Below are 57,671 nucleotides of genomic sequence, written 5' to 3' on the forward strand. Positions count from 1 at the left end.
TTTTGGGCCACACCCAACCTCACAGGGCCCCCCGAGACCCCGGACCACCAAAAAGCCCCGCACCCCCCACCACTGGTGGTGGTTGTTGGGTGTTTTCCCCCCCCCCCAAACCCCCCACGGCCCCGCACCGAGACGGGGCTGGCATGTCAGAGAAACACCGCGTCCGGTTCGAGCCGGTCGGGATCGAGATCGACGTCGCCGAGGACCAGACGATCCTGCGCGCCGCCGCCGAGCAGGGCGTCATGCTCATGCACGGCTGCAAGGAAGGGCAGTGCGCGGCCTGCAAGTCGTTCATCCTCGACGGCGACGACGTCGAACACGACCGCTACTCCACCTTCGCGCTCCCGGACTACGAAAAGGAGGAGGGTTTCACCCTGCTGTGCCGGGCCCACGCCTACGAGGACCTCACGATCGAGCTGCTCAACTACGACGAGGAGATGATCCAGTCCGGGCTCCCGATCCAGGAGGTCACGGTCGAGGTCGTCTCGAACGACAACGTCACGCACGACCTGCGTCACCTGGTCGTCAAGCTGGCGGACGCGGACCGGTCGCTGAAGTTCTTCCCCGGGCAGTACATGGACTTCGCGATCCCGGACACCGAGGAGTCCCGGTCGTTCTCCATGGCCAACACCTCGGCCCGCGAAGGCCTGCTCGAGTTCGTCGTCAAGATCTACCCCGACGGGCTGTTCTCCCGATTCCTGGACGCCGATGTCGCGGTCGGCGACCAGCTCCGGATCACCGGCCCGTTCGGGGTGTTCACCTTGCGGGACAACCCGAGCGCGGACCTGGTCTTCGTCGGCGGCGGGGCCGGGATGGCGCCGATCCTGTCGCTGCTGCGGTCCATGGCGGAACGCGGCATCGAGCGGAAGGCGACCTACTACTACGGCGCCCGCCGCGAGGCGGACCTCTGCTTCCACGCGGAACTGCGGGAGCTCGAGCAGAAACTGCCGGACTTCCGTTACGTGCCAGCGCTTTCCGAGCCGGGTGACGACGGCTGGGACGGCGAGACCGGCCTGATCACCGACGTCCTGCGCCGGGCTGGCCTCGACCTGAAGGGCGCCGACGCCTACGTCTGCGGGCCGCCACCGATGGTGGAAGCCGCGCTGGAACTGCTGCCCGCGCTCGGCGTCGCCGAAAAGCGCGTCTTCTACGACAAGTTCACCACCACGGGCGAATCCGACGCCTGAGACAGAGGACGGATCCCATGACAGCCACTTCCGAACGCAGTGTGCCGAAGCCGACGTTCACCGACGCCGAAGCGGGCGCCAAGGTCTTCCCGGACTCGGACGCCCGCCGGTACAACTACTTCACCCCGGCCAAGCGCAAGCAGAGCCACTACGAGGACGTCACGGTCGAGGTCCAGCCCGACCCGCGGCACTACCTGTCCCAGGGCTGGCTCTACGCCTTCGCCGACGGCAAGGGCGGCTACCCGCTGGAGTGGACCGCGCTGAAGGCGTGGGGCTCGGACCGGCCGGTGCCCGAGCGCAGCCCCGGCTCCGGCGGCAAGGGCTACGACTGGCCCGCCCACGGCTGGCACGAGTTCCGCGACCCCAACGAGGAGTGGGAGCTCACTCTCTACCGGTACAACGCGAACGTGGTGCGCCAGCTCAACCAGAACATCGACGCGGCGCGGCAGGCCAAGGCGTTCGAGCAGTGGAACCCGAACTGGGTCGACTTCGTCGCCAAGCACGTCGGCGCCTGGATGCACGTCGACCACGGCCTCGGCCTCTACCTGTACGCCAACGCCAACCGGCGCGCGCCGACGAACATGCACAACAACGCGATCTCGGTGAACAGCATGCACCGGATCCGCGCGGCGCAGGACCTGGCCCTGTACAACCTGACGCTGACCGAAGAGGTCGACGGCTTCGACGGCAGCGCCCACCTGACGACCTGGGCCGAGGACCCGGCCTGGCAGGGCGTGCGGGAGACCGCCGAGCAGCTGACCGGGATCTGGGACTGGTGCGAGGCGATCTTCGCCGCGAACATCGTCTTCGAGCCCCTCGTCGGCGAGCTGTTCCGCAGCAACCTGGTGCAGCAGGCCGCGCCGGCGAACGGCGACTTCGTCACCCCGACGCTGATCGGCGCCGAGGAGTTCGACTTCTCCGAACGCGACCTCCGCTACACGAAGGCGATGTTCCACCTCCTGATCAACGACAAGGAGTTCGCCGGGCACAACCAGGCGCTGCTGCAGAAGTGGCTGGAGGAGTGGGTGCCGAAGAGCATCGCCGCCGCCCGGGCCCTGCAGCCGCTGTGGTCGCAGCCCGACGCCAAGCCGATCCGGTTCGAGGACGGTCTCGACCGGGCGAAGAGCCGGTTCGCCGGAATCCTGTCCGAATTGGGCCTCAAAGCACCGGAGGAGCTGAGCCAGTGACTGTCTTCAAGACCGCGGAAAGCCCGTACAAGACGAACAACACCGCGTCCAACATGTGCGGCTTCACGCTGATGAACAACCAGGTCGGCGCGATCATCGCGGAAGTCATGGCGAGCAAGGACAACGTGACCGTGACGCCGTTGCCTTCGATGATCCGCGTCGATGCGCAGGGCCGGACCGACCTCGTCTACGCCGAGGTCGACGAGGCCGCCGGCGAGGAAGAGGGCTGGTTCAACGCGGCCGAGTTCGAGGAGAGCATGTCCACCCACTACGGGCGGATGATCCACGAAGACGACCGCACGATCATGTTCGCCAACCCCGAGGACGCGGCCGAATACCTCGACTTCGACCTCAAGGTCATCACCAAGTAGTTCAGAGCAGCAAGCAAGGAAGCACTCGATCCGCTCAGGAGGGTCACCGTGTACGAAAAAGACGGCGAAAAGTATTTCGTAGTTGACGCCCACACCCATTTCTGGGACGCCAGCCCGGACAACTGGGTGAAGGGGCAGGAGGAATACGCCAAGGGCTGGATCGAGTGCTTCCACGCCTACCAGGGCCTCGGCCCGAAGGAGACGCACTGGCCGATCGACCGGTTCCAGAAGTACTCCGAAGAGCTGATGATGCACGACCTGTTCGAGGTCGGGCACGTCGACACGGCCATCTTCCAGCCGACCAACCTGCGGCAGTGGTACACGAACGGGTTCAACACGACCGAGGCCGACGGGGCGCTGGCCGCGAAGCACCCCGGCAAGTTCCTGGTGAACACCACCTTCGACCCGCGTGAAGGCGACGAGGGCATGAAGGCGTTCGAGGAACGCGTCAAGAAGTACGGCTGCAAGGGTGTCAAGCTCTACACGGCCGAGTGGCGCGGGGACTCCCGCGGCTGGAGCCTCAAGGACCCGGAAGCGGCCAAGTACCTCGAGAAGTGTGAGGAGCTGGGCGTCAAGAACGTCCACATCCACAAGGGCCCGACGATCTGGCCGCTGGACAAGGACGCCTTCGACGTGTCCGATGTGGACCACGTGGCGACCAACTTCCAGGGCCTGAACTTCATCGTCGAGCACGTCGGCCTGCCGCGCATCGAGGACTTCTGCTTCATGGCCACCCAGGAGCGGAACGTCTACGCGGGGCTGGCCGTGGTGGTCGGCGGCCTGATGCACGCCCGGCCGAAGTTCTTCGCGAAGGTCATGGGCGAGCTGATGTTCTGGCTGGGCGAGGACAAGCTGATCTTCGGCGCGGACTACGCCATCTGGGAGCCCAAGTGGCAGGTCGAGGGCTTCGTCGACTGGAACATGCCCGGTGACGACGACCTGTCGGACTTCCCGCCGCTGACGGTCGACCAGAAGAAGAAGATCCTCGGCCTGAACGCGGCCCGGCTCTACGACATCGACGTGCCGAAGGAGCTGCAGCTGGCGGCGCCGGAGAACGTCGAGCCCGTCGGCGTGCCGAACTCATGACGGCTCTCGACGAACGGGGTGTCCGGGCCGGCCACGCCGATTACGCGACAGTGTGGTCGGCTCTCGGAACCGTCCGGGATCCCGAACTGGACGAACCCCTCACCGACCTGGGTTTCGTGGCCCGCTGCGAGGTGAGCGCGGCGGGCCACGCCGTCATCCGGCTGCGGCTGCCGACCTACTTCTGCGCGCCCAACTTCGCGTTCCTGATGGTCGCGGACGCCTACGACGCCGTCGCCGGGGTGCCGGGCCTGACCGGGCTCGACATCCGGCTCGACGACCACTTCGCCTCCGACGTCATCAACCGCGGGGTGGCGGCGCGGCAGGGGTTCGTCGCGTCGTTCGAGGGTGAGGCGGTCGACGAGCTCGACACGCTGCGCCACGACTTCGTGCGCAAGGCCGTGCTCGCCGGCACCGACCGTGTTTGCCGGACCCTCGGCGGGCGCGACCCGCGGTCGCTGACGCTCGGCGACGTCCCGCCCGGGCCGGACCTCGAGCGGCTGCGCGCCCGGCGCCGTGAGCTGGGCCTGCCCGCCGAGGACGGCGATCCGCTGCTGCTCGACCCCGCGACCGGGGCGGCGGTGGCCCCGGCCGACGCGAAGCGCCACCTGGCCTTCGCCCGGCTGACCCGCACGAGCATGGAGGCCAACTCCGGCGTGTGCCGCGGCATGCTGCGCGCGCGGTACTCGCTGACTTCGGATGAGGAGGGCACGGGATGAAGGCCGTGCGGCTGCAGAAGTACCACCAGCAACCGGTGATCGAAGAGGTGCCGGAGCCGCGCGCCACCGGGCCCTTCGACGTCGTCGTGAAGATCGGCGGCGCCGGCGTGTGCCGCACCGACCTGCACATCATCGAAGAGCAGTGGGCCGAGAAGTCCGGCGTCGCGCTGCCCTACACGATCGGGCACGAGAACGCGGGCTGGGTGCACGAGGTCGGGCCGGCGGTGACCAACGTCGCTGTCGGCGACACCGTCATCCTGCACCCGACCCCGACGTGCGGGCTGTGCCACGCCTGCCGCGCGGGTGACGACATGCACTGCCCGAACGGGAGCTTCCCGGGCATCGACAGCGACGGCGGCATGGCCGAGTACCTGCTGACGTCGGCGCGGGCGTGCATCAAGCTCGACCCGGCGACGCAGCCGGAGGACGTCGCCGCCCTGGCCGACGCGGGCATCACCGCTTACCACGCGGTCCGCAAGGCCGTGCCGCTGCTGTACCCGGGCACCACCTGCGTCGTCAACGGCGCCGGCGGCCTCGGGCACATCGGCATCCAGTCGCTCAAGGCGCTCACCGCGACCCGCGTGATCGTGGTCGACCGAAACGCCGACGCGCTGAAGCTGGCGGCCGAGCTGGGCGCCGACGAAACGGTGCTGGGCGACGGCAAGCAGGTCGACGCCGTGCTCGACCTGACCGGCGGCGACGGCGCCGAGGTCGTGCTCGACTTCGTCGCCGAGCAGGGCGCCCAGCAGGACGCCTTCGCGATGACCCGGCGGGCCGGCTCGCACTTCGTCATCGGCTACGGCAGCAACATCGACATCCCGACGATCGACATCATCTCGACCGAGCGGAACGTCATCGGCAACCTGGTCGGCACCTACAACGACCTCGTGGAGCTGATGGTGCTCGCCCAGGCCGGGAAGGTCACGCTCCACACGAAGAAGTACCCGCTGGACGCGGCTCTCGACGCACTCGCCGACCTCGATGCCGGACGCGTGCGCGGTCGGGCCATCCTCACACCCTAGGAGCAGGAACATGGCGAAGGAACTGCGGTTCGGCTCGGACGCCCGCGACCTGCTGCTGGCGGGCGTCGACAAGCTGGCCGAAGCGGTCAAGTCCACCCTCGGCCCCAAGGGCCGCAACGTGATCATCGAGAAGATCACCGGTTCGCCGGTGGTCACCAACGACGGCGTCACCATCGCCCGCGAGATCCACCTGAAGAACCAGTTCGAGAACATGGGCGCGCAGCTGGTCAAGGAAGCGGCGATCAAGACCAACGACGTCGTCGGCGACGGCACCACCACGGCCACCGTGCTCGCCCAGGCCATCGTCCACGAAGGCATGCGGGCGATCTCGGGCGGCGGCAACCCGGTGCTCGTCAAGCGCGGCATCGACCACGCCGTCGGGCTGCTGGTGGCGCACCTGGAGAAGCAGGCGCACCCGGTGGTGTCCGAACAGGACTACGCGCGAGTCGCCGCGATCTCGGCCAACGACGACGACGTCGTCGGCGCGGTGATCGCGAAGGCCCTGCACACCGTCGGTGACGGCGGGGTGGTGACGGTCGAGGAGTCGCCCACGATCGGCATGAGCGTCGACTTCGTCGAGGGTTTCGAGTTCGACAACGGCTACCTCTCGCCGTACCTGGTCACCGACCCGGGCCGGCTGGAGGCGGTGCTCGACGACCCGTACATCCTCATGTGCGCGGAGAAGATCACCAGGGTGCAGCAGCTGATGCCGTTGCTGGACAAGGTGATGCGCGACCCGCGGCCGCTCGTCGTGATCGGCGAGACGGTCGAGGGCACGGCCCTGCAGATGCTGATCCACAACCACGTGAACGGCACCTTCCAGTCGGTGGCCGTGCGCGCGCCCGGGTTCGGCGACCGGCGGCTGCACAAGCTGGAGGACCTCGCGGCCATCGTCGGCGGCGCGGTGCTCTCGCGGCACTCCGGCTTCAGCATGGAGACGATGACCCTGGAGCACCTCGGCCGGGCCAAGCAGGTCCGCGTCACCGAGAACAACACGACCATCGTCGGCGGCGCGGGTTCGGCCGGCGCGGTGGAGTTCCGGGTCGGGCAGCTGCGGGCGGAGCTCGAGCGCGCGCAGTTCGGCGTCGACGAGGACGTGCTGACCGAGCGGATCGGCGCGCTGACCGGCAAGGTCGCGGTGGTGCGCGTCGGGGCGGCGACCCCGGCGGAGCTGAAGGAGCTGCAGCACCGCGTCGAGGACGCCCTGTCGGCGACGCGGGCGGCGATGGCGGAAGGCATCGTGGCGGGCGGGGGAGCGGCCCTGCTCCACGCCGAGAAGGCGCTCGAAGGTCTCGGGCTGGAAGGCGACCAGGCGATCGGGGTCGAGATCGTCCGGCGCGCGCTGGCCGAACCGGCCTACCTCATCGCCCACAACGCGGGCCACCCGGCGCACGAGATCGTCGCGCGCACCCGCGAGCTGGGCAACGACGAGGGCTTCGACGCCTTGCACGACCGCTACGGCGACATGATCGCGCTCGGCGTCGTCGACCCGCTGCGGGTGTGCCGTTCGGCGGTGCAGAACGGGGCTTCGGTGGCCGGGCTGCTGCTGACGACGAACTCCCTGATCGCCGAGGAAGCCACCCCGTGGGGCGGCAGCGCGGCGCTGATGACGGAGTTCGGCCCGCTGGACGAAGGCCTGCACCAGCCCTCGCCCGACGCGAGCACGCCGCAGTCCCTCGGGATGGGCCCCTCCGTCGGCTGAGGACCGCCTGCGGAGTGTGGGGGTCTCCCCGCCGGTGTCCTGAGCGCCGGCGGGGGACCTTCACGTCGTGCGGGCCACGCCGTCCGGTGCGACGCTGGTGATCATGACGCACTACACGATGGTCCAGGCCCTGGCGACGGTGACCGACCTCGAAGCCAAGGGCTTCCTCGGCACGGTCGGCAAGATCGCCGCGGCGACGGTGATCTTCTTCGTCGCGATCGGCCTGGTGGTGGGCTTGCTTCTGGGTTACTTCATCGGCCGCTCGGTGGGCCGGAAGCAGGGCCCGCGCTGAGACGTCGGCTCGTTAGGAGCGGGGACACCTTGTGCGCGGCGCGGACGACGTTCGGATCGAGGTGCCAGTCGGTGCCGACCCGGACGGCGGCCGACCGGTCACGCAGCATCTTCAGGGTCGCGCCCACGTCGAACGGCGCGAGGTCGTTCAAGTCGACCACGCTCGCGGCCGAGAAGGTCGTCGTGCTCAGCCGGTCGGCGAGCAGGACGATGAGCCGCTCGTCCGGTGTCATCCGGTCGAGAACACCTCTGGCGGGCGCCAGGATCGCCCCGGCGAGCGATCCGGTGATCGCCAGGTCGGCCGCGAACGTGCGGTAGGAAGCGAGGCCGTGCCGATCACAGAGGTGCTTGCCGACGGTGACCAGCGAAGCGGCGTGATGACCCAGGTGGGCCGCGAGCTCGTCGCGCGCGACGCTGTCTTCGTCGTCATCCGGCACCCGATAGGCGTCCAACAGCGCGGCCGCGTCGTGCGGGGGGAGCGGGCCGACCCGCACCACCGGGAGGTCGTCGCGGAATTCGTCGTCTTCGCCGATCAAAATGACCCGCGTGCGGCCGAATTCGGGCAGCGGGAGAGCCTCGAGCAATTCGGGACCGACTCCCGCCGGGACGTCGTCCACCACCCACAGGCAGCGCGGCGACGCCCGAGCGGACCGGCGGGTCCGTCCGGCGGCCGTTCGCCCGAGCAGGCGCGGCCGGGGCGGGTCGAGGTCGATCAGCGCGGTCTCGAGCCGCCGTCGCAGTTCGCCGGGCTCCGCGGTGGCGCCCTTGAGGCTCAACCACCGCACACCGCCCGGGTACGCCGCCGCGAATCGCCAGGCGTAGGTCGTCACCAAGGCCGTCTTGCCCGCGCCCGGCAAGCCGGACACCGCGGCGAAGGCGCCGCAGGCGGTCTCGTCGATCAACGGGAACTCCGCCATGTGCAGCGCCGTGTGCAGGTCCCAGAGCTCCTGGTAGCGCCCCAGGAACCGGCGGACGGGACCCACCCGCTGCGCGTGCCACGACGGGGGTGAGTCCGGCAGGGCGGAGCCGATCGGGGTGTCGACCGCCGCGGCTCGCTTGGCGATCGCGCGCACCAGCTCGCCGTCGTCCGTGATCGCGAACTTGGCGTCGGCCAGCTGGATCGGACGCAGGTGCTCGGTGTGCGCTTCCGGGTTGAGCACCATGATCCGCCCGCAGGGATCCCCTTCCTGCTCGCCGGCCAAGATCGCGAGCATGAGCTCGTGCTGGCAAGCGGCTCGGTCGGCATAGGCCGTTGAGTAGTAGGCGAGCAGCGTCTTCGACGTGCTCAACGCCTCCCGGATGCTCTCCGTGATACCCGAAAACAATTCGATCTTCTCATCGAAAAAAACGCGCACTCCGTAGGCGCTGAGGTCGTTCGCGAGCCGGCGGCCGATCGACCGGTCCGAGCCGGCGAAGGACAAAAAGACGTCGTATCTGGGTTCAGGCAAGTCGTTCGGTCCTTTCGGGCTGACGACTTGCTCACTCGTCGTCATGGGCGTTGGTCCTCAGGCTTCGCCCATTTGTACCAGCGATCACGCTGTGTGGCGGCGTTACATCGTTCCCTTCGCAGTTTGTAACGCCGATGGGCCACCGCCGCGATCCTTGGCCCGATGGCCATGGCCGATGATGGGAACCACGTGGTGCGGGACCGAGCGGCCGGAGGAGGCGAAGTGGGCGAAGACGGGGCGACTTTCGGTGGCCGGGTCCGGGAACTCCGGTTGCGGGCCGGTCTGTCCACCAAGGCCCTCGGCGACCTCATCCACTACAGCAAGGCCCAGGTCAGCCGAGTCGAGCAGGGCCAGTCACCGCCGACGACCACGTTCGCGGCCGCGTGCGACCGCGTGTTCGGAACCGGCGACGAGCTGGCCCGAGTGGCGGCCCGGCGGGCGGTCGGCGACCGCCGGATGTCGGCCGAGCCGAAGTTCGACCTGCCCGCCGGTCCGAACCGGCTGATCGGGCGTGACGCCGAGGTCGAGGCGCTCACGAAACACCTCAAGGAGGTGGGCGGGCGGCAGGCGGCCCAGGTGTGCGTGCTGCACGGGCTGCCCGGGGTCGGCAAGACGGCGATCGCCTTGTGGGTCGCGGACGTCCTGCGCGACGACTACCCCGACGGCCGGCTCTACCTCGACATGCAGGGCTACAACCCGGACAGCAAGCCCATCGCCGAGGACGAGGCGCTCGACCGCGTCCTGCGCCGGTTGGGTGTGCCCGGCGAGCTGGTGCCGAGGAACACCGACGACCGGGCGGCCCTGCTGCGGCAGAAGCTGGTGAACCGGCGGGTCCTGCTGATCCTCGACAGCGTCAAAAGCGCTCAGGAGCTCGTGCGCCTGCTGCCGCCGAACGGCCGCTCCGCGGTGATCGTCACCAGCAGGCAGCCGCTGACCGCCCTGGGCACCTCGTTCCACCGCCAGGTGCGGACGCTGGCTCCCGCCGCCGCCGCCGAGCTCTTCCGCTCGGTGGCGCAGCTGCGCCAGGGCTCGGACGAGCGCGGCGATCGGGCGGTCATCACCGAGATCACCCGGTTGTGTTATCAGCTGCCGCTCGCGGTGTGCATCGTCGCGTCGCGGTTCCGCGACAACCCCGCCCGGCGGCTCGAGGACGTGGCCGCCAGGCTGGCCGACGAAGCCGCCCGGCCCCGCGAATTCGACGACGGGGTGCGCAGCATCGCCGCGGTGTTCGCGGCGTCCTGCGCGACGCTGTCCGACGCGCAACAGGCCATGCTCGCCATGACCGCCCTGCACCCCGGCCCGCGGATCGACGCGCACGCGGCCGGCGCCCTGGCCGGGATCACGCCGGCCGCCGCCGAAGAGCTGCTCGACGGGCTGATCCGGTCCGGCATGCTCGAATGGCACTCGCACAACGCCTATCGCCTTCACGACATGCTGCGGGATCACCTGCGCCGCCCGGAGACCGGGATCCTGTCCGAAGGCGAGGCCGTCGCAGGCCGCCGTCGGTTGTTCGAGTACTTCCTGCACACCGCGGCCGCGGCCAACCTGCGGACCAACGAGCACCGCTACCGGATCCCGCTGGACCCGCCGTCGACCCCGGTCACCAGTCCGGTCTTCCTCGATCCCGAGGCCGGGAAGAAGTGGATGGACCTGGAAGCCGACAACTTCCTGCCGCTGCTGCAGGAGATGGCCGACCACGGTCACGACACCGAGTGCTGGAAGCTCGCCTACAACCTCCGCGAGTACTTCTACGCCACGAAGCAGTGGGAACAGATGATCGCCTGCTTCGAGCAGGCGCACGAATCGGCGGTCCGCACGAAGGACCACAAGGCGATGGGTGTCACGCTGAACGGGCTCGGCCTGGCGCGCGGGCAGCTCGGTGAGCGCGACGAGGCGATGGACCGCTACGAGCGCGCGCGGGCCGAGTTCGTCGCCGCCGAAGACCAGCACGGCGAGATGAACGTCGTGGCCAACCACGCGTGGTTGGCCTTCGAAGGCGGCGACTGTCAGGTCGCGGTCGAACTGGCCGACACGGCGTGGCGGTTCTACCGCGCCGAAGGGCAGCGGTTCAACGCCGCGATCGCGCTGGATCTGATCGCCCGCTGCCGGCTGCGGCTGGGGCAGCTGGAGCAGGCGGAGGAGCATTTCCTGAGCGCCCTCGCCGAGTTCGGCGAGCTCGAGTTCCGTGACGGTGACGTCGCCCAGCTGCTGTCCTACCTCGGTGAGACGGAACTGAAGCTGGGCAAGGTGACCGTTTCCGGTGACCGCTACCGCAAAGCCGTGGAGCGAGCCCGGTACGGCGGGGCCGCCCGGGAGGAGGCGGTGGCGTTCGAAGGCTTGAGCAGGGTGGCCGCCGCGATCGGCGACCTGGTGGACGCGGCCGCCCACCGCGCGGCGGCCATCGCGCTCTACGAAGAGGTCGGGGCGAACGCGGACGTCGAGCGGTTGCGGGCGGAAGGTCCAGTGCAGGGTCCGCCGGAAAAGTCGGCGGACCAGTCCGGCGACGCGCGCGAACCCGTCAGGACCTCCGCTCGCCGCCGGCTGCGCGTACTCGCCGTGAACACCGAATGGGAGTCGCGCAACGGCGGCTTGAGCACGTTCAACCGGCAGCTGTGCCGGGCCTTGGCCGCGGAGGACGTCGAGGTGTACTGCTCGATTCCCTTCGCTTCAGCGGAAGAGCGCCAGGACGCGGCGGCGACGGGCGTGACGCTGGTCCACCCGCCGGCCGCGCTCGACCGCCCCGAGACCGCCTTGTCCCGGCCGCCGCTGGGCCTGGACGGCGCGGTGCCGGATGTCGTGATCGGGCACGGACGCAAGACCGGCGAGCCGGCCTCGTGGCTGGTCGAGGACCACTTTCGCGAGGCGAAGCTGCTGCACTTCTTCCACGTGATCTCCGACCGGGTCGAGTTCGAGAAGGAGCACGAGCTCGACGAAGATCCCACCGCCGAAGCCGAACGACGGTTCTTGGCCGAGTTCAAGCTGGCGAGCAAAGCCGATCTGGCCGTCGGGGTCGGCCCGGTCCTGCACCACTACCTGCGGGACCGCTTGCACGGCTCCACGGACACGGCGGCACTGCGCCTGGACCCGGGGTTCGACGTCGCGGACCGGGTCGTCGAGCTGCCGCCGCCGAGCGACACCGTCCGGGTGCTCCTGGTCGGCAGGCTCACGCGGCGCGAAGCGAAGCTGAAGGGAGTGGACCTGCTTGCCCGGGCGCTGGGGAACGCTTGCCAGCAGCGGGGTACGCACGACCCGGAGGTCGAGCTCGTCTTGCGCGGCGTGGAAGCCAAGGAAGGCAAAGCACTGGCGGACGCGGTCCGGGCCTGGGCCGGATCGCCCTCGCTGCGCGTCGTTCCCCGCCCCTATTCCCCGTTGGTGTCCACTTTGGCTCAAGACCTGCACCAGGCGAGCGTTGTCGTGATGCCGTCGCGTGCCGAAGGGTTCGGCCTGGTCGGGCTGGAGGCGATCACCGCCGGCGTCCCGACCATCGTGAGCAAGCGCAGCGGGCTCGGGGCGCTGCTCGAGGAGGAGCGAGGGGATCTCTCGGTGGAGCTGAGCACCCGGGTGCTTCCGGTGGTCGACGACGAACAGGTAAACGCACTGCGGTGGGGCGACGCACTCGCCGCCGTCCTGAACAACCCGAAGCCCGCCTTCGCGACCGCCAGAGCCCTCCGGGACGAGATGGCGGAGAAGCGCACCTGGGCGATGGCGGCCAAGGGGCTGATCAAGTCGATGCACTCGCTGACGCGGTTCACCCCGTGATGGCCTGACCGAGCTCAGGTCACCAGGCCGTGGCTGGCCAGCTCGCGGCCGGCCAGTTTCTCGATGACGTCGCGGTCCCGCTCCCGCCAGCCGGTCGCGACTTCGCCGTCCGAAGCCAGCTTGCGCAGTGGCTGGGTCACCAACGCGCGCAGCGCCAGCAGATCCAGGCCCTCGTCCCCGAGCGCCCGCAACCGGGCCGCCGCCGTTGCGCGGCGGGTGAAGTGCCAGCGCAGCGGCAGCCACGTCGCCAGCAGCGTCAGCACCGGCAGCGCGATGATGACCGCCGCCATCCACCAGGCCAGGTTCTCCACCGCCTCGATCTGCCAGCGGCCCGAGTCGACGAGCTTGGTGCCGACGTCGGAGCCGCCGTGGAGCGCTTTGGCGAGGGCGTCGCCGACGAGCGGGAGGCCGCCGGCCGAGTTCGCCGCCGAGTCGAACGTGCCGCGCAGCCCCGTTCCGGCGTCGACGAGCCCGTCACCCGGGGCGCGCAGCTTCATGACCTCGTCGTACACCGTGGTCCCGAGCCACACCGCGACCACCACGACCAGCAGGGCGAGCAGGTCGGCCAGGAGCTGGGCGGTGCGGCGGATCGGCCGTTCGGCGTAAAGCTGCATCGGGACGCCTTTCGCGGTGGGGGAGCGCGGGCGTCGGCAACGTACCCGCGCTCCCCGCCGGCGAACCGTGGGCCGGCCGTGGCTAGCTCCGGACCACCTCCGCGAGCCCGGCCAGCGCCGGGGGCAACGCGCCTTCGTGCAGCACGCCGAGCCGCTGGGTCGCCCGGGTGAGCGCCACGTACAGGTCGGCCGCGCTGGCGGCGAGGATCGTCGCCGGCTCCACCACCAGGACCGCGTCGAACTCCAGGCCCTTCGTCTCCGACGCGGGCACCGTGCCCGGCACCCCCGGCGGCCCGATCACGACGCTCGTGCCTTCCTTCCCGGCCTCCTCGCGGACGAACTCCTCGATCGCCGCCGCCCGCTCGTCCGCGGTCACCCGCCGGGACCACGGCGGGACGCCGCACGCCCGGACCGACTCCGGCGGCTTGACCTCCGGCGCGAAGTCCGCGAGCACCGAGGCGGCGACCGCCATGATCTCGGCCGGCGTGCGGTAGTTGACCGTCAGCGAGCGGTAGGCCCAGCGGCCCGGCACGTACGGCGCCAGCATGGCGTCCCACGACCGCGCCCCGGCCGCCGAGCGGCGCTGGGCGAGGTCGCCCACCACCGTGAACGACCGGCCCGGGCAGCGCCGCATCAGCACCCGCCAGTCCATTTCGGACAGTTCCTGGGCCTCGTCGACGACGACGTGCCGGTAGGTCCAGTCCCGGTCCGCTGACGCGCGCTCGACGAGACTGCGCGTGTCGTGCTCGACGAACCGGTCGGCCAGGTCCTCGGCGTAGAGGAGGTTCTCGGCCGAGAGCAGCACGTCCTCGTCCATCTCCTCCCGGTCGAGCTTCATCGTCTGGAAGACGCCTTCGGCGTACTCGGCCTCGGCTTTCCGTTCCCGCGCGGCGGCGGCTTCGGCGGCCTTCTCGGCCGTCTTGTCGTGGCCCAGCAGGTCGGTCAGCTCGTCGAGCAGGGGCACGTCCGACACCGTCCAGGCGTCACCGCGGGCCCGGTGCAACGCCGAATCCGCCGGGGCGGAGGAGTAGAACGAGGACAGCAGGCCCTCCGGTGTCAGGACCGGCCAGAGCTCGTCGAGCGCCGCGGCGAACTTCCGGTCTTCGGCGAGCTCGTCGAGCAGGCCCGCGCGGAACTGCTCCCACTCCTCCTTGTCGTCCCGGCTGAGCCAGCCGCGGCCGATCCGGCCGATCGCCCGTTCGGTGAGCACGTAGGTGATGATCTCGGTGAACGTCGCGCGGGCTTCGTTGTGCGCCAGCCCGCTGTCACGCGCCTCCTGCCGGGCCCACTCGGCGGTCTCGGCGTCGATCCGCACCGTGACGTCCTTCAGCTGGATCGGGATCGGCTCCGCCGGCAACCGCTGCCGGTCGGCGACCGCCGCCTTCAGCACGTCGAGGATCTTCAGCGAACCCTTGAGCTGCGCGGCTTCCGGAGTGTCCTCGGCGGTGACGTGCAGGCCCGGGAGGAGGCCGCCCGCGGTCGTGAACACCACGTCCGTCTCGCCCAGCGAGGGCAGGACGCGGCCGATGTGGTCCAGGAACGCCGGGTTGGGCCCGACGACCAGCGCGCCGTGGCGTTCCATCCGCTCCCGCTGCGTGTAGAGCAGGTACGCGACGCGGTGCAGGGCGACGACCGTCTTGCCGGTGCCCGGCCCGCCTTCGATCACGAGCACACCCGGGTGGTCGAGCCGGATGATCTCGTCCTGCTCGGCCTGGATCGTCGCGACGATGTCGCGCATGCCCTCGCCACGCGGCGCGTTGACGGCGGCCAGCAGGGCCGCGTCCCCCTGCGCCTGCGCGTCCGGGCGGCCGAGGTCCTCGTCGGTGAACCCGAGCAGCCGCCGGCCTCGCGTGTGGAACTGCCGGCGCCGCCGCATGTCCTCCGGGTTCGCGCCGGTGGCCGTGTAGAACGGGCGCGCCGCGGGCGCCCGCCAGTCGAGCAGCACCGGCCGGTACTCGTCCTCCTCGTCGAAGAGGCCGATCCGCCCGATGTGGGAGACCTCGCCCGAGACGGCGTCCAGCCGTCCGAAGCACAGCCCGTTGTCCACGACGTCCAGCCGTTTCACCTGACGGCCGAGCGCGCGCACGCCGACGTCGCGTTCCATGGCGCCCGCGCCGTCGCCCCGCAACGCCGCCTCGTACTCGCCCTTCACTCGCGCGCGCTCGGCGTCGAGCCGCGCGTAGAGCCCCGCCACGTAGCCGCGTTCGGCCCGCAGCTCTTCTTCGTACCCCTGAGACAAGATTCCCTCTTCGTGTTCGGACAACAGCGTTTCAGGCGGTGGGCGCGCCGAACCACTTGTGCAGCGCACCGGACAGGTCCACGCCGTCTTCCCCGGCCCAGACGACGTGCCCGTCCGGGCGCAGCAGCACCGCGGGCACGTCCAGCTCCTCGCTGACGTCGGTGACGTCGATGACGTGGTCGACCCGGTCTTCCCAGCCGGCCGGCGAAAGCGAGCCGGTCCGGTCGAGCAGCAGGCCGCGGCCCGCGTGCAGCAGCCCGTAGAGGTGCCCCTGCTTGAGCTCGACGTCCCGCAGCCGGCGGCCCAGCAGCGGGTGGCCCTCACCGAAGTCGTAGCGGATGCCGATCGCGATGATCTTCTCGGTGAGGTGCCGGTTGACCTCGTCGAAGTCCATCAGCTCCGCGAGCAGCCGGCGCGCCGCCTGCGGGCCCGGCTCGAGCTGCATCAGCTCCATCTGGGCGCGGGTGTTGTTGAGGACGTCCTCGCCGACCGGGTGCCGCTCCGCCTCGTAGCTGTCCAGCAGCCCGGCCGGCGCCCAGCCGTTCACCTCGGCCGCGAGCTTCCAGCCGAGGTTGAAGGCGTCCTGGACCCCGAGGTTGAGTCCCTGGCCGCCGGTCGGCGGGTGGACGTGGGCGGCGTCGCCGGCCAGCAGCACCCGGCCCACCCGGTAGTGCTCGGCCTGCCGGGTGGCGTCGCCGAAGCGGGACAGCCAGCGCGGCGAGTGCACGCCGTAGTCTGTGCCGGCGGTCTTCCGTAGCTGCTCCTTGAGCTCTTCCAGCGTCGGCGGGGTCCGGCGGTCTTCGGCGACCCCTTCGGCGGGGACGCCCACGCGGTAGGTGCCGCCCTCCACGGGCATGAAACCGAAGCGCTTCTGGGTCTTGCGGACCTCGATGTTCGCGGTGTCGATCTCCTCCCGCGACACCGTCACCTCGACCTCGGCCAGCAGCGTCTCGATCCGGCTGGGCTCACCGGGGAAGCCGACGCCGAGCAGCTTGCGCACGGTGCTGCGCCCGCCGTCGCAGCCGACGAGCCAGCGCGTCCGCAGCCGTTCGCCGTCGGCCAGCTCGACCGTGACGCCCTCGTCGTCCTGCTCCAGCCCGGTCACCTCGCGGCCGCGCCGGACCTCGGCGCCGGCCTCGACCGCGTGCTCGGCCAGGAGCCGGTCGATGACGGGCTGGTGGATGCCGAGCGTGTAGCCGTGCGCGGTGTCCAGCCGCTCCGGCGAGGGCTTCGGAATTCCCGCGAAGAAACCCCCGACCGGGTATTTCGTGCCCAGTTCCAGGAACCGCTCCAGCAGCCCCCGCTGGTCCATCACTTCGATGCTCCGCGCGTGCAGGCCGAGCGAGCGGACGACCTTGGTCGGCTCCGCGTCGCGCTCCAGCACGAGCACGTCGACGCCGTGCAGCCGCAGTTCGGCCGCCAGCATCATGCCGGTCGGCCCGCCCCCGGCGATGATCACGTCAGACAAGAGACCCCCTTGGAAATCCCCGCGTTTGTGCAGGTCGTGGCTTCGGTCGAGAATTGTGGGGGACAACCGGGGTCTTGCCGCAAGCCCGGGGGTGCGCTATAAGTTAGATACGGAAGGGAGTGGTTTTTCCTCTCTCCGCTTCGGGAGCGTCTTCCCAGGTCCAGCCTTCAGGCACTGTCGCAGACTTTTCGCGCGCCGTCGATCTATGACGGCGGTCATAGTGTGTTCCGGGCCGCATCGTGCTGTGATGGGACTATGACAGCCGTCATGGAGATCCGGGAGCTGGGCGACCGCCCGGCGGACCGGGAGTGCGTGGCCGCGCTGGTCGCGGCCTGCTCGCCGGACAGCCTCCGGCGGCGCTTCATCATGGGCGGCCCGGCCGAGCCGGGTGACGTCTTCCGGCGCTACCAGCGGTTCCTGCTCGCCGGCTCGCCGGCGTTGCTGGCCACCCGCGGCGGGGTTCCGGTGGGCCTGCTGAACTTCGTCGCGGAAACCCCGGGCGAGGCAGAGATCGGGCTGCTGGTCGCCGACGCGTGGCAGCGGCAGGGGATCGGCAGCGCGCTGAGCCGCTGGTTGTGGGCGTCCGGGCGGTTCCCGGGCTGGGTCGTGCGGGGCACCGTGCAGGCCGGGAACACCGGGGCCGAGGCGCTGCTGCTGCGCCAGGGCTTCCGCCCGGTCCCCACTTTCGAACGCGGAGAGCGTGACTTCGCCCTGGTCGTCCCCGGCTGGGCTACCATGACGAACGTCATGAAGGAGGCAGCCGATGACGAGGACACCGCGCGAGCGGATGGTGCTCAGCGCCGCGCAGCTGGTGCGGATCCACGGTGTCGGGGCGACCGGCATGCGGGACGTCGTGGCGCACGCCGAAGCCCCGCGGGGGTCGCTGCAGCACTACTTCCCGGGCGGTAAGGACCAGCTGATCGCCGAGGCGGTCACCTGGGCCGGCGACTACGCGGCCCGGCGCGTCGCGCGCGTCACCGCGAAGCTCGAGGACCCGACCCCCGGCAAGCTCTTCGCGGCGATGGCCGCCCAGTGGCGTGAGGAGTTCACGGCGCAGGGCTTCGACGCCGGCTGCCCGCTCGTCGCGACGGTCGCCGACACCGTGGCGACCAGCGACCTCCTGCGGGAGGCGGTCGGCAAGGCCTTCGACGGCTGGCAGCGTCCGCTGGCGGGCGCGCTCGAGGACATGGGCGTCCCGCCGGCCCGCAGCACCTCGCTGGCGGTGCTGATGCTCAGCACCCTGGAGGGCGCGATCGTCCTGGCGCGGGCGCACCAGGACGTCGCCCCGCTCGACACGGTGGTGGCGGAGCTGCGCCCGTTGCTCGACGGCGCCGTGTCCACTGTGGACTAGACGCGCCTACGTCGGCACAGGGAGGCTCGAGGTGCCGTCCGCGTGGGACGGCGTCGCGCCTCGCGGGTCGGGTGACGCCAGCTGGCTCGTGGCGAGCACGCAGATCGACACCACGAAGGCCGCGCCCGCCAACGCGGCGCGCCGCACGCGCGGGACCACCGCCGGCCGGGTTTCCAGCTGGTCCAGCCCCTGGCGGAGCAGCGCCTCGACCCGGCCCGGCGAACGGCCGAGGGTCTCCGCGATCTCGGCCGTGCCGAGGTCCAGCCCGTAGCGCAGCACGAGGACCTCGCGCTGCGGCCGGGGTAGCGCGTCCAGCTCCGTGAACGTCGCGCGAGCCCGCTGTCTCCGCGACCGGCGCACCACGGTCACGCGAAGGCGGCAGGTCGCGCGGTCGCCCAGCGGGGCGCGGAGCCGGAGGAAGGCCTCCTGCGCCACGTCTTCGGGGGCGTCGGCGCCGGGCAGGTGGGCGAGCCGGGTCAGCTCGCCGAAGTGCACCTCGAACAGTTCCCGGAAGCGCACGTCGTGGTCTGGAACGGGAGCGGTCACGGGCTCTCCACGCGCGAGCGGGCCCGCCGGTTTAGTCCTCAGGTGTGCGTGCCGCCGTCGATCCGGATCTCCGTGCCCGTGATGAACTTGCCGTCGTCCGAGGCCAGCATCGCCACGACCCCCGCCACCGTCTCCGGGCCCGCCACCGGGTTGCCCACCTCGGTCGTGTGGTCGGCCGGGATGATCGGCAGCAGCCGGCTGAACAGGGAGAAGTCGGCGTCCTGGGGCAGCCAGCTCGCCGCCGAGTCCGTGATGCCGCTCTTCACGCTGCCGGGCGCGATGCTGACCGCGCGCAGGCCCTGCTTGCTGTACTCCAGGGCCAGCGAGTGCGTGAACGCCTGGATGCCGCCCTTGCTCGCGCAGTACGCCGCCATGTACGGGTGGGCGAACGACGCCGACGTCGAGCTGAAGTTGACCACGACGCCGTGCGCCGAGGTGAGCAGGGCCGGCAGGGCCGCGCGCGTCACCAGGAACGTGCCGGTCAGGTTCACCGCCAGCACCCGGTTCCACAGCTCCAGCGACGTCTCGTGCGTGTGGGACGCCAGCAGGATGCCCGCGGCGTTGACCAGCACGTCGAGCCCGCCCAGGGCCTCGGTCGCCGAGGCGACTCCCGAGGCCACCGACGCCTCGTCGGCCACGTCCATGGCGAAGGTCGTCAGGCCCGGCCGGTCGGCGGCCTGCTGGGTGCCCAGCAGGCCCTCCTCCGAGACGTCGGTGCCGATGACGCGGGCGCCCTCCGCCAGCAGGCGCAGGGTGGTGGCCCGGCCGATGCCGGAGCCGGCTCCGGTGACCAGGATGCGGCGATCGTGCAGGCGTTCCATGGCGATCACCGTAGCCAGTCAGGCCAGGGCGGGCACCTGTTCCGCGGCGGGAGGCGGGCCCGGCGGGGTGCCGTCGCCGAACGGGCGGCCGCCGAGCTGGTCGCGGTCGTGCGGGGTCAGCCAGCCGGACACGTCCGGCCCGAGCGGGACGATCCCGCTCGGGTTCACGTTCTTGTGCACCACGTAGTAGTGCTCCTTGGTCTGCGCGAAGTCGATCGTGTCGCCGAAGCCGGGTGTCTGGAACAGGTCGCGCGTGTAGGCCCACAGCACCGGCAGCTCGGTGAGCTTCTGGCGGTTGCACTTGAAGTGGCCGTGGTAGACCGCGTCGAACCGGACGAGCGTGGTGAACAGCCGGACGTCGGCCTCGGTGATCGTGTCGCCGACCAGGTAGCGCTGGTCCGCGAGCCGCTCCGAAAGCCAGTCCAGGCGCGAGAACAGCTTGCGGTACGAGTGCTCGTAGGCCTCCTGGGACCGGGCGAACCCGCACTGGTAAACGGCGTTGTTGACGTCGGTGAACACCTTCTGCGCGACGTCGTCGATCTCGTCGCGCAGCTTCTCCGGGTACAGCTCCGGCGCGCCGTCGCGGTGGTACGCGGTCCACTCGGTGGACATGTCCAGCGTCATCTGCGCGAAGTCGTTGGTGACGACCTGGCCGCTCGGGACGTCGACGAACGCCGGCACGGTGATGCCGCGCGGGTACCCGGGGTCGCGCTTGAAGAACGCCTCCTGCAGCCGCTCGATACCGAGCACCGGGTCCCTGCCGCCGGGGTCGAGGTCGAAGCTCCAGCTCCGCTCGTCGTGCACCGGCCCGGCGATGCCCATCGACAGCGCCGGCTCGAGGCCCAGCAGCCGCCGGACGATCACCGCGCGGTTCGCCCACGGGCACGCCCGCGCGACGACCAGCCGGTAGCGGCCGGCCTCGACCGGCCAGCCGTCGCGGCCGTCGGCGGTGATGCGGTCCGGGATGTAGTTCAGGTCGCGCTTGTACTCGCCCTGGTCGGTCATCGGCGTCCTCAGCAGTCGTCGGTCGGGGGAGTGGCCTCCATGGCCGCGGCCAGCCGGGCCAGCACCGGCCCGGCGGTGCGGATGTCCCCGGCGCTCAGGTGGTCGAACACCGAAGCCCGCACACGGGCGAGGTGGCCCGGGTAGGCCGCCTCCAGTTTGGCGAGTCCGGCGGCGGTCAGCACGGCGTTGGACGCGCGGCCGTCTTCGGCGCACCGGCGCTTCTCGACGAGCCCGCGCCGCGTGAGGTCGTCGACCACCCGGCTGATCCGGCTGAGCGACAACGCGGTCGTCGCCGCCAGCGCGGAGATGCGAAGCAGGTGGCCGGGCGCCTCGGACAGCGCGACGAGCACGCCGTAGTCGCTGATCGTCAGCCCGGTCTCGGGGAGGAACTGGTCGTCGAGGGCGCGCGGCAGCACCGTCGTGATGCGGATCAGCGACCGCCAGAAGGCGGCTTCCTCCTCGTCCAGATCACCCATACCGGCAGTCTATCCAAAGCTTGCTTGCGCAACCAGTCATTCTGAGTACAGTGTTGTTGAGCCCTCAATCACCGGGGGGACGCCAGCACGAGGAGAGAAGACCAGCGATGACCACCGCGACCACGTACCCCCAGCTCACCGGCGAGTACACCCTGGACGCCGCCCACTCGCGGATCGGGTTCGTCGCCCGGCACGCGATGGTGACCAAGGTGCGCGGCAGCTTCAACGACTTCACCGGCACCGCGACGATCGACGGTGACGCCCCGGAGAAGTCCTCCGCCCAGGTGACCATCCAGGCGCACAGCATCGACACCCGCAACGCCGACCGCGACGGGCACCTGAAGAGCAACGACTTCCTGTCGATGGACGAGTACCCCACGATCACCTTCGTCACCACCGAGATCAAGCAGACCGGCGAGACCAGCTTCGACGTCACCGGCGACCTGACCCTCAAGGACGTCACCCGTTCGGTGACGGTCCCCTTCGAGTTCGAGGGCTCGGCCAAGGACCCGTTCGGCAACGACCGGATCGGCTTCGAGGGCTCGACCACGATCAGCCGCAAGGACTACGGCATCACCTGGAATGCCGCCCTCGAGACCGGCGGTGTCCTGGTGAGCGACAAGGTCACCCTCGAGTTCGAGATCTCCGCGATCAAGAACGCCTGACCCCGGGAGCGGGAGCCGGGCTCAGCCCCGGTTTCCGCTCGCCCGCAGGTTCGCGATCCCGACGTCGAGCGCCGCTTCCAGATGGTCGATGCGGCCGGTCGAGAGCATCACCACCACGCCGCCCTGCAGGCCCGCCAGCAGGGCGGCCGCGGTGCGTTCGACGTTCAGCTCCGGGCTCACCTCGCCCGCGTCCCGCAGCCGGCGGATGCCGGCCTCCAGCTCGTTCTGCCAGCCGCGCAGCAGCTCCGTCACCACGGCCTGCGCGCCCGGGGTCGCCCGGCCCAGCTGGGAGATCAGCACGTTGAGCGGGCAGTACTGCCCGCGCTCGCGGTAGTGCGAGACGACCGTGTCGCGCCAGCGCTTCCACGCCGCCCACGAGCCCAGCTCGCCCAGCTGCGGCTGCTGGGCCGCCATCACCTGGCCGGCCTCGAACCGCGCCACCTCCAGCAGGAGCTCTTCCTTGCCGTCCGGGAAGTAGTGGAAGAGCTGGCTCTTGCTGGTGCCGGTGCGCGCCCGGACGTCGTCGAGCGTCGTGACGGCGACACCGCGCTCGCGGATCTCCGCCGCCGCGCCTTCGATGATCCGCTGCCGCGTCGCGGCGCCCTTCTTCGTCAGCGTTGGACTCACAGGTCCACTTTAAACCGGTGTCGCCGAGCCGGGCCGGGACGGGACAATCCCGGCATGTCCACGCTCACCCCGTTCCCGATCCTCGCGCTGGTCGGCGCGGTCTCGGGCGCGGTCACGGCGTGGCTGCTGCTCCGCCGCGACCGGCCGGCCGAGGTCCTGACCCCGGCCGCGCCGCCGGAGCCGGTGCCGCGGGAGGTCCGGGCGGAACTGCTCGCGAACGAGTACGCGGCGCGCCTCGCCGCGCTGCGGAACCTGGCCGCAGCGGCCGACGACGACCCCGGGCTGCGCCAGGAGTGCGTCGACGAGGTCCTCGCCCAGCTCCGCCACGGCCCGCAGGAGCCGCTGTGGGAGCTGCTGCGGCCGCGCCTGCGGCGGGCCGGTCCGCGGTTCTGGCCGGACGTGGACCTGCACGTCGGGCACGCGGTGCTGGCCGCGGTCGACCTGCGCGGCTGCTCGGTGCGCAGCGCCGTCTTCAGCAGTGTCCGCTTCGTCGGGGACGCCCGCTTCGACGGCGTGGTCTTCACCGGCCTCGTGAGCTTCGAAGGCTCGTGCTTCGCGAGGCACGCCTGGTTCCGCGACACCCGGTTCGGCGAGGGCGCGGACTTCGAGGGCGTCACGTTCACCGGGACCGCGGCCTTCGCCGAGAGCACCAGCCACGGCGAAACCTGGTTCGACAACGCGCGGTTCTCGGCCCTGACGGACTTCTCGGCGGCCGAGTTCGCCGACGACGCGTCGTTCGCCGGCGCGGGCTTCGCCGGCCGGACGACCTTCCGCGACACCCGGTTCACCGACGCCTTCTTCGGCGGCGCCCGGTTCAGCGGCCACGCCGACTTCGCCGGCGCGACCGCCACCCGCTTCCGGTTCCCGCGGGCGCGGGTCCGCACGGACGTCCACGTGGTCCGCACGTGGCCCGACGGCGTCCACGCGGGCGAGCCGGTGCCGTGGCGCCCGGGTTTCTGGGCCGAGCTGCACGGCGCGTGACCCGCCGTCAGCCGCGGATCGGCAGCTTCGTGTCGTCGCGCAGGAAGAGCGGGATCCGCTCCGGCGGGGCGGCCGCCTCCACGGTGGCCCCGCCGTCGTGGCGCGCACCGGTCACCGCGTCCGTCCACATCGCACCCGAGGGCAGGTAGACCCGGCGTGCCGTGACGCCCGGTTCGAGCACCGGCGCGACCAGCAGGTCCGGGCCGAGCAGGAACGCGTCGTCGACGTCCCACGCGCCGGGGTCGCCAGGGAAGTCGACGAACAGCGGCCGCATCGGCGGGACACCCTGCTCGTGCGCCACCCGCATCTGGGCCATCAGGTACGGCCGCAGCCGCTCCCGCAGCCGCAACGACTCCTCGATCGCCGCCAGCGCCTCGGCGCCGTACGACCAGACCTCGTTCGGCCCGCCGGTCATCCCCGGCCCGAACGGCGGCCGCGGGTCGCGAAAGCCGTGCAGGCGGAACAGCGGGCAGCACACGCCGTAGGAGAACCACCGCACCATCAGCTCGCGATAACCGGGCGACGCCGGGTCACCGCCGTGGAACCCGCCGATGTCCGTGGTCCACCACGGGATCCCGGCGACGGCGACGTTCAGCCCCGCCCGCACCTGCGCCCGCAGCGACGCCCAGGTCGCCGGGACGTCCCCCGACCACAGCGCCGCGCCGAACCGCTGGCTGCCGGCCCACGCCGAGCGGCTGAGCAGCACCACTTCGTCGTCGCCCTCGCCGCGGATGCCGTCGTGGAAGGCCTGCGCGTTCGCCTGCGGGTAGAGGTTGAAGACCTCCGAGCCCGGCCCGGCGTGGAAGCCGAGGTTGTGCGGGTGGCCGGGCTGGATCTCCGGCTCGTCGCCGTCGAGCCACCACGCGCGCACGCCCAGGTCGTAGTAGTTCTCCTTGACCTTGGCCCAGACGAACCGCCGCGCCGCCGGGTTGGTCGCGTCGTAGAACGCCACCGGCAGCTCGACGTCGAACCCCTTGTCCTGCCACGGCGCGTGGGCCGGGACGCCGTTCTCGGCGGCCACCAGCAGGCCCTGCTCGTGCAGCTCGCGGTAGTTCTCCGACAGCGGGCTGACCGACGGCCACACCGACACCATCAGCTTGACGCCCAGCTCGTCGAGCTCCCGCACCAGCCCGGCCGGGTCGGGCCACTCGGCCGGGTCGAACTTCCAGTCGCCGAGGTGCGTCCAGTGGAAGAAGTCGGCAGCGATCACCGACAGCGGCAGCCCGCGCGAGTGGTACTCCCGCGCGACGGCCAGCAGCTCTTCCTGCGTCCGGTAGCGCAGCTTCGACTGCCAGAACCCGGCCGCCCACTCCGGCAGCATGGGCGCGTGCCCGGTCGCGTCGGCGTAGTGGCCGAGGATCTGCCGCGGGCCGTCGCCGGTGGTCACCCAGTAGTCGAGCTGACGCGCGTCGTCGGCGACCCAGCGGGTGCCGTTGGCGGCCAGCTCGACGCGGCCGACGGCGGGGTTGTTCCAGAGGAAGCCGTACCCGCGGCTCGAGAGCAGGAACGGCACCGACACCTCGGCGTTGCGCTGCACCAGGTCGAGGACCAGGCCCTTCTGGTCGAGCCGGCCGTGCGTGTGCTGGCCGAGGCCGTAGACGCGCTCGTCGTCGTGGGCGGCGAACCGCTGCTCGAGGCGGCCGTACCCGTTGCGCGACGGCAGGAACAGCCGGGCGCCGGGCCACCAGAAGTGCGCGCGCTGCTCGGCCAGCAGCTCCTCGCCGGTGTCCGTGCGGACGAACCTCAGCTGCGCGTCGACGCCGGTGTCGGTGTCGGCGAGCTCGACGATCGCGGTGAGCGCGCCGTTCACCACCCGGCCGGACCGCTCGCCGGCCTCGGCGGTGGCGGCGGACGGCTTGGCGGGCAGCAGCGCGCCCGGGACGTCGTCGAGGATCCGGTGCCGTCCGGCGCGCACGCGCAGGCTGTCCGCGCCCCACGGTTCGATCCGCAGCACCTCGTGCCGCACGGTGACTTCGAGCGAGCGGCCGTCTTCGGTCGTGGCGATCACGCGGTCTCCTAGTCTTTGACGGCGCCGCTGGTCAGCCCGGCGACGACGTACCGCTGGGCCACGACGAGCAGGGCGGCCGCGGGGACCGCGGCGAGGACGGCGGTGGCCATGACCCCGTTCCAGTCCGCGGACTGGTTGCCGACGAACCGGTAGATGCCGACGGTGATCGGCTCGATCGACCGGCCGGTGGTGAGGGTGACGGCGAAGAGGAAGTCCGCCCAGGCGAACAGGAACGAGAACAGCCCGGCGGTGACGAGCGCGTTGCGGCTGACCGGGAGGATGATCGAGACGAACGTCCGCCAGTACCCGGCGCCGTCCACACGCGACGCTTCGGTCAGCTCTCTCGGCACGGAGATCATGAAGGCCCGCAACAGCAGCACCGCGAACGGGATGGTCGCGGTGGAGTCGGCGAGCACCAGGCCGAGGTAGTTGTCGATCAGCCCGAGGTTGCCGAACACGGTGTAGAGCGCGTTGGCCATCACGATCCCCGGGATCATCTGCACGATGAGCAGCACGAACACCAGCGCCGGGCCGCCGCGGACCTTGAGCTGGGCCAGCGCGTACGCCGCGGGCGCCGCGACCGCGAGCGAGACGAGCACGGTCCCGAGCGCGATGACGACGCTGGACAACAGGTGGGGCCCCTGCGAGGCGAGGGCCTTGCGGTAGCCGTCCAGCGTGCCGCCGACCGGGAAGAAGGCCGGGTCCGGGCGCAGCAGCGCGCCGCTGGGCTGCAGCGACGCGTTGACCATCCAGTACAGCGGGAACAGCAGCACGGCGACGATCAGGACACCGAAGACCGTCCGGGCCTTCACGTCGCCGCCTCGGCCAGCGTCGCCCGCGCCGAGCGCAGGTACAGCAGCCCGAACACCGTGGCGACGAGGATGAGGACATTGCCGACCGCCGCGCCCTGCCCGAACGCGAAATCCTGGAAGGACAGCCGGTAGGACCACGTCGTGAGCGTCTGCGTCGCGTTGGCCGGCCCGCCGCCGGTGACGACCATGATCACGTCGAACACCTTGATCGTGTAGACCAGCCCGAGCATCAGCACGATCCCGGTGACCGGCCGCAGCAGCGGCCAGGTGACGTGGCGGAACCGCTGCCACGCGTTCGCGCCGTCGAGCGCCGCGGCCTCGTGGAGCGACGCCGGGATCGCGCGCAGCCCGCCGTGCAGGATCACCAGGTTGAACGGGATGCCGATCCAGATGTTGGTGAGGATCACCGCGGGCAGCGCCCAGGTCGTGCTGCTCAGCCACGGCACCGCGGGGAAGCCGAGGAGGCGCAGGCCCGCGTTGAGCACCCCGTGGTCCTGGTCGAACATCCACCGCCAGACCGCCCCGCTGACCACCAGCGGCAGCAGCCACGGCAGCAGGAGCAGCGACCGCAGCAGCGCGCTGCCGAGGAACCGGCCGGTGAAGAACACCGCCAGCGCCAGGCCGATGCCGAACTGGAAGACGAGCGACCCGGCGGTGAACAGCACGGTGGTGAGCGCGGCCGTCGAGAACAACGGGTCGGCGAACACGGCGGAGTAGTTGGCGAAGCCGACGAAGGGCGCTTCACCGGTGTAGAACGACTTCACCGTGTAGTCCTGGGCACTCATCACCAGGTTCGCGACCAGGGGATACCCGAAGAACACCCCGACGTAGGCCAGGGCCGGCAGGAGGAACGCCCACGCCGCGAACCGGGGCTCGCGGCGGGCGGCCGGTGTCACGACCCGCTCGCCTGCTGTGCGGCCTTCAGGGCCTGGTCGGCCGGCTGCTTCCCGGTCAGCGCCGCCTGCAGCGCGTCGGCCAGCGCCTGCGAGACCTTCGGGTACTTCTCGCCGAGCTCGGCGGTGCGGGAGCGGGCCGAGCCGACCTCGTCGACGAAGGCCTGCATCGCGGGCTGCTCGGTGCCGAACTTCGCGGCCGCGGCCGTCTTCGACGGGACGTAGGCGTGCGCCTTGCTCCACTGCAGCATCGTCGGTTCGGAAAGGATGCAGGAGAGCACCTTCCCGGCGGCCTGCTGGGCGGGCCCGCTGGTGACCGGCACGGCGCCGACCTCGCCGCCGAGGGCGACCACCGGCTTGCCGCCCGCCTGCGGCACCGGGATCGGGACCACGCCGTAGTGCAGCGACTGCTGCTCGTCGAGCCGGGCCAGGTTCCACGACCCGTTGACCATCATGGCCGCGGCGCCGCCGACGAACTGGTCGGCGACGTCGTTCTGGTTCCACGTCACCACGGACTTCGACGCCGAGCCGGAGCTCACCAGGTCCGTGACGTACTGCAGGGCCTGCACGGCCTTCGGGGAGTCCAGCTGGGACAGTTCCGCGCCGTTGCCCCAGAAGAACGGGAGGAACTGCCAGGTGCCCTCCTCGGACGGGATCGCGGAGAACGCGAGGCCGTACTTGCCGTCCTTGGTGAGCTTCGCCGCGGCGGCCTTCAGCTCGTCCCAGGTCTTCGGCGGTTCGACACCGGCCGAGGTGAGGAGGTCCTTGTTGTAGATCAGCGCGAGGCCGTTGACGCCCGGAGCGACGCCGTACACCTTTCCTTGGTAGGTCCCGGCTTTGACGATGCTGTCGTAGTAGCCGTCGGTGGTGATGCCGTAGTCGCCCAGCGCCGTCAGCGCGCCGGTGGCGGCGACCTGCTGCAGTGTCGGGTTGTCGGTGAAGAGCAGGTCCGGCAGCGTCTTCGAGCTCGCGCCCTGCAGGATCTTCGGCAGCATCTGCGCGGTCGGCACCTTCTGCCGGTCGATCCTGACCCCGGTCTGCGTGGCGCACGTGTCGAGGATCTTCTGCCACGCGGCCGAACCCTGCTCGTCGGCGTAGTAGTCGAGCTCGGTGATCGAGGTGGCGGCCGGGGCGCCGGCGGCGCTCGACACCGGCGGCGCGGGGCTGGGGCTGCAGGCGGCCAGCAGGGTGACGCTCGCGGCCAGGACGAGGGCGCGACGAGCTGCGGACATGGTGGTTCTCCTTCGTCGCTGGAGTGGAACCGGTCAGGCGCGCGGCGCGGCGGTGCTGTCTCGCGGGGTGAGGCGGGGCCCGAGCAGCCGGACCTCGGGGGTGGTGTGGCCGGCGAGCCGGCGCATGGTCATCTCGACGGCCTGGGCGCCGACCTCCTCGGCCGGGATGGCCACGGTGGTCAGCGCGACCGCGTGCTGCGCGGCCATGCTGTCCGGGCAGACCGCGACGACGGAGATGTCCTCGGGCACGCGCAGACCGCGCTGGCGCAGGTTCGAGAGCAGCCCGGGCAGCACGGCCTCGTTGTGCACGACCAGGCCGGTCAGGTCCGGGTCGGCGGCGAGCAGTTCGTCCAAACAGGCGCTCACGGCTTCGTAGGAGTGCGCGCAGGGCCGGTTCGTCGCCCGCACGCCACGGCTTTGCGCGGCGTCGTCGAACCCGCGCAGGAAGCGCGTCGCGTAGCTGGTGCCGCGCCGGTAGACGGCGGGGGAGGGGCCGATCAGCGCGACCGAACGGTGGCCGAGGTCGGCCAGGTGCGCGACGCACGCGGAGCCCGCGGCCGTGAAGTCGAGGTCGACGCAGCTCAGCCCGGCCGGGTGGTCGGGCACGCCGATGAGCACCACCGGCAGGTCGAGCGCGATGAGCATCGGCACCCGCGGGTCCGCGGCCTCGACGTCCATCACCATCAGCGCGTCGGCGATCGCCGAGGACGCCACCCGCTGCAGCGCGGCGGGGCCTTCGTCCTTGGTGAGCAGCAACAGGTCCTGGTCGTGCGCGCGGGCCGCGGTGACCGCCGCGGCGACGAACTCCATCACCACGGCGACGTTGAGGTCGGTGCGCAGCGGGACGACCAGGGCCAGCACGTTGGTCTTGCTGCTGGCGAGCGCGCGGGCCCCGGCGTGCGGGTGGTACCCGAGCTTGCGGATACTCTCTTCCACCAGCCGGCGGGTCTTCGGCGAGATCGAGCGCTTTCCGCTGATCACGTACGACACCGTGCTGGGTGCCACGCCCGCCGCGCTGGCGACGTCGTTGATCGTGACCACGTGCGGCCTCCTGGGGACGAAGCGGGAGAAGTGCGTCGAAGCGCATCGACGATGGCAAGAAGGTAAGTGACACCCGCGCGAAACACAAGCACGCATTGCCGCGTGGAGATATTCGATTCGCATTCGACGGCGGGCCTCGGAGTCGAATTTGTCGAACGGTGCTGGTAACGGATCTTCCCCCAGCTCAGAGCGCAGTTTGGAGCATGACCGAAACTTCCTGGGTGCGCTCCCAGTAACTCTTGACCTTCGACTCCGGCGACTGTAATAGTCGTCACCATCCTCACCTTCGACGCGAATGTTCCGCGCCGCGCCGTCGAAACGATTCGACGAATCCGGGAGGCCGTCCGTGCGCCCGTCCCCGTTCCGCCGCGCGCTCGTCCCGGCGGTGGTCGCGCTCCTGCTGCCGATCCCCTCGCCGGCGCTCGCGGCGCCCCCGCCCGCGTTCCGCGATCCGGCGTTGCCGCTGGCGACCCGGATCGACGACCTGCTGTCCCGGCTCACGATGGACGAGAAGATCTCGCTGCTGCACCAGTACGAGCCGGCCATCCCGCGGCTGGGCATCGGCGTGTTCAAGACGGGCACCGAGGCACTGCACGGCGTCGCGTGGTCCACTGACTACGACCACGACGGCGCGGTGGTCAAAGCCGACGGCACGGTGTTCCCGCAGGCCATCGGGCTGGCGTCGACGTGGGACCCGGCGCTGGTCAAGCGGGTCGGCACGGCTGTCGGCCAGGAGGCGCGCGGCTTCAACGCGCGCAACCCGACGTTGTGGGGGCTCAACCTGTGGGCGCCGGTGGTGAACCTGCTGCGCGACCCGCGGTGGGGCCGCAACGAGGAGGGGTACTCCGAGGACCCGTACCTCACCGGGCAGCTCGCCACCGCCTACGGCCGCGGCATCCAGGGTGACGACCCGCGGTACCTTCAGGCCGCGCCGACGTTGAAGCACTACCTCGCCTACAACAACGGGGTGAGCCGGGACACGAGCAACTCCTCGGTGCCGCCGAAGATCCTGCACGACTACGACGAGCGGGCGTTCGAGATCCCGCTGCGGGCCGGCGCGGCGAACGCCGTCATGCCGTCGTACAACCTGGTCAACGGCCGGCCGAACACGGTGAGCCCGGACCTCGGCGGCACTCTGCGGAACTGGGCGCCGCGGGACATCGCGGTCGTCAGCGACGCCGGGGCGCCGTCCAACCTGGTCACCTCGGAGAAGTACTACGCCACCAAGGCAGAGGCTGACGCGGCGGCGATCAAGGCCGGGCTCGACAGCTTCACCGACAACGACACGAACGGCTCGATCACCGTCGCGGCGGTGGAGGAGGCGCTGGCCCGCGGGCTGCTGACGATGGCCGACGTCGAGACCGCCGACCGGCACCTGCTGTCGCTGCGGTTCCGGCTGGGCGAGTTCGACCCGCCGGGACGCAACCCGTACGCGAAGATCACCCCCGCCGTGATCGGCTCGCCCTCGCACCGCGCCCTGGCGCGCGAGGCGGCCGACGAGCAGATCGTCCTGCTGCGCAACGAAGGCAGTGCGCTCCCGCTCGACGCGGCGAAGACGAAGGTGGCCGTGGTCGGTCCGCTGTCCGACACGCTGTACGAGGACTGGTACAGCGGCTCGATACCCTACCGCGTCACGCCGAAGCAGGGCATCGAGGAGCGGCTCGGCACGACGGTGGCGTCTTCCGAAGGCGTCGACCGGATCGCGCTCAAAGACCTCTCGACCAGCCGGTACCTGACGGCGCCTGCTGCGCCCGGCAAGGTGACCGCGGGCGGGACCACGGCCGGGGCGGCGGAGTCCTTCGACGTCTTCGACTGGGGCGCGGGCAAGAACACCCTGCGCGCGGCGGCGAACGGGAAGTACCTGAGCTTCTCCGGCGGCGCGCTGGTGAACGACGCCGACCAGCCCACCGGCTGGTTCGTGCCGCAGCAGCTCAAGCTCGACCCGCAGCCGGATGGCAGCTTCGTGCTGGAGTACGCGGGCAACGAGGTGACCGAGCCGTGGTTCGGCCCGAACCGCTTCGCCGTGGTCGGCGCCGACGGGGTCCTCACGATCTCCGCGCCCGACGCGGCGCACGCGACGAAGTTCGGCCGCGAGGTGCTGCGCAGCGGCGTCGCCTCGGCGGTCGACGCGGCCCGCGGCGCCGACACGGTGGTGGTCGTGGTCGGCAGCATGCCGTTCATCAACGGCCGTGAGGCGAACGACCGGACGAGCACGGAGCTGGCTCCCGCGCAACGGGCGTTGATCGAGGCCGTGCGAAAGGCGAACCCGCACACTGTGGTTGTGGTGGAGAACAGCTACCCGACCACCGGCTGGGACTCGCTGCCGGTGCCGGGGATCGTGTGGACGAGCCACGCGGGGCAGGAGACCGGGCACGCGGTCGCCGACGTCCTGTTCGGCGACGTCGACCCGAGCGGGCGGCTCACGCAGACCTGGTACGCCTCGGACGCCGGGCTGCCGAGCATCCTGGACTACGACATCGCGAAGACCGGGATGACGTACCAGTACTACCGCGGGAAACCGTCGTACCCCTTCGGGTACGGGCTCAGTTACACGTCGTTCCGGTACGGCGCGGCGCGGGCTGGGTTCGACGGCTCGGCGGTGCAGGTCAGCGTCGAGGTGACGAACACCGGCGGCCGTCTCGGGTCGGACGTCGTCCAGCTGTACTCGAAGGACTCCGGCGTACAGCGGCTGCGGGATTTCTCGCGCGTGACACTGGCTCCGCACGAGACGCGGACGGTGCGGTTCTCCGTGCCGGTCGCGGACCTGGCGTCCTGGGACGTCTCACGGGGACGGTCTGTCGTGGCGGAAGGGATCCACGAGTTCTCCTTGGGCCACAACGCTTCCGACCTCTCCGCGGCGCAGCGGGTTTTCGTGCCGGGGGAGCGGCATGCGCCGCGAGACCTGAGCCGTCCCACACCCGCGCAGAACTTCGACGACTACTCCGGGACGACGTTGACGGACACGTCGAAGGTCGCGGGCACGTCGGTCGCGGCTTCCTCGGGGAACTGGCTGGTGTACCGCGATGCCGCACTGAACGGCCCGTCACGGTTCACCGCCTCGGTGTCCACAGTGGAGCCATCGCACGTCACGGTGCGCCTCGACTCGCCGACCGGCCGGGTGCTGGGGACGGCTTCGGTTCCGACCACGGGTGACCGGTACGCGTACACGACGGTGACCACCGGCCTGGCGAAGGCAACCGGCTGCCACGACGTCTACCTGACTTTCGCCGGCCCGGTGAACCTGGCGACGTTCTCCCTGCGGTGACTAGGGTTTCCGCCCCATACCCGCGTACGGCAGCGCGTTGATCGCCGGGTCGTCGGACATGTCGCCGGCGCCGCGGGGGTTCCACATCGCGCACCCCACCAGCCCCGGCTCCACCATTTCGAAGCCGTCGAAGAAGCGGAGGACCTCGGCGTGGGTGCGGGGGACCGGCTGGTTCTGCTGGTTCTGGTTGCTCTTGTACACCTCGACCGCCTCGTCGAGGCGCTCGGACTCGGAGTCCGCCGCGACGTGCGAGATCGTCAGGTAGCTGCCCGGGGCCAGGCGGTCGCGGTAGCGGGCGACGATGCCCGCCGGGTCCCACGAATCCGGGACGAAGTGCAGCAGCAGCAACATGAACACGGCGATCGGCTCGCCCGGGTCCAGCAGCTTGGCGGCGCCCTCCAGGACTTCGTCGACGTCGCGCAGGTCGGCCTGCAGCACCAGGCAGCCCGGGTTGTCCTGCAGCAGCAGCTCGCTGTGCGCGACGGCGACCGGCTCGCGGTCGACGTACACCACGCGGCACGACGGGTCGGCCTGCTGGACGATCTCGTGCAGGTTGCCCACCGTCGGGATGCCGGAGCCGATGTCGAGGAACTGCCGGACGCCGGCGTCGACGAGGTACCGTGCCGCGCGGCGCAGGAACGCGCGGTTGAGGCGGGCCGCGTCGCGGACGCCCGGCATGATCTTGAGGATCTGCTCGCCGAGCGCGCGGTCGGCGGCGAAGTTGTGGTCGCCGTCGAGCCAGAAGTCGTACACCCGCGCCGGGTTCGGCACCGTCGTGTCGATCTCCGCCGGCACCCAGCTCAGTTCCCCGGTCACAGGACCTCCCACCCTCGCTCGAGATGCCGGAGTGTAGCGCCCTCATCCGTTCGTGTGGACCCGCGCTCGGAGACCCCGCCGCGTCGCTAAGGTGTCCCGGTCGCGAGGAGGCGAGACATGACCGACGCGCGTCCCGTCCCCGGCCGCTGGCCCGTGCTCGGGCACACAGTGGCGCTGCTGCGTGACCCGCTGAAACTCTTCACTTCCCTGCCCGCGCACGGAGAAGTCGTCAAACTCCACCTCGGCCCGCTGCCGGTGCACGTGGTCACCACCCCCGAGCTGTCCTGGCAGGTGCTGGCCACCGACGCCGACAAGTTCGACAAGGGTCTGGTCTTCGACAAGATGCGCCCGCTCTTCGGCGACGGCCTGGCCACCTCGAACGGCGAGCTCAACCGCCGTCAGCGCCGGCTCGTGATGCCCGCCTTCGGCCGGACGCGGATCGCGGGCTACGCCGAAAACACCATGACCAAGCTGGCCGACGAGATCACGACGTCGTGGCAGCCAGGCGAAGTCGTCGAGTTCGACCGGCGGATGCAGGACCTGGTGCTGACCATCGCGGGGCAGACGCTCTTCTCGACGGCGCTCGGCGACGAGGCACTCGCGGAAATCCAGCGTTCCATCCCGGTCATGCTGAAATACGTGCTGATCCGGGCGTTTTCCCCGAAGTTCGTGGAGAAGCTGCCCATCCCGCCGAACCGGAAGTTCGACGCCGCGGCCGCGCGGCTGCGCGAGGTGATCGGCGAAACCGTGGTCACCGCCCGGGAACAGGGCGCCGACCACGGCGACCTGCTGTCGATGCTGCTCATGGCGCGCGACGAGGACACCGGCGAGGGCATGTCCGACCGGCAGGTGCACGACGAGGTCATCACGATCCTCACCACCGGCGCCGAAACCACCGCCGTCGCCCTGGCCTGGTTCTTCCACGAGCTCGGGCAGCACCCGGACGTCGAACGCCGGTTCCACGCCGAGGTCGACGCCGTGCTCGGCGGCCGGGCCGCGCGGTTCGAGGACCTGCCGGATCTGGTGTACACGCACCAGATCGTCAACGAGATCGTCCGCCGCACACCGCCGCTGATCCTCATGCGCCGGGCCCGCGAAGACGTCGAGCTCGGCGGCGTCCGCATCCCGGCCGGCGCCGAGGTCGCGGTCAGCCAGCACACGCTGCACCGGGATCCGCGCTGGTTCCCCGATCCCGGGCGGTTCGACCCCGGCCGGTGGGCTCCCGGCCACACCGCGGAACTGCCGAAGGGCGCGTACATCCCGTTCGGCGCAGGTGCCCGGCTGTGCCCCGGCCACGTGTTCGCGCCGACGGAGCTCGGCATCGTCGCCGCGACGATCGGGGCGCGCTGGCGGCTGGTTCCGGTGCCGGGCAAGAAGGTCTACGCGCAGCTCAAGGCCACGATGCAGCCGAACCGGCTGCCGATGACGCTGGTGCCGCGGACCTGACGGTGCCCGTTTGGCTACCGGGTGTAGTGTTCCGGAGTTCCTTCACCTGTCCGAGTCCAGAGGGAGTGCGGCGTGAAGCTGCCCGTCAAGGTGACGTCGGCCCTGTTCGCCTGCGGTGTCCTGCTCGCCTCGATGACCGCCGCGATGCCCGCCGAGGCCGCCGCGATCTCGTGCACCGACACGGATCTGCCGGTCAGCGGCCCGGGTCTGCCGCCGCTGGTGCCGGGCGCGCCCGCGACGATGCACGGCCGGCTGTGCCTGCCCGCCGGTGACGCGCCGGACACCGTCCAGCTGCTCGTGCACGGCGGGACGTACAACAGCGCGTACTGGGACCTGCCGTACCAGCCCGAGCGCTACTCCTACCAGCGCGACATGGCCGCGCACGGCTACGCGACCTTCGCCGCGGACCAGCTCGGCGCCGGGAACAGCAGTCACCCGCTGAGCCTGCCGCTGTCGGTGTGGGCCGCGGCGGAGTCGACGCACGAGGTGGTCGGCCACCTGCGCGCCGGGCACGTCGGCGGGGTACGGTTCGCAAAGGTCGTGATCGTCGGGCACTCGGTCGGCTCCGGTGTGGTCGCCGTCGAAGCGTCGACCTACCACGACGTCGACGGGGTGGTCCTCACCGGCATCACGCACCTGCCGGCGCTGCCGGTGCTGGCGCTCGGCGCGGCGCTCGGGCTCCAGCCCGCGCTGCTCGAAGGCCGGCTCGGGCACCTCGGCAGCGATCCGCTGTACTTCACCACGCGGCCGGGGGCGCGGGCCGGGCTGTTCTACAACACCGCCGACGCCGACCCGGGCGTGATCGCGGCCGACGAAGCCACGAAGGACCAGGTCTCGGTGCCCGGGATGGGCACGGTCGCGTTGTTCGGGATCGTGCTGCCGGCGACGAGGGGAATTACCGCACCGGTTTTCCAGGTGGTGGGAGAAAAGGACGTTCTTTTCTGCGGACTGCTCGCGCTGCGTGACTGCGCGGACCCCGGAGTGTTGCGCGCGCAGGAGGCGCCCTACTACGCCGATCCGTCGAAACTGTCGATGTACGTCCTCCCGGGTGCCGGTCATTCCGTTGCGTTGCACCGGAACGCCGGTGACTACCGGGACGCCACCCGGTCGTGGCTGCGAAACAGCCTGAGTATCGCTCCGCAGGGTTATCACTCGATTGGATGAATATTAAACCGTGCGTGTCGCGTTGTTTCGCGCCAAGATATATCGGCTGACCGAATCGGAGTATGCCCGAGACCCCTTGGACAGGCAGAGGTGACTGCTCCCCATCCCCGCGGTGACACCCCGCGGAAGAAGCCGTCCGCCGAACGCGCGGCACGCCGGCTCGGCACCCTCGCGCGCAAGTGGGGTTACCTGGTCAGCACGACCGCCTACCTGCCGCACACGCCCGAAGAGATCGAGCGCGAGCTGGCGGTCCTGGCCGGCCGGCTGTTCGACGCGGTCGCGAGCGAGCCCCCGGACCTGGCGGGCGCCGCGGCGGCCGGGAAGCGGCTCGTCGAACTGCGGTGCGTCGGCGCGGACAGCCTGCGCCGCAGCCTGGAGGTGCTCGGCAAGGCGCTCCTGCGCGAGCCGGAGCTGCACCACGTCGACCGCCTGGCCGAGCGGGTCGTGGTCGTGCTCGGCGCGCTCAGCTCGGGGTACGGCGAGATGATGCGCGAGGACATCCAGAAGCGGCAGGAAGGCCTCAGCCGCGCGCTGCTGAAGGTCGAGCAGGAGACGCGGCAGAAGCAGGTCATCACCCGCGCGCAGTTCGAGGAGGTGTTCGCCGGCTCCGCCAGCGGCGTCGCGCTCACCGAGCTGGACGGCCGGGTGCTGCGGGCCAACGCGGCGCTCGCCAAGACGCTCAACCGCACGCCGGCCGAGATCGCGGCGCTGAGCCTGTTCGACCTCGTGCACCCGGAGGACGTCGAGCTGCTGCGGGAGGCCTACCGGGACCTGGTGGCCGGCAAGCTGCACCGGCTGCGTGCCGGCCGGCGCCTGCTCGGCCGCGACGGCGAGCCGATGTGGGCGACGTTCGCCGCTTCGGTGATCCGCGACGCCGTCGGCACCCCGCGGCAGGTGCTCACGATCGTCGACGACGACACCGAGGTTTCGCTGCTGCAGCGGCGCTTGTCCCACCAGGCCCTGCACGACGCGCTCACCGGGCTGCCGAACCGGCAGTTCTTCGGCACCCGGCTGGAAAACCTGCTGCGCGAGGCCGATGCTGCCCGCGGGGTCACGCTGTTCCACCTCGACCTGGACGGCTTCTCGCAGATCGCCGGCGGGCTCGGCCAGGAGCTCGCGGACCGCGTGCTGCGCGGCGTCGCCGCGAAGCTGAAGACGGTGTTCGAAGCGGAAAAGGCGCTCGTGGCCCGCCTCGGCGGCGACGAGTTCGGTGTGCTGGTGCAGAACTCCGCCGAGACGCCGGGTGTCGTGACGCTCGTCCGCCGGATCACCCATGAGCTCGCGGAGGCGGAGTACGTCGACGGCGACCGCGGGGTGGCGGTGTCGGCCAGCATCGGCGTGGTCCACCGGCCGCCGCGCGAGATCACGCCGGCGGAGCTGCTGCGCGCGTCGGACCTGACGCTGCGCCGCGTCCAGCGCACGGGCAACCAGTGGGGCCTCTACGACCGGGAGCTGGACCGGCGCGACCGGCACGACTTCGGGCTCGCGGCGTCGATGGCGGGCGCCTGGGAGAACGGCGAGATCGAGGTCCGCTACCGGCCGCTGGTCGCCGCCGGCGACGAGGTGGCCGGGGTGGAGGCGCGGCTGCGCTGGACGCATCCGCGGGAAGGCGTGCTGCCGCACGACACCTGCGTGCGGCTGGCCGCGGAGACCGGGCTGGCGCTGCCGCTGGGCACGTGGCTGCTGCGCACGGCGGCCGAGCGGCTGGCCGAGTCCGGCGTCGAGGTGCCGCTGACGGTGGAGCTCACGGCGCCGCAGGCGGCCGATCCGGAGCTGGTGGGGGAGATCCGCCGGGTGCTCGAAGACACCGGCCTGCCCCCGGAACGGCTCCGCCCGGGTTTCCCGGCGGCGGCCCTGCCCCCGGACGCCGTCGACGCGGCCGACAACCTCAAGGTGCTGGCGGAAATCGGCGTGGCTTCGGAGATCCACGGCGCGGCGGGCGATTTGACGTGGCTGGTGGACCTGCCGGTCCGCACGGTCCGCCTGGCGCCGCACGTGGTGGCCCGCCGGGACCACCCGCTGGTGGAGCTGTCGACGGCGACGCTGATCGAAGCGGCCCATCTGGGCGGGGCGACGGTTTCGGTGACCGAGGTCGGGAGCCGCGAGCTGGCCGAGTGGTGGCGGGAGCGCGGGGTGGATCTCGTGGCGGGGCCGGTGTTCGCCGAGCTGCCGGGCGGGTTGCCCGGCAGCTGAGCCGGTCAGGCGCGGAGGAGACCTCGTCGAGGGGGTTCGGTGGCGGAGTCGGTTGCCGGAAGCGTGGCGGGGCCGGTGTTCGCCGAGCTGCCGGGCGGGTTGCCCGGCAGCTGAGCAGCACTCACACCCGGACCAGCACCTCTTCGAGCGGCTTCCGCTGCAGATCCGGCACCACGCAGTCGTCCGCGGGATATCCCACCGGGATCACCGCGAACGCCTTCTCGTTGCGGGGCCGGCCGAGCAGCTCGCCGAGGAACCGCATCGGGGACGGGGTGTGCGTCAACGCCGCCAGGCCGGCCACCTGCAACGCCGTCAGGAGCATGCCGACCGCGATGCCCACCGACTCGTCGACGTAGTAGTGCTTGTGGACGCCGCCGTCTTCGTCGAGGGTGAAACGTTGCTGGAACACCACGATCAGGTACGGCGCGTCCGTCAGGTGCGGCTTCACCGCGTCCGTGCCCAAGGGCCGCAGCGCGTCGAGCCACGCGTCGCCCAACCGGCCGCCGTAGGAGATCCGTTCCTCTTCCTCGGCGGCTTCGCGGATCGTGCGGCGGACCGCCGGGTCGGTGACGAGGACGAACGTCCAGGGCTGCTGGTGCGCGCCGCTCGGTGCGGTGGAGGCGACCGCGATCGCGTCGAGGACCGCGCGCTCCGGCACCGGGTCGGGGGAGAACATCCGGACCGAGCGCCGTGCTTCCATCCGCTGCCGCAGCGCGGCGGACCGGGCGACGGCTTCGGCGGCGGGCAGCCGGGCGGGCCGGTAGGGCACGGGGTGGTAGGTCATGTCCGGAGTGTGGCGGGGGACACGGTCGCCGCGGCAGGGCCGAACGTACGATCTCCGGCGCAACGCCGTTCGCTGTACGGACAGTAAGGTGATCCTTCCTCTGTTTTTTACGTCGAACAGCCTATGTCAACTAGGCCATTTGGTCCTGTCGCACGACGTGAGCCTCTCATTACCCTCCAGTAGCAGGCAGTGGTGCCGATCACAGTCGCTCCAGGAGGCCCCATGGCGTCGCGCGTCCGAGGACCCGGCTCCGAAGATCGGCGCGAACTGCGGCTCAGGCACATCACCGGCTGTCTCTCCTGCACCCTCAAATGCGGGTACTGCGGGCTGCCGGTGCGGCTCACCGGACCGGGCAGCCACCCCGGTTACGGCGTTGTCGACGAAGTGAGCGGGGAGCTGGTGCTGCTGCACCGGTTCTGCCGCGGCGCGCTCGGCCGCTGCGGGACGCGGGGGTGCGTGCTGCGGCGCGCCCACCTCGGCCGCGCGACCGAGCAGTACGAAACCGGCCGCCGCCGTCCGGGGCGCTACCAGCGCCTCGGCGTCCGCCGGTCGGCCGACCTCGATCTGTACCGGAAACACTGGCGGGTCGCGAAGATGCGGTACGCGTGCCAGGCGTGCCGCTACTACACCGGCTCGCACTGAGCCGTTCCTTCCAGCACGTCACGGAGGACTCGTGCTCGTTCGTCTCATCCTCGGTCTGCTCATGACGGTCGTCGGCCTCGCCGTCGCCGGCAAGCGCGTGGCCTTCCTGTACCGGCTGATCAAGGCCGGCCAGCCCGACACGAAGCGGTCGGACGACCTGGGCGCCCGCCTCTTCGCGCAGGTGCGCGAAGTGTTCGGCCAGCGCAAGCTCCTGAAGTGGTCGGTGCCCGGCCTCGCGCACTTCTTCACGTTCTGGGGCTTCGTGATCCTCGCTTCGGTGTACCTCGAGGCGTACGGCGCGCTGTTCGACGAGCGGTTCGCGATCCCGTGGATCGGGCACTGGGCGGTGCTCGGCTTCCTGCAGGACTTCATCGCCGTGATGGTGGCCGTCTCGTTGGGCGTGTTCACCGTGATCCGCATCCGGAACGCCCCCGAGCGCAAGGACCGCGCGTCCCGCTTCTACGGCTCGCACACCGGCGGCGCCTGGCTGATCCTGGTCATGATCTTCAACGTTGTCTGGACGATGTTCTTCTTCCGCGGCGCGTCTTCGGCGTCGGGCAACTTCCCGTACGACAACGGCGCGTACGTCTCGCTCGGCGTCGGGAACCTCCTCGAGCCGCTCGGGCACTCCACGACCGAGGTCCTCGAGACGGTCGGCCTGCTGCTGCACATCGGCGTCATGCTCGTGTTCCTCAGCATCGTGCTCTACTCCAAGCACCTGCACATCTTCGTGGCGCCGATCAACGTCTCGGCGAAGCGGCTGCCGGACGCGCTCGGCCCGCTGCTGCCGATGGAGTCCGGCGGCAAGCCGATCGACTTCGAGGACCCGGGCGAGGACGACACGTTCGGCCGCGGCAAGATCGGCGACTTCACGTGGAAGGGCATGCTCGACTTCGCCACGTGCACCGAGTGCGGCCGCTGCCAGTCGCAGTGCCCGGCGTGGAACACCGGGAAGCCGTTGTCGCCCAAGCTGCTCATCATGGGCCTGCGGGACAACCTCTTCGAGGAGGCGCCCTACGTCCTCTCGGGCAAGGAGCACGAGGACGCGCGCCCGCTGGTCGGGCCGGAAGCCGACGGCGGTGTCATCGACCCGGATGTCCTCTGGTCGTGCACCACCTGCGGCGCGTGCGTCGAGCAGTGCCCGGTGGACATCGAGCACGTCGACCACATCGTCGACATGCGGCGCTACCAGGTGATGATCGAGTCGGCGTTCCCGACCGAGCTGGGCGGGCTGTTCAAGAACCTGGAGACCAAGGGCAACCCCTGGGGCCAGAACAACTCGGAACGCCTCGCCTGGACCAAGGACCTCGGCTTCGACGTCCCGGTGTTCGACGGTGAGCTCGCGGAAGACGTCGAATACGTCTACTGGGTCGGCTGCGCGGGCGCATTCGACGACAACGCCCGCAAGACCGTCCGCGCCACGGCCGAGCTGCTGCACATCGCCGGGGTGAAGTACGTCGTGCTCGGTAAGGAGGAGTCCTGCACCGGTGACCCGGCGCGCCGCGCGGGCAACGAGTTCCTCTTCCAGATGATGGCGCAGCAGACGGCGGAGACGCTCAACGCCGTGTTCGAGGGCCGCGAGCCGCGGCTGCGCAAGATCGTCACGACGTGCCCGCACTGCCTGAACACGCTCGGCCGCGAGTACCCGGACCTCGACGGGCACTACGAGGTCGTGCACCACACCCAGCTGCTCAACCGGCTGGTGCGCGGCGGGCAGCTGACGCCGGTCAAGGCGGTCGAAGACGGTCCGAAGGTCACCTACCACGACCCGTGTTACCTCGGCCGCCACAACAAGGTCTACACCCCGCCGCGCGAGCTCGTCGGGGCGACCGGCGCGACGCTCGAGGAGATGCCGCGCCACGCCGACCGCGCGCTCTGCTGCGGCGCGGGCGGCGCGCGGATGTGGATGGAGGAGCAGATCGGCAAGCGCATCAACCTGGAGCGCGTCGACGAAGCCATCGCGACGGACGCGGAGACGATCGTGACCGGCTGCCCGTTCTGCCGCGTGATGCTCACCGACGGCCTGGTCCAGCGGCAGAGCGAGCAGAAGGCGGAGAACGTCGACGTCCGCGACGTGGCCCAGCTGTTGCTGGAGCGGGTGAAGACACCGGCGCCGAAGGCCTGAACGGGTTCACCCGTTCGCCGGATATCTCCCGGCCGCCGCAGGGCTCTTCCTTGAAGCAGCGGAGAGCCCTGCGGCAGGAGGAGAGTGCCGATGAGCGGGCAGGACGAAGCGAAGATCGAGACGCTCGACGGCGCGGTCGCCCGGCTCGTGGTGCGCCGCGGCTCGTGGCTGGTCGGCCGCGGCCCGGACGCGCACCTGCGGCTGTACTCCGACCAGGTCAGCAGCCACCACGCGTGGGTCCGCCGGGACGGCCGCGGCACCTGGGTGTCCGACGCCGGTTCGCGCAACGGCACCTGGGTCAACGGCCACCGCCTGGCCGCCAAGCAGGACCACGCGCTGCGCAACGGCGACCGGCTCGAGTTCGGCCCGATCGCCGCGGTCTACTCCGACGGCGAGGGCGGCGCCGCGCACACCCGCACGTGGCAGCGGTCCTCGGCCGGCGGGGTTGCGTTCGGCGACGTGTCCGCCGAGACGATCAACAACGCCGGCCGCGACGTCAACAACAGCTACGACCACCGGCAGCACCACCAGTACGAGTTCAGCACGCCGGAGGGCCAGGTGTTCACCGAGCTGGCCACCGGGCAGGGCGCCGGCCGCGCGGTGATGCTGCTGGGGCTGCTGATGCTGCTCGGCGGGTTCGGGATCTGGGCGTCGGTGATCCTGAAGTTCGTCAAGGCGGGCTCCGACGCGGTTTCGGCGGGCTCGTTCGACGCGCCGCCGCCGCTGCTCGGCCCGGACGTGATCGACGGGGTGCCGCTGGGTGTCGTCGGGTTCGCGCTGTTCGTGCTCGGCACGGTCGTGACGATGATCGGGCTGGTGATGGCCAAGGCGGCGCGCGAGCGCAGGCGCCGCCAGCGGAGCAGGAGGGGCTAGATGGACGGCATCCACTTCCACGGCGAAGTCCGCGCGGGGACGGTCAACAACGCAGTCCACGGCGACATCAACACCGTCCACGGTGGACACCAGGAGATCCGCCGCGGCCTCGACGCCCGGCAGGTCGCCGGGCTGGTCCGGGCGGTCCGCGCCGAGCTGGACGCCGCCCGGCTGCCCCCGGCCACGAAGGACGCCGTGCACGACGCCCTCGACGAGGTCGACCGGGACGTGGTCCACGGCGGGGCGGCGGGGTCCGCGGGCGCGAAGGTGCGCCGGGCGCGAGACCTGCTGCGCGACGCCGGCGGCCTCGCGACGGCCGGTGCCGGGTTGTGGACGGCGGTGCGGGTGCTCGGCGCGGCGGTGGGAGTGCCGTTCTAGCTGTGCGGGTGCTCGGCGCGGCGGTGGGAGTGCCGTTCTAGTCGTGCGGGTGCTCGGCGCGGCGGTGGGAGTCCCGTTCCAGTCGTGCGGGCGCTCGGCGCGCTGGTGGGATCCTGTTCCAGCCGAGTGGGTGCTCAACGCGGCGGCGGAAGTCCCGTTCTAGCTGTGCGGGCGCTCGGCGCGGCAGTGGGGATCCCGTTCCAGCCGTGCGGGGCTCGCGGCGGCGGTACCGCGGCCGCCTGACCGGCCGGGCGGGCCGCACCGCCGCACCAGGTGAGACACGCTCGTTTCCGCACTTCAGGGCCGGTTCAAGGCCGGATTCCGGCCGGAAAGCACACCGGCGCCGACCGGACCGGCCGTCGCCCGCACCCGCGGGCGGCCTGGTCTCCGGAAACGGAAACCGCACGCGCGCTTCATCGCCGTCCCGGTAATTCTTTCCCGGGGCGGTTTTTGCTGCGCCGTCCGGGTGGTGCTGCCGCGGATTCCGCGTGCCCACCGGTGAAAAACGTTCCGGACACCCTCCTATTCGGACGACTTCCGCCGCAGGTCGGGGCAGTGCGGGTGACCGGTCGGCTACTCTTCGTCAGAGTGCCCGGTGCGTTTACAACGTTCCGGCAACCGCCTTGACACCGCCTGTGGTACGTACCACTCTAGCTCCAACATTGGTCTACACCATTTGGGGCGTCCGGCCACGGTGGCCGGGCATGGAAAGGACGGCATCGAGTGAAACGCTGGCTCAAGCTGGCGGCGGGCGCCGCCGCACTCACCCTCGCGACCGCGGGCTGCGCGGGTTCCAGCGGCACGGACACCGCCGCTTCGTCGAGTGGTGCTCCCGCGCAGATCACCGGCGACGTCACGGTCTGGCTGATGACGGGCTCCGCGCCGACCACGCTGACCGACGCGCTCAACAAGGAGTTCGAGACCGCCCACCCGGGCGTCAAGGTCAAGTACGAAATCCAGCAGTGGGACGGCATCCAGCAGAAGCTGACGACCGCGCTGGCCAGTGGCGCCCCGCCGGACGTCATCGAGATCGGCAACACGCAGACCGCGGCGTTCGCCGCGCAGGACGGTGTGCTGACCGACCTGACCGCCGACAAGGACAGCTTCAACGGCGCGCAGTGGCTGAAGGGTCTCGCGGACTCCGGCAGCTACGACGGCAAGGTCTACGGCGTGCCGTTCTACGCGGCCAACCGTGAGGTCATCTACCGCAAGGACATGTTCGAGCAGGCCGGCATCACCAAGACGCCGACGTCGAACGACGAGTGGGTCGACGCGATCACCAAGCTGAAGACGAAGTTCGGGTCCGACCCCGACTTCCAGCCCTTGTACATGCCGGGCCAGAACTGGTATGCGCTGCTTTCGTTCATCTGGGACAACGGTGGCGACATCGCCCAGCCCGACGGCAAGAACTTCAAGGCGACGCTGGACAGCGCCGGCGCGAAGGCGGGCCTGGACTTCTACAAGAAGCTCGTCGACACCTCCGGCACCAAGGCGCCGAAGGACGCCGACGAGGCCAAGCCGCAGCAGGCGACCGTCTACGGCGCCGGCAAGGTGGCCATGATGATCGGTCTCCCGTGGGAGCTGCCGACGGCCGCCAAGACCGACCCGAGCCTGACCGCCAAGACCGGCGCCTTCCCGATCCCGAGCAAGACCGCCGGCCAGAGCGCCCCGGTCTTCCTGGGCGGCTCCAACCTGGCGATCCCGGCCAACAGCAAGAACGTGGCCGCGGCCAAGGAGTACATCAAGCTGCTCTCCAGCGCGAAGTACCAGGGCCAGCTCGCCGCCGCCGGGGTTGTGCCCGGCACGTCGACCGACCTCGCGGGCCTGGACAAGGACCCGCTGGGCACGGTGATGGCGAAGGCCTCCACCAACGGCAAGGCCGTGCCGGCCAGCCCGAAGTGGGGTGACGTGGAGTCCGGCCAGAACCCGGTCAAGGACATGCTGACCGCGTACCTGACCGGCAAGAAGACGCTCGACCAGGCGACCGCCGACGCCAACGCAGCGCTGAACAAGCTCATCGGCGGATGACAGCGACCGCGAATGTGACGATGCCGGCGGGGGCGACCCCGCCGGCATCGCCGCGCGACGCGGGGGTCAGGAGGCGCAAGCGGGGCCGGTTCGGCGACCGGGTGCTCCCGTACCTGCTCCTCCTCCCCGCCCTCGCCGCCATCCTCGTCCTGCTCGCCTGGCCGCTGGTCCAGGTGCTCGCGATCAGCTTCCGCAAGCTCGACATCGGCCAGCTCATCTCGGGCAAGACCATCTGGGTCGGGTTCGACAACTACACGAACACGCTTTCGGACCCGGAGTTCTGGGCCATCACGGTCCGGACGCTGGTGTTCACCGCCTCGATCGTGGCCGCGACCATCCTCGGCGGCCTGCTGCTGGCGGTGCTGATGCGCCACCTCGACCCGGTCGTCCGGATCATCGTGCAGGTGACGCTCGTGCTGGCCTGGGCGACCCCGGTGATCGCCACGACCACCGTCTTCCAGTGGATCTTCGACGAGCAGTACGGCATCCTCAACAAGACCCTCGACCGGCTCGGGTTCCACAGCTTCATCGGCTTCTCGTGGTTCTCCAGCGGCCCCAGCACGCTCGCCGTGATCGGGCTGCTCATCGTCTGGCAGGCCGTGCCGTTCGTGACGTTCTCGCTGTACGCGGGCCTCATCGGCGTCCCGCGCGAGCAGTACGAGGCCGCCGGCATCGACGGCGCCGGGCCGTGGCAGACGTTCCGCGCGGTGACCTGGCCCGCCATCCGGCCGATCACCACCATGGTGACCTTCCTGTCGGTGCTGTGGGACTTCAACGCCTTCGCCCAGATCTGGGCGATCCGCGAGGGCGGCCCGGACGGCGGGAGCACCACGCTCGCCGTCGTCCTCTACCTCAAGGGCATCGCGGGCAACCACTTCGGCGCGGCGGGCGCGATCGCGACCCTGATGCTGATCGTGCTGGCGCTCATCACCGGCCGGTACATCCAGCTGCTGGTCCGGACCCCGGAAGGTGATCTGACGTGAGGAAACCGCTGTCGCAGCGGATCGCGCTCTCGGTCGTCGGCGTGCTCGTGGCGCTGGCGATCGTGTTCCCGACGTACTGGATGTTCGTCACGTCGCTGCGGACGCCCGGCGAGATCCTCTCGCCCAAGTACGACCTGATCCCGACGTCGTTCTCCTTCGGCAACTTCGCCACCGCGCTGTCCAAGGACAACTTCCCGACGTACCTGCTCAACAGCCTGATCGTCACGGTCGGGTCGGTGCTGTGCGCGCTGGTCGCCGGGACGCTGGCGGCGATCCCGCTCTCGCGGCTGCGCTTCACCGGCCGCAAGGGCTTCCTGGTGCTGGTCATGGTGGCGCAGCTGGCCCCGGTGTCGGCACTGTTCATCCCGCTGTTCCTGCTGATGCGGGACGCCGGGCTGCTCAACACGCTGCCGTCGCTGCTGCTGATCTACTTCGCCACCACGCTGCCGTTCACGGTCTGGATGCTCTACGGGTTCGTCAACGGGATCCCGTACGAGCTGGAAGAGGCCGCGATGATCGACGGCTGCAGCCAGACCGGCGCGTTCCGCCGGGTGACGCTGCCGCTGCTCGGGCCGGGGCTGGTCACCACCTCGGTGTTCAGCTTCATCACGGCGTGGAACGAGTACCTGTTCGCCCTGGTGTTCATCCGGGACAAGCCGAAGGAGACGCTGCCGGTGTGGCTGGCGTCGTTCCGCACGGCGTTCGCGACCGACTGGGGCGGCGTGATGGCCGCGTCGGTCATCTACGCCATCCCGGCGCTGGTGTTCTTCCTGATCGTGCAGCGCAAGCTCGTGTCCGGCGTGACGGCCGGCGCGGTGAAGGGGTAGCCGGTGTCCGCTCCCGAAAAGCTCGCCGAAGCGGTCGTCCTGCCCGGCTTCGCCGGGACCACCGCGCCGGACTGGCTCCGCCGCCGGATCGCAGACGGCCTCGGTGGGGTGGTGCTGTTCGGCCGCAACGTCGTGGACGACGAGCAGGTCGCCGCGCTCACCGCGCAGCTGCGGGGCGAGCGGGACGGCGTGGTCGTCGGCATCGACGAGGAGGGTGGCGACGTCACCCGCCTCGACGTCAACACCGGGTCGTTCGTGCCGGGCCCGCTGGCGCTCGGCGCGGCCGACGACCCGGAGCTGACCACGGCGGTCGCCGCCGCGCTCGGCGAACGGCTCGCGGCCTGCGGTGTCACGATCAACCTGGCGCCGTGCGCGGACCTGACCCTGGCGGCCGAGGACCCGATCATCGGCGTCCGGGCGTTCGGGTCCGACCCGGCGAAGGCGTCACCGCACGTCGCGGCCTACGTCACCGGCCTGCAGAAGTACGGCGTCGCGGCGTGCGCGAAGCACTTCCCGGGCCACGGCGCGGCGACGGAGGACTCCCACGTCGCGCTGCCGGTGCTGCCGCGGACGCCGGAGGAGCTGCGAGAGATCGAGCTGGTCCCGTTCGCCGCGGCGATCCGGGCCGGGGTGCGCTCGGTGATGTCGGGTCACCTGGTCGTCCCGGCCTGGGGCGACGAGCCGGCCACGCTCAACCGGACGGCCCTCACCGAGGTCCTGCGCGGCGAGCTGGGCTTCACCGGCGCGGTCATCACCGACGCGCTGGAGATGGGCGCGGTGTCCGGCGCGTACGGCCGGCACGACCGCCTGGGCCAGTCCGCCGTGCGGGCCCTGGTCGCCGGCGCGGACGCGCTGTGCATCGGCGGCGCGGCCTTCGAGGCCGACGCCCTGGACGCCATCAACGCGGCGATCGTCGCCGCGGTGGCGTCGGGGGAGCTGCCGCTGGAGCGGCTCGAGGAGGCGGCTTCGCGGACGGCGTCGCTCGGCACCGACCCGGCCCCGGCGACGGTCGGCCCGGTCGACCGCCGGCTCGGCCTGGAGGCGGCGCGCAAGGCGCTGCGGGTCACCGGCGAGCCGCGGCTGGCCGGTCCGCCGCTGGTGGTCGACGTCCAGACCGAGCCGACCATTGCGGCCGGCCCGATGCCGTGGGGCCTCGGCGCGCACCTGGCCGAGCTGGTGCCCGGCACCCGGGCGATGACGGCGACCCCTGAAGACGTCGAGACGATCCTCGAGGCGGCGAAGGGGTTCGGCAGCGTCGTCGTGGTCACGCGGGAAGCGCACCGGCACCCGCGGGTGCGGGAGCTGCTGGCCGCGTTGTCCGGGGTGGACTTCATCCGCGTCGAGACCGGCGCGCCCGGTCCGGTGGCGGAAGGCCGGCCGCGGATCGACACGTTCAGCGGCTCGTACGTGAGCCTGCGCGCGGTGGCCGAGTACCTGGCCTGAGCCCGGTTTCGACGAGCCCCGCCGGTCGGCCGACCGGCGGGGCTCGTCCTGTTTGCCGCATCTCCACAAGGGGTCCGCGCTTTTGTACGGGCCTTGTACCGGCGGTCTCCATGCTGTCCCCACACACATCCTGGAGGGACAGACCATGAGAATTCGGATCGGGAAGCGGGTGGCCGGCGTGGCCGGCATCGCCGCGGCGATCGTGCTCGCCGGCGCCACCCCGGCCCTGGCGGCCACGGGGACCGTGCACACGGACTCGGGGATCGCGCTGACCGTGCGGGCCACCCCGAGCACCAGCGGGAGCCCGGTCGGCGCGGTCGCCGACGGCACCGCGGTCACCATCTCCTGCCAGACCAACGGTTCGACCGTCGACGGCAAGTACGGCACCTCGGACATCTGGGACAAGGTCGGCGACGGCTACATCAGCGACGCCTACGTCTACACCGGCTCGGACGGCCGCGTGGCCCCGGACTGCGCGGGCTCGACCCTGACCTGCACCACCGCGGGCACCGGCAACCCCAAGACGTGCGCCCAGGCGGTGGCCTACGCCAAGACCCGCGTCCACACGAACGACCTCGACTCCTACGAGGGCTGGTGCGACCGGATCAACGCGCAGAACTACGGCTGGACCGCATCGGGCTCGGAGACGGCGTACGTCCACTGGACGCAGATCCCGGCCTCGTTCAAGCACCCGGGCGACACCCAGGTCCCGGCCGGCGGGCTGGCGTTCTTCAAGAGCAGCGGCGCCGGCCACACGATGATCTCCATCGGCGGCGGCAAGTTCCTGTCGAACGACATCAACGGCTACGGCAGCTACACCGAGACGACGATCGCGCAGATCAAGAGCAAGTGGGGCCAGACGTACCTCGGCTGGTCGCAGCCTTGGTTCAAGGTGAACCACTGACGTTTTGAGCGGTAGTCACGCGCGGCCCCTGCCCACCTCCCCCGGGCAGGGGCCGCGCGTCGTGAATGGGTCATTCGGGACGCTCGGGACGCCCCGGCGTCTCCGAACCCTCCCGCTTCACGTGATGCAGCACAAAAATCCCCCCAACCGCCGGGCGGTCCGAGCGCTCATGATCGGTCGCCACGTACTCGTCCAGCACCGCCAAGATCCGCCGATCCAGCTCCGCGGCCTCGTCAGGGGACAGGTGCAGCAGGAACTTCTCGTGCACCACCACCGACTCCGGCCCCGCCTCGCGCAGCTCCTCCTGGAAGATCTCCAGCGGCGCGAACCGCGTCTCGGGGTCGGCGCCGGCCAGGGGGCCGTCCAGCCACCACGTCTCGTTGTTCGAACGGTACGGCTTCTCCAGCGCGCCGCTGGCTCCCGTGCGGACCGGCGCCGGCTCCAGCAAGCCCGCCGCCACCAGCTGGCGCACGTGGTGCAGGACCGTGCCCGGGTCGCGGTCCAGGCGGTCGGCCAGCTGCTTGTTCGTCAGCTCGTCGACCAGGCAGAGCCGCATGATGCGCAGCCGCAGGGGGTGGCCGAGGGCCTTGGCCTCGGCCGGAGTCGCGGGCCGGCGGCGGCGGGGCTCGGTCATGAACGCAGCGTAGTCCATCGATGGAATCGCGTCACATCGATGGAGAAATCCCCATCGATGTGCGAACCTCCATTCATGAACTCCGTGTTCTGGCGGCTGTGGACCGCCGCCGGCCTGTCCAGCCTCGCCGACGGCGTGCTCAAGGTCGCGCTGCCGCTCGTCGCGGTCGGTTACACCCGGGAGCCGGCCCTCATCGCCGGGCTCGCCTTCGCCTTCAGCCTGCCGTGGCTGCTCTTCGCGCTGCCCGCCGGCGCGCTGGTCGACCGCCTCGACCGCCGCCGCGCGATGCTCGCCGCCAACCTCGTCCGCGGGGGACTGCTCGCCGGAGTGAGCCTGCTGACCGTCTTCGGCGGGGGATCGATCTGGGCGCTCTACGTCGCCGCCGTCGGGGTGGGGTGCGCCGAGACGATCTACGACACCGCCGCGCAGTCGATCGTGCCGCAGGTGGTCGGGCGGGCGCAGCTGGCCCGGGCCAACGGCCGGATGTTCGCCGCCGAGCAGACCGCCAACGAGTTCGCCGGCCCGCCGCTCGCCGGGGTGCTGGCCGCGGCCGGGGTGGTCGCCGCCCTCGTCACGCCGGTGGCGCTGTGGGCGGTGGCCGTCGTGGCGCTGCTGCTGGTGCGCGGGTCCTACCGGATCGAACGCCCGGCGCCCACCTCGCTCCGCGCGGACATCACCGAAGGCCTGCGGTTCCTCATGCGGCACCGGGTGCTGCGGACGTTCTCGGTCATGGTCGGCACGTTCAACTTCGCCACCGGCGCGACCTTCGCCGTGTTCGTGCTGTACGCGGCGGGCCCGGGCTCGGCGATGGGACTCTCCGGACCCGCCTTCGGCCTGCTGATGGCCATGACCGCCGCCGGTGGCCTGGCCGGCTCGCTGCTCGCCGAGCCGGTGGAACGGCTGCTCGGCCGCGTCCGCGCACTGTGGGTGTCGTGGCTCGCCGGCGGGCTCACGGTCGGCGTGCTCACCGTGACGGCCGACCCGTTCCTCGTCGGCGCCGCGTTCTTCCTCGGCGGCGCGGGCATCCTCGTCTCGAACGTCGTGATGGTGTCGCTGCGCCAGCGCGTGACGCCCGACCGCCTGCTCGGCCGGCTCAACAGCAGCCACCGGCTCGTCGCCTGGGGCACCAAGTCGCTCGGCGCCCTGGCCGGCGGCGCGCTCGCGCAGGCCGCCGGGCTGCACACCGTGTTCGTGCTCATGACCGTGCTGGCCTTCGCCGTCGTCGGCGGCCTGTTCGGAATCACCGAAGACACGTTCACGCGCGCGGAAAGCGAAGCCACCGAAAGAACTTCTCAGGCGTAGGGGAGCGGGAAGACGTTCAGCCGCTCCTCCGGCAACGGCTTCTCCCGCCACCCGAGGTCGACGGCCGCGCGGCGGATCCGGCCGTCGCCCCAGCAGGGCAGCCCGGCCGGGAACGCGGGCACCAGCCCCGGCACGAGCGTGTGCGTGACGTGGAAGCCGGCGGCGGCGACGTCGCGAGTGGTGAGGTCGACGCTGATCACCTCGAACCCGCGCGCCTCCACTCGATCCTGGTAGGCCTTGAAAGTCCGCTCTCCCAACGCCGGCAGGCCTTCCCAGCCGCGCGCCGGCAGGTCGCGCACCCACGGCGCGGTCCGGGCCGCCGCGCGCGGGTCGAGGTGGACCTGCTGCTGGCACGCCGGATCCACGACGTCGGCGAAGTCCTCGCGGTAGGAGTCGAGGTACCGGCGGTCGGCGCGGTACGGCTTGAGCGCGCCCGACCGGCCCGGCGCCCGCTCGTCGTCGAGGGTGAGCTGGGTGTGCTGCAGCGCAAAACCCTCGGCGAGCGCTGCTTTGGCCGCCTCGACCGCGTCGGAGCGGCTCGCGAACCCGGTTGTCAGCCGCCGCCGGGTGCGGTCGAAGACGGCGGCCGCGACCACCGGGACGCCGAACTCGGTGTCCAGCGGAATCAGCGTGACGTCGTGGGTTTCGGCGGTCTCGGCGACGAGGGCGCGCAGTTCGGTCGTCAGCCGGAGCCGCGGCAGCCGCGGGGTGTTGGCCCACCACAGCATGGCGGTGTCCCGGGCCAGCACCGCTTCCAGACCGGCGGTGAGGGTCTGCTCTTCGCTGGTCCCGCCGGCCGCCCCGGCGGTGAGCGGGGCGGTGAAGCGGGCGCCGGGCCCGGGCGAGACGAGGCACGCCGGAACCCAGACCGGTTCCCGCCGGGTGTGCGAAAACCCTGCCAGCCAGTCGATCGCGACGTCGGGGGTCAGCGGCGCGAACGGGAAACCGGGGGTGCGGTACTGCCGCGGCGAATAGAGGTTCAGCCGGCGCGGGTCGAGCGCCGGGACGCCGTCGCGCCGCAGCCGCGCGTAACTGTCGTGGCGGACGTCGTCGTCCGAGAGCGGTGACGCGCCGCAGTAGAGCCGCACCGCCTCGCCGAGTGCCGCGTCGCGGGCGGACTCGACGTCCTGCCACGACGCGCCGACCACCCGTCCGTGGCCCGCGACATCGGCGGCATACACCCGAAGCCGCGCCGGGACGCCCGGCAGTTCGTGGACGCCGGTCACGATCCCGGTCCGGTCGTCGACGAGCAGGCCGGGGCGAGGCTCGTCCGCCGCCTGCCCGCGCCGGGAGGACAACGGCAGCACGGGCCGCGGCAACGCCGTCAGCCGCGCCGGGTCGAGCTCGAGCTCCCCGGTGGTGGTGTCGGCGGGTTCACCGGCGATCCAGCGTCCCAGCTGGACGGCGACGGTGGTGAGCAGCCAGCGGGCGTCGGCGGGGGAGAACCGCGAGCCGGCGTCGTCGAGCTCCCGCGGATCCCCGGCGGCGGCACGTCGGGCGAGCGCGTCGGCGAAACCGGGGCCGGCGCCCGGCGTGACCGCGGGCCCGGCGAGACCCCGGCCGTGTTCGGCGCGGAACGGGAAGAAGCGCAGCCCGTGGCGCGCGCACAACGCGCCCAGCGCGGTGAGTTCGGCATGCGCCGGACGGGTGTACGCCGCGACGACGACGGTGTCGTCGGCGGTCACCGGGAAGGTGTGGTCGAGGCCGGTGAGCACCTCGACCCGCGCGTAGCCGGACGTCGCCAGGATGTCCGCGAGGGGAGCGGTCAGCTCCGGCGAACCGGCCAGCAGCACGGTGGTCGTGGTGATCCGGGGGGACCCGACGCCGGGGTGGCGCGCCGGCGCGGAAACGCTGTCCGCGGCCAGGAGGTCGACGATCTCGCCGAAGCCGGGGTCCATCCAGGACAGCAGCTCGGTGCGGCCGCGGGTGCCGTCGCAGCGGCGGACCCAGTCCCGGACCTCGTGCGCCGGCGCGGGAATCGGGACCTCACCGCCGCTCGGCGTGATCAGCAGGCACCGTCCGGGACCGAGGTCGTGGACCTCGGCTCCGGTCAACCGCAGGCGGACGTCGTCGGCGGGCATCACGAACCTCCGGTGGGCCGGACGTGGGCGTGCCGCGGCCCCGGAGCCAGGGGGCCGCGGCACGTGGCGGGGTGCGTTGGGGCGGAAATCCCGCGGTTCCTCCTCTTCGGTGTGCGGGCCCCGGCCGCAACCGGGGAGTGGTGAGGTGACCCAGTTTCGGTCGCGCCCGGGTGTTCCGGCGTCTTCTGGACTGCGGTCCGCACGTGCCGCGCCCGCGTTCGTCACGGTCCGGTCCGGGAGGTACGCACACCCGGAACCATGAAGGCCTCCCACCGGCGGATCGCCGGTGGGAGGCCGTTCGAGGGGCAGCTCAGCTCACGCGCGGCAGTTCTTGCCGCGGTTCACGCAGTTGACCAGCCCGTTCATGATCCGCTGCGACATCACGTTGGCGAAGTCGTCGTGGTCGGACAGCGGGTTGTGCTTCTCCTGGGGGAAGGCGTCCACTTTGTACTGCTTCTTGACCTGGATGTCGTGCGGGATGTCGTAGGTCAGCGAGATCTGCAGCTGCGGCACGGCCTTGAACCCCTTGGCGCACTGCCCGAACTTGTCCGGGAACACGATGTGCGTGCGGTGGTTGGCGCTGTCGGTGTTCTTCCCGTCCCAGCAGCTCGGGAACGTGTGGATCCGCTTGACCTTGCTGTTCTGCGGGCAGATCGGGTACTTGTCCGTGACGCGGTTCTCGAAGCCGGTGCACGTCCAGCTCGCCCGGGCGTTGGCCGGCCCGTTGGTGCTCTGCTTGGCGTCGCCGTAGAGGACACGCAGGAAGCGCGGCATCGCCACGACCTTGCCCACCGGGCTGCCGCGGAAGGTGATCTGGACCTTCTGCGGCCGCTGGATCTCCCCGTCGTTGCCCGGCAGCTCGTTGTTCTCGTCCTGGCCCGGCAGCGCGCCACCCGCGGTGCTGCTCGGCGGCGGGGTCGGCGTGCCGGTGTCCTTGCCGGGCTTCGGCGCGCACGGCGCGAGCCCGCCGAGGTCCTTCGGCTTCGGCGCGAACCGGGCGATGATGGTGGCGATCCGCTCGAGGATCGCCGCGCGCCGGTCCTTCAGCGGGTTCAGGATGGCGTTCTGCACGAAGTCCGCGCCGCCCTGGCCCTGCGTCTGCGCGACGCGCTGGTTGGCCTCGTCGGTCTGCGTGTCGAGCTGGTCGAGGTTGCCGTCGACCTCGGGCATCGCCTGGTCGGGCACGTCGGTGAGCTTGCTCGCGACGTCCGGGCAGGCGACCTGCACGGTCTTCGCCTCCTGGTCGGCCTGCGCGCGGTCGCCGTCGGGCTTCTTCGCCGGAGCGTTCTTCTCTGCTTCGCCGGTGTCGATGCGGACGACGGGCCAGAAGTAGGCGGACTTGTCGCCGTTGCGGCAGGTGGTGCCGGCCTTGACGAGGCTCTTGTTGTTCGAGTCGGCGTTGGTCGAGAGGTTGCCGACGTAGTCGTGCAGGTGCTGGGCGCCGTTGCGGACGCCGGGCTGGGCGATGAAGTTGTCGGGGTTGAAGTGGCCGTTCTCGTTGCGGCCGCAGTCGACGGTGAAGGTGCCGGTCGACGCGCCGTAGACCGGCCGCGGGTCGAACTGGTTCGGCTTCACCTTCAGGATGTCGACGTAGAGCGCGGGATCGGCTTCGTCGGCACTGGCTTCGCCGGTGCCGCCGGTGGTCGTGGCGACGACGATGCCACCCACGGCGATCGCGAGGGCGAGGCCGCCGGTCGCGATCTTCGTTCTGCGGGAAAGGCGATGCCGTCCTTGGGTGCGGGACATGCGGAATCCTCCGGGGGTGTCGGGCTGGCGGGAACGCACGACACTGAACGGACGCGAGGCAGGGCTCGGCCCATCAGGAAAAACGTCGGCGGGAGAACGATTCCCGGCTGGTCCACCGACCCGACATCGGCGGATGCGCGACCACCTGCCCGTGGCCGCGCCGTCAACCGGCTGGTTATCGTTCCGTGATGGAAGCTACACCGGGACTTGACGCCGGGCAAGAAGGTATTTCCGGCAATCACGAACCGTCAGGTCCGGTTTCCGTTTCCGTAGCCGGGTGCGGGCGTGAAAGGGCGTCAAGAATTGACGAAGAATGGCGCACACCAAATGACGCGGGCGCGACGGCTCGCAGGTGGATCACGCTGGGTAGCCGCGCGTGACCCGCTCCGACGTTCTCGGGTGCGCGGTCATCTTGGGCCGCCGACCAGGGCGTTGTCCAGCTCCGAGGAGTGTGGCGAAAAACTTTGAACCGATCCGAACCGGCATCCGTATCCCTGAGTGAGGCGCGCGGAATGCCCGCCGGCCGCGGGTTGGGGAATCTGTGTCCGCGCCACGACGGGAGAACCGTTCCGGCCGGAGATCAGATTCCCGGCCGCCGGGCGCCCGGCCGCCGTGGTGAATGACTCATTCCTGACGTCCGACGCCAGGAATGAGTCATTCACGGCGTCGCCGGGATCAGCGCAGCGCCGCCGGGACCGCCGGGATCGCGGCCAGGGCCGAGTCGAGGCGGTGCCCGACCGCGAGGGCCACCTGGTCGCGCAGCTCGGCCAGCTTCCCGACGTCGATCCCGGTCGCGACGCCTTCGCGGTGGAAGAAGTCGACGAGGTCGTCCGTCGCGACATTGCCGGACGCGCCCGGGGCGAACGGGCAGCCGCCGAGCCCGCCGAGCGCCGAGTCGAAGCGGCGGATGCCGAGGCCGAGCCCCTCCCACGCGTTGGCCGCCGCGCGGCCGTAGGTGTTGTGCAGGTGCAGGCCGAGCGGCACGTCCGGCAGCTCGTCGCGCACGGCGGCCACGGTCGCGCGAAGCTGGCCGGGCCGGGCGGCGCCGATCGTGTCGGCGAGGTGGACCACCCGCGCGCCCAGTGCGCCCAGCCGGGCGGCGACGCCGGCCGTCCGGGCGGGGTCGATGTCCCCGTCGAACGGGCACACGAACGCCGTCGCTACCGACGCTTCCACCGTCACGCCCGCCGCAGCGAGCAATTCGGCGCACCCGGCCAGCCGGTCCAGGGCCGCGGCCGTCGGGACCCCGGCGTTGGCGGCGCTGTGCCCGTCGCCGGCCGAAACGACCAGCCGCACCGCCTTCGCGCCGGCGTCGATCGCCTGCCGCGTCCCGCGTTCGGTGAACACGAGCGTGTGCAGGCTCGCCGGCACGTCCGGCAGCAGGGTCCGCAGCACCTCGCCCGTGTCGGCCATCTGCGGCACCCGCCGCGGCGAGACGAACGAGCCGACCTCCAGGGAACGCAGGCCCGCGTGGACCAGGCCGCGGGCGAGCCGGACCTTCTCGTGCGACGGCACGGTGACCGGCTCGTCCTGCAGGCCGTCGCGCAGCACGACCTCGGTGATGAGGACCTCGCTCATGTCAGATCACGCCTTTCTCGCGCAGGCGGGCAACGGCCTCGCCGGTGAGACCGAGCTCCGCGAGCACGGCCTCGGTGTGTTCGCCCAGCTCCGGCCCGAGCGCCCGGGTCGACCCGGGCCGTTCGGTCAGCTTCGGCACGATGCCGGGAAAGGTGACTTCGGTGTGGTGGCCGGGCACGCGGTGCCGTTCGTGCATGCCGCGCGCCGCGAAGTGCGGGTCCTTGGTGATGTCGGCCGCGGTCAGGATCGGTCCACAAGGGACGGACGCCGCGCGCAGCGCCGCTTCGGCAGCCTCCTGGGCGAGGGTCGCCGTCCACGCGCCGATCGCGTCGTCGAGCAGGCCGGCGTGCTCGACGCGCCCGGCGTTGTCCGCGAGGCGCGGGTCGTCCGCGAGGTCGCCGCGGTCGATCGCGCGCATCAGCCGCCGGAAGATCGCGTCGCCGTTGCCGCTGACGACGATGTACTTCCCGTCGGCGCAGCGGTAGGTGTTGGACGGCGCCACGCCGGGCAGCGCGGAGCCGGCCGGGCCGCGCGTGACGCCGAACGCCTCGAAGTCCGGGACCAGCGACTCCATCAGCGAATACACGGCCTCGTACAACGCGACGTCGACCACCTCGCCCGGGGTGGCGCCCGGCTCGCGGTCGCGCCGCAGCAGGCCCATCAGCGCGCCGATCACCGCGTAGAGCCCGGCGACGGAGTCGGCGAGGCTGATCCCGACCCGGGTCGGCGGCCGGTCGGGATAGCCGGTCAGCGCGCGCAGGCCGCCGATCGCCTCGGCGACCCCGCCGAAGCCGGGCCGGTCGCGGTAGGGGCCGGTCTGGCCGTAGCCGGACACGCGGACCACGACCAGCCGCGGGTTGAGCGCGCGCAGCTCGTCCGGGCCGAGTCCCCAGCGTTCCAGGGTGCCGGGC

The 57,671-nt window shown here is 71.2% G+C and carries 48 protein-coding genes (1 of these 48 cut by a window edge); 27 read left to right on the forward strand and 21 right to left on the reverse strand.

All coding sequences use genetic code 11. The features are described 5' to 3' along the window. Window positions 1-143: 143 nt before the first annotated feature. The 8 genes from ACZ63J_RS04075 (at window position 144) to ACZ63J_RS04110 (ending at window position 7,563) form a co-directional block, all read left to right on the forward strand. The gene (locus tag ACZ63J_RS04075; protein WP_465399825.1) at window positions 144-1,187 is read left to right on the forward strand and encodes an FAD-binding oxidoreductase; all 1,044 of its coding nucleotides are present in this window, start codon (window positions 144-146) and stop codon (window positions 1,185-1,187) included. A gap of 17 nt (window positions 1,188-1,204) precedes the next feature. After that, on the forward strand, window positions 1,205-2,374 hold the full coding sequence (locus ACZ63J_RS04080; RefSeq protein ID WP_465313867.1) for a ferritin family protein: 1,170 nt from the start codon (window positions 1,205-1,207) through the stop codon (window positions 2,372-2,374). Beyond that, window positions 2,371-2,745: a propane 2-monooxygenase effector subunit MimD gene (mimD, locus tag ACZ63J_RS04085; protein WP_465341021.1), complete on the forward strand. Its 375-nt coding sequence runs from the start codon at window positions 2,371-2,373 to the stop codon at window positions 2,743-2,745. Before ACZ63J_RS04080 ends, mimD begins: the two co-directional genes overlap by 4 nt. Window positions 2,746-2,793: 48 nt before the next feature. After that, complete coding sequence (locus ACZ63J_RS04090) at window positions 2,794-3,831, forward strand: amidohydrolase family protein (RefSeq protein ID WP_465341019.1); 1,038 nt, start codon at window positions 2,794-2,796, stop codon at window positions 3,829-3,831. Next, window positions 3,828-4,547, forward strand: a complete 720-nt coding sequence (locus tag ACZ63J_RS04095; protein WP_465399824.1) for an iron-sulfur cluster assembly protein — start codon at window positions 3,828-3,830, stop codon at window positions 4,545-4,547. The genes ACZ63J_RS04090 and ACZ63J_RS04095 overlap by 4 nt, the downstream gene beginning before the upstream one ends. Then, window positions 4,544-5,569: an NAD(P)-dependent alcohol dehydrogenase gene (locus tag ACZ63J_RS04100; RefSeq protein ID WP_465341016.1), complete on the forward strand. Its 1,026-nt coding sequence runs from the start codon at window positions 4,544-4,546 to the stop codon at window positions 5,567-5,569. The genes ACZ63J_RS04095 and ACZ63J_RS04100 overlap by 4 nt, the downstream gene beginning before the upstream one ends. Window positions 5,570-5,579: 10 nt before the next feature. Continuing rightward, complete coding sequence (gene groL, locus ACZ63J_RS04105; RefSeq protein ID WP_465399823.1) at window positions 5,580-7,271, forward strand: chaperonin GroEL; 1,692 nt, start codon at window positions 5,580-5,582, stop codon at window positions 7,269-7,271. Between the two features lie 67 nt (window positions 7,272-7,338). Next, the gene (locus ACZ63J_RS04110) at window positions 7,339-7,563 is read left to right on the forward strand and encodes a hypothetical protein (protein ID WP_465399822.1); all 225 of its coding nucleotides are present in this window, start codon (window positions 7,339-7,341) and stop codon (window positions 7,561-7,563) included. On the opposite strand, the gene ACZ63J_RS04115 is transcribed toward ACZ63J_RS04110, so the two are convergent. Next, the gene (locus ACZ63J_RS04115; protein WP_465399821.1) at window positions 7,523-9,010 is read right to left on the reverse strand and encodes a toll/interleukin-1 receptor domain-containing protein; all 1,488 of its coding nucleotides are present in this window, start codon (window positions 9,008-9,010) and stop codon (window positions 7,523-7,525) included. The two genes, ACZ63J_RS04110 and ACZ63J_RS04115, sit on opposite strands and share 41 nt — an antisense overlap. Before the next feature lie 222 nt (window positions 9,011-9,232). On the opposite strand from ACZ63J_RS04115, the gene ACZ63J_RS04120 reads away from it, so the two are divergent. Then, the gene (locus ACZ63J_RS04120) at window positions 9,233-12,769 is read left to right on the forward strand and encodes a tetratricopeptide repeat protein (protein WP_465399820.1); all 3,537 of its coding nucleotides are present in this window, start codon (window positions 9,233-9,235) and stop codon (window positions 12,767-12,769) included. A 14-nt stretch (window positions 12,770-12,783) separates the two neighbouring features. Here the strand turns inward: ACZ63J_RS04120 and ACZ63J_RS04125 are convergent, their stop codons facing one another. From ACZ63J_RS04125 to rox, 3 genes are all read right to left on the reverse strand, one after another. Then, window positions 12,784-13,383, reverse strand: a complete 600-nt coding sequence (locus tag ACZ63J_RS04125; RefSeq protein WP_465341010.1) for a hypothetical protein — start codon at window positions 13,381-13,383, stop codon at window positions 12,784-12,786. 82 nt (window positions 13,384-13,465) lie between these two features. Beyond that, complete coding sequence (gene helR / locus ACZ63J_RS04130) at window positions 13,466-15,625, reverse strand: RNA polymerase recycling motor ATPase HelR (protein WP_465399993.1); 2,160 nt, start codon at window positions 15,623-15,625, stop codon at window positions 13,466-13,468. A 28-nt stretch (window positions 15,626-15,653) separates the two neighbouring features. Beyond that, window positions 15,654-17,090 carry a rifampin monooxygenase gene (rox, locus tag ACZ63J_RS04135; RefSeq protein ID WP_465399819.1) on the reverse strand — a complete coding sequence of 479 codons (1,437 nt, stop codon included), beginning with the start codon at window positions 17,088-17,090 and terminating at the stop codon, window positions 15,654-15,656. 255 nt (window positions 17,091-17,345) lie between these two features. Here rox and ACZ63J_RS04140 point away from each other — a divergent pair, with 255 nt between their 5' ends. Beyond that, on the forward strand, window positions 17,346-17,999 hold the full coding sequence (locus ACZ63J_RS04140; RefSeq protein WP_465399818.1) for a GNAT family N-acetyltransferase: 654 nt from the start codon (window positions 17,346-17,348) through the stop codon (window positions 17,997-17,999). Continuing rightward, window positions 17,932-18,441 carry an LmrA/YxaF family transcription factor gene (locus ACZ63J_RS04145; RefSeq protein WP_465399817.1) on the forward strand — a complete coding sequence of 170 codons (510 nt, stop codon included), beginning with the start codon at window positions 17,932-17,934 and terminating at the stop codon, window positions 18,439-18,441. Before ACZ63J_RS04140 ends, ACZ63J_RS04145 begins: the two co-directional genes overlap by 68 nt. Window positions 18,442-18,447: 6 nt before the next feature. Here the strand turns inward: ACZ63J_RS04145 and ACZ63J_RS04150 are convergent, their stop codons facing one another. The 4 genes from ACZ63J_RS04150 to ACZ63J_RS04165 are packed head-to-tail and all read right to left on the reverse strand — an operon-like array spanning window position 18,448 to window position 21,289. Continuing rightward, on the reverse strand, window positions 18,448-18,987 hold the full coding sequence (locus ACZ63J_RS04150; RefSeq protein ID WP_465399816.1) for an RNA polymerase sigma factor: 540 nt from the start codon (window positions 18,985-18,987) through the stop codon (window positions 18,448-18,450). 38 nt (window positions 18,988-19,025) lie between these two features. Next, entirely contained in the window at window positions 19,026-19,808 is a 783-nt protein-coding gene (locus tag ACZ63J_RS04155; RefSeq protein WP_465399815.1) for an SDR family NAD(P)-dependent oxidoreductase, read from the reverse strand. 18 nt (window positions 19,809-19,826) lie between these two features. Further along, window positions 19,827-20,813: a glutathione S-transferase family protein gene (locus ACZ63J_RS04160; RefSeq protein ID WP_465399814.1), complete on the reverse strand. Its 987-nt coding sequence runs from the start codon at window positions 20,811-20,813 to the stop codon at window positions 19,827-19,829. Between the two features lie 8 nt (window positions 20,814-20,821). Continuing rightward, window positions 20,822-21,289 (reverse strand): MarR family winged helix-turn-helix transcriptional regulator, encoded by a 468-nt coding sequence (locus ACZ63J_RS04165; protein WP_465341001.1) that lies wholly within the window; start codon window positions 21,287-21,289, stop codon window positions 20,822-20,824. 107 nt (window positions 21,290-21,396) lie between these two features. On the opposite strand from ACZ63J_RS04165, the gene ACZ63J_RS04170 reads away from it, so the two are divergent. Then, on the forward strand, window positions 21,397-21,954 hold the full coding sequence (locus ACZ63J_RS04170) for a YceI family protein (protein ID WP_465399813.1): 558 nt from the start codon (window positions 21,397-21,399) through the stop codon (window positions 21,952-21,954). 21 nt (window positions 21,955-21,975) lie between these two features. Here the strand turns inward: ACZ63J_RS04170 and ACZ63J_RS04175 are convergent, their stop codons facing one another. Further along, entirely contained in the window at window positions 21,976-22,581 is a 606-nt protein-coding gene (locus tag ACZ63J_RS04175) for a TetR/AcrR family transcriptional regulator (protein WP_465399812.1), read from the reverse strand. Between the two features lie 54 nt (window positions 22,582-22,635). On the opposite strand from ACZ63J_RS04175, the gene ACZ63J_RS04180 reads away from it, so the two are divergent. Beyond that, the gene (locus ACZ63J_RS04180; protein ID WP_465399811.1) at window positions 22,636-23,562 is read left to right on the forward strand and encodes a pentapeptide repeat-containing protein; all 927 of its coding nucleotides are present in this window, start codon (window positions 22,636-22,638) and stop codon (window positions 23,560-23,562) included. Between the two features lie 7 nt (window positions 23,563-23,569). Here the strand turns inward: ACZ63J_RS04180 and ACZ63J_RS04185 are convergent, their stop codons facing one another. From ACZ63J_RS04185 to ACZ63J_RS04205, 5 genes are read right to left on the reverse strand one after another with little or no spacing between them, the layout of a single operon-like run. After that, window positions 23,570-25,570 carry a glycoside hydrolase family 31 protein gene (locus ACZ63J_RS04185; RefSeq protein ID WP_465399810.1) on the reverse strand — a complete coding sequence of 667 codons (2,001 nt, stop codon included), beginning with the start codon at window positions 25,568-25,570 and terminating at the stop codon, window positions 23,570-23,572. An 8-nt stretch (window positions 25,571-25,578) separates the two neighbouring features. Beyond that, on the reverse strand, window positions 25,579-26,382 hold the full coding sequence (locus tag ACZ63J_RS04190) for a carbohydrate ABC transporter permease (protein WP_465399809.1): 804 nt from the start codon (window positions 26,380-26,382) through the stop codon (window positions 25,579-25,581). Further along, complete coding sequence (locus ACZ63J_RS04195; RefSeq protein WP_465399808.1) at window positions 26,379-27,278, reverse strand: carbohydrate ABC transporter permease; 900 nt, start codon at window positions 27,276-27,278, stop codon at window positions 26,379-26,381. The genes ACZ63J_RS04190 and ACZ63J_RS04195 overlap by 4 nt, the downstream gene beginning before the upstream one ends. Continuing rightward, on the reverse strand, window positions 27,275-28,507 hold the full coding sequence (locus ACZ63J_RS04200) for a sugar ABC transporter substrate-binding protein (RefSeq protein WP_465399807.1): 1,233 nt from the start codon (window positions 28,505-28,507) through the stop codon (window positions 27,275-27,277). Before ACZ63J_RS04200 ends, ACZ63J_RS04195 begins: the two co-directional genes overlap by 4 nt. A gap of 33 nt (window positions 28,508-28,540) precedes the next feature. Further along, entirely contained in the window at window positions 28,541-29,548 is a 1,008-nt protein-coding gene (locus ACZ63J_RS04205) for a LacI family DNA-binding transcriptional regulator (protein WP_465399806.1), read from the reverse strand. Between the two features lie 346 nt (window positions 29,549-29,894). Between ACZ63J_RS04205 and ACZ63J_RS04210 the strand changes: the two genes are divergently transcribed. Beyond that, entirely contained in the window at window positions 29,895-32,813 is a 2,919-nt protein-coding gene (locus ACZ63J_RS04210) for a glycoside hydrolase family 3 C-terminal domain-containing protein (RefSeq protein ID WP_465399805.1), read from the forward strand. Here the strand turns inward: ACZ63J_RS04210 and ACZ63J_RS04215 are convergent, their stop codons facing one another. Beyond that, window positions 32,814-33,629: an SAM-dependent methyltransferase gene (locus ACZ63J_RS04215; RefSeq protein WP_465399804.1), complete on the reverse strand. Its 816-nt coding sequence runs from the start codon at window positions 33,627-33,629 to the stop codon at window positions 32,814-32,816. A 117-nt stretch (window positions 33,630-33,746) separates the two neighbouring features. On the opposite strand from ACZ63J_RS04215, the gene ACZ63J_RS04220 reads away from it, so the two are divergent. The 3 genes from ACZ63J_RS04220 to ACZ63J_RS04230 all read left to right on the forward strand — a co-directional run bounded on the left by ACZ63J_RS04220 (window position 33,747) and on the right by ACZ63J_RS04230 (window position 38,432). Beyond that, window positions 33,747-35,075 (forward strand): cytochrome P450, encoded by a 1,329-nt coding sequence (locus ACZ63J_RS04220; protein ID WP_465399803.1) that lies wholly within the window; start codon window positions 33,747-33,749, stop codon window positions 35,073-35,075. A gap of 132 nt (window positions 35,076-35,207) precedes the next feature. Continuing rightward, a complete protein-coding gene (locus ACZ63J_RS04225; protein WP_465399992.1) occupies window positions 35,208-36,239 on the forward strand; it encodes an alpha/beta hydrolase in 1,032 nt (343 codons plus the stop codon). Between the two features lie 90 nt (window positions 36,240-36,329). Beyond that, a complete protein-coding gene (locus tag ACZ63J_RS04230; protein ID WP_465399802.1) occupies window positions 36,330-38,432 on the forward strand; it encodes a diguanylate cyclase domain-containing protein in 2,103 nt (700 codons plus the stop codon). Between the two features lie 121 nt (window positions 38,433-38,553). On the opposite strand, the gene ACZ63J_RS04235 is transcribed toward ACZ63J_RS04230, so the two are convergent. After that, window positions 38,554-39,216, reverse strand: coding sequence for a nitroreductase family protein (locus tag ACZ63J_RS04235; RefSeq protein ID WP_465399801.1), 663 nt, complete (start codon window positions 39,214-39,216; stop codon window positions 38,554-38,556). 222 nt (window positions 39,217-39,438) lie between these two features. Here ACZ63J_RS04235 and ACZ63J_RS04240 point away from each other — a divergent pair, with 222 nt between their 5' ends. The 9 genes from ACZ63J_RS04240 to ACZ63J_RS04280 all read left to right on the forward strand — a co-directional run bounded on the left by ACZ63J_RS04240 (window position 39,439) and on the right by ACZ63J_RS04280 (window position 49,419). Next, window positions 39,439-39,858: a hypothetical protein gene (locus tag ACZ63J_RS04240; protein ID WP_465313841.1), complete on the forward strand. Its 420-nt coding sequence runs from the start codon at window positions 39,439-39,441 to the stop codon at window positions 39,856-39,858. Window positions 39,859-39,889: 31 nt separating this feature from the next. Further along, window positions 39,890-41,983, forward strand: a complete 2,094-nt coding sequence (locus ACZ63J_RS04245) for a (Fe-S)-binding protein (RefSeq protein WP_465399800.1) — start codon at window positions 39,890-39,892, stop codon at window positions 41,981-41,983. A 90-nt stretch (window positions 41,984-42,073) separates the two neighbouring features. After that, a complete protein-coding gene (locus ACZ63J_RS04250; protein ID WP_465399799.1) occupies window positions 42,074-42,856 on the forward strand; it encodes an FHA domain-containing protein in 783 nt (260 codons plus the stop codon). Then, the gene (locus tag ACZ63J_RS04255; RefSeq protein WP_465399798.1) at window positions 42,857-43,234 is read left to right on the forward strand and encodes a hypothetical protein; all 378 of its coding nucleotides are present in this window, start codon (window positions 42,857-42,859) and stop codon (window positions 43,232-43,234) included. 723 nt (window positions 43,235-43,957) lie between these two features. Next, window positions 43,958-45,262: a sugar ABC transporter substrate-binding protein gene (locus ACZ63J_RS04260; RefSeq protein ID WP_465313837.1), complete on the forward strand. Its 1,305-nt coding sequence runs from the start codon at window positions 43,958-43,960 to the stop codon at window positions 45,260-45,262. Then, the gene (locus ACZ63J_RS04265; protein ID WP_465313836.1) at window positions 45,259-46,245 is read left to right on the forward strand and encodes a carbohydrate ABC transporter permease; all 987 of its coding nucleotides are present in this window, start codon (window positions 45,259-45,261) and stop codon (window positions 46,243-46,245) included. The genes ACZ63J_RS04260 and ACZ63J_RS04265 overlap by 4 nt, the downstream gene beginning before the upstream one ends. Next, on the forward strand, window positions 46,242-47,072 hold the full coding sequence (locus ACZ63J_RS04270) for a carbohydrate ABC transporter permease (RefSeq protein WP_465313835.1): 831 nt from the start codon (window positions 46,242-46,244) through the stop codon (window positions 47,070-47,072). Before ACZ63J_RS04265 ends, ACZ63J_RS04270 begins: the two co-directional genes overlap by 4 nt. Window positions 47,073-47,075: 3 nt before the next feature. After that, window positions 47,076-48,515, forward strand: coding sequence for a glycoside hydrolase family 3 protein (locus ACZ63J_RS04275; protein ID WP_465399797.1), 1,440 nt, complete (start codon window positions 47,076-47,078; stop codon window positions 48,513-48,515). Window positions 48,516-48,660: 145 nt separating this feature from the next. Then, window positions 48,661-49,419: a hypothetical protein gene (locus tag ACZ63J_RS04280; protein ID WP_465399796.1), complete on the forward strand. Its 759-nt coding sequence runs from the start codon at window positions 48,661-48,663 to the stop codon at window positions 49,417-49,419. A gap of 70 nt (window positions 49,420-49,489) precedes the next feature. Here the strand turns inward: ACZ63J_RS04280 and ACZ63J_RS04285 are convergent, their stop codons facing one another. Then, a complete protein-coding gene (locus ACZ63J_RS04285; RefSeq protein WP_465399795.1) occupies window positions 49,490-50,053 on the reverse strand; it encodes an ArsR/SmtB family transcription factor in 564 nt (187 codons plus the stop codon). 75 nt (window positions 50,054-50,128) lie between these two features. Here ACZ63J_RS04285 and ACZ63J_RS04290 point away from each other — a divergent pair, with 75 nt between their 5' ends. Further along, window positions 50,129-51,355: an MFS transporter gene (locus ACZ63J_RS04290; protein ID WP_465399794.1), complete on the forward strand. Its 1,227-nt coding sequence runs from the start codon at window positions 50,129-50,131 to the stop codon at window positions 51,353-51,355. On the opposite strand, the gene ACZ63J_RS04295 is transcribed toward ACZ63J_RS04290, so the two are convergent. The 4 genes from ACZ63J_RS04295 to ACZ63J_RS04310 all read right to left on the reverse strand — a co-directional run. After that, on the reverse strand, window positions 51,346-53,436 hold the full coding sequence (locus tag ACZ63J_RS04295) for a YcaO-like family protein (protein ID WP_465399793.1): 2,091 nt from the start codon (window positions 53,434-53,436) through the stop codon (window positions 51,346-51,348). The two genes, ACZ63J_RS04290 and ACZ63J_RS04295, sit on opposite strands and share 10 nt — an antisense overlap. A gap of 315 nt (window positions 53,437-53,751) precedes the next feature. Then, window positions 53,752-55,182, reverse strand: coding sequence for a DUF1996 domain-containing protein (locus tag ACZ63J_RS04300; protein WP_465399792.1), 1,431 nt, complete (start codon window positions 55,180-55,182; stop codon window positions 53,752-53,754). Window positions 55,183-55,857: 675 nt separating this feature from the next. Next, entirely contained in the window at window positions 55,858-56,760 is a 903-nt protein-coding gene (locus tag ACZ63J_RS04305; protein ID WP_465399791.1) for a hydroxymethylglutaryl-CoA lyase, read from the reverse strand. A 1-nt stretch (window position 56,761) separates the two neighbouring features. Continuing rightward, window positions 56,762-57,671, reverse strand: the 3' portion of a protein-coding gene (locus tag ACZ63J_RS04310) for a CaiB/BaiF CoA transferase family protein (protein WP_465399790.1). Its footprint extends 299 nt past the window's final position; only the last 910 of its 1,209 coding nucleotides appear in the window; the start codon falls outside the window, past its right edge — the gene reads right to left on this strand; the stop codon is at window positions 56,762-56,764.

The sequence above is a fragment of the Amycolatopsis sp. NPDC104863 genome, from assembly GCF_055582965.1.

What these genes read in the sequence shown, in the direction of transcription:
- ACZ63J_RS04250 (WP_465399799.1), top strand. Translation starts at nt 42,074, where the DNA reads ATGAGCGGGCAGGACGAAGCGAAGATCGAGACGCTCGACGGCGCGGTC.
- ACZ63J_RS04295 (WP_465399793.1), bottom strand. Translation starts at nt 53,436, where the DNA reads ATGCCCGCCGACGACGTCCGCCTGCGGTTGACCGGAGCCGAGGTCCAC.
- ACZ63J_RS04160 (WP_465399814.1), bottom strand. Translation starts at nt 20,813, where the DNA reads ATGACCGACCAGGGCGAGTACAAGCGCGACCTGAACTACATCCCGGAC.
- ACZ63J_RS04300 (WP_465399792.1), bottom strand. Translation starts at nt 55,182, where the DNA reads ATGTCCCGCACCCAAGGACGGCATCGCCTTTCCCGCAGAACGAAGATC.
- ACZ63J_RS04225 (WP_465399992.1), top strand. Translation starts at nt 35,208, where the DNA reads ATGACCGCCGCGATGCCCGCCGAGGCCGCCGCGATCTCGTGCACCGAC.
- ACZ63J_RS04255 (WP_465399798.1), top strand. Translation starts at nt 42,857, where the DNA reads ATGGACGGCATCCACTTCCACGGCGAAGTCCGCGCGGGGACGGTCAAC.
- ACZ63J_RS04200 (WP_465399807.1), bottom strand. Translation starts at nt 28,507, where the DNA reads ATGTCCGCAGCTCGTCGCGCCCTCGTCCTGGCCGCGAGCGTCACCCTG.
- ACZ63J_RS04305 (WP_465399791.1), bottom strand. Translation starts at nt 56,760, where the DNA reads ATGAGCGAGGTCCTCATCACCGAGGTCGTGCTGCGCGACGGCCTGCAG.
- ACZ63J_RS04240 (WP_465313841.1), top strand. Translation starts at nt 39,439, where the DNA reads ATGGCGTCGCGCGTCCGAGGACCCGGCTCCGAAGATCGGCGCGAACTG.
- ACZ63J_RS04080 (WP_465313867.1), top strand. Translation starts at nt 1,205, where the DNA reads ATGACAGCCACTTCCGAACGCAGTGTGCCGAAGCCGACGTTCACCGAC.
- ACZ63J_RS04220 (WP_465399803.1), top strand. Translation starts at nt 33,747, where the DNA reads ATGACCGACGCGCGTCCCGTCCCCGGCCGCTGGCCCGTGCTCGGGCAC.
- groL (WP_465399823.1), top strand. Translation starts at nt 5,580, where the DNA reads ATGGCGAAGGAACTGCGGTTCGGCTCGGACGCCCGCGACCTGCTGCTG.
- ACZ63J_RS04145 (WP_465399817.1), top strand. Translation starts at nt 17,932, where the DNA reads ATGCGGGACGTCGTGGCGCACGCCGAAGCCCCGCGGGGGTCGCTGCAG.
- ACZ63J_RS04100 (WP_465341016.1), top strand. Translation starts at nt 4,544, where the DNA reads ATGAAGGCCGTGCGGCTGCAGAAGTACCACCAGCAACCGGTGATCGAA.
- ACZ63J_RS04180 (WP_465399811.1), top strand. Translation starts at nt 22,636, where the DNA reads ATGTCCACGCTCACCCCGTTCCCGATCCTCGCGCTGGTCGGCGCGGTC.
- ACZ63J_RS04290 (WP_465399794.1), top strand. Translation starts at nt 50,129, where the DNA reads ATGAACTCCGTGTTCTGGCGGCTGTGGACCGCCGCCGGCCTGTCCAGC.
- ACZ63J_RS04165 (WP_465341001.1), bottom strand. Translation starts at nt 21,289, where the DNA reads ATGGGTGATCTGGACGAGGAGGAAGCCGCCTTCTGGCGGTCGCTGATC.
- ACZ63J_RS04170 (WP_465399813.1), top strand. Translation starts at nt 21,397, where the DNA reads ATGACCACCGCGACCACGTACCCCCAGCTCACCGGCGAGTACACCCTG.
- ACZ63J_RS04095 (WP_465399824.1), top strand. Translation starts at nt 3,828, where the DNA reads ATGACGGCTCTCGACGAACGGGGTGTCCGGGCCGGCCACGCCGATTAC.
- ACZ63J_RS04235 (WP_465399801.1), bottom strand. Translation starts at nt 39,216, where the DNA reads ATGACCTACCACCCCGTGCCCTACCGGCCCGCCCGGCTGCCCGCCGCC.
- ACZ63J_RS04155 (WP_465399815.1), bottom strand. Translation starts at nt 19,808, where the DNA reads ATGGAACGCCTGCACGATCGCCGCATCCTGGTCACCGGAGCCGGCTCC.
- ACZ63J_RS04285 (WP_465399795.1), bottom strand. Translation starts at nt 50,053, where the DNA reads ATGACCGAGCCCCGCCGCCGCCGGCCCGCGACTCCGGCCGAGGCCAAG.
- ACZ63J_RS04075 (WP_465399825.1), top strand. Translation starts at nt 144, where the DNA reads ATGTCAGAGAAACACCGCGTCCGGTTCGAGCCGGTCGGGATCGAGATC.
- ACZ63J_RS04280 (WP_465399796.1), top strand. Translation starts at nt 48,661, where the DNA reads ATGAGAATTCGGATCGGGAAGCGGGTGGCCGGCGTGGCCGGCATCGCC.
- ACZ63J_RS04125 (WP_465341010.1), bottom strand. Translation starts at nt 13,383, where the DNA reads ATGCAGCTTTACGCCGAACGGCCGATCCGCCGCACCGCCCAGCTCCTG.
- ACZ63J_RS04265 (WP_465313836.1), top strand. Translation starts at nt 45,259, where the DNA reads ATGACAGCGACCGCGAATGTGACGATGCCGGCGGGGGCGACCCCGCCG.
- ACZ63J_RS04140 (WP_465399818.1), top strand. Translation starts at nt 17,346, where the DNA reads ATGACAGCCGTCATGGAGATCCGGGAGCTGGGCGACCGCCCGGCGGAC.